Source organism: Anaeromyxobacter sp. PSR-1, assembly GCF_000964525.1.
Taxonomy (GTDB): domain Bacteria; phylum Myxococcota; class Myxococcia; order Myxococcales; family Anaeromyxobacteraceae; genus Anaeromyxobacter.
In genome coordinates this window covers 1-49299 of the sequence record NZ_BAZG01000015.1, presented here as the reverse complement: position 1 = coordinate 49299, position 49299 = coordinate 1, and the positions used below count along the sequence as shown (strand labels likewise).

40 protein-coding genes are annotated in these 49299 nt (G+C 75.1%); 24 read left to right on the top strand and 16 right to left on the bottom strand.

Translation table 11 applies throughout. The features are described from left to right. Together PSR1_RS04745 and nifB are read right to left on the bottom strand one after the other, a co-directional pair. The coding region (locus PSR1_RS04745) for a patatin-like phospholipase family protein (protein WP_237757816.1) at positions 1 to 1239 on the bottom strand (1239 nt) is incomplete at its 3' end. 31 nt (positions 1240 to 1270) lie between these two features. Continuing rightward, the gene (gene nifB / locus PSR1_RS04740) at positions 1271 to 2698 is read right to left on the bottom strand and encodes a nitrogenase cofactor biosynthesis protein NifB (protein ID WP_059436483.1); all 1428 of its coding nucleotides are present in this window, start codon (positions 2696 to 2698) and stop codon (positions 1271 to 1273) included. Between the two features lie 305 nt (positions 2699 to 3003). Between nifB and nifH the strand changes: the two genes are divergently transcribed. The 7 genes from nifH to PSR1_RS04705 all read left to right on the top strand — a co-directional run bounded on the left by nifH (position 3004) and on the right by PSR1_RS04705 (position 10850). Next, entirely contained in the window at positions 3004 to 3870 is an 867-nt protein-coding gene (nifH, locus tag PSR1_RS04735) for a nitrogenase iron protein (RefSeq protein WP_059436482.1), read from the top strand. Positions 3871 to 3904: 34 nt separating this feature from the next. Further along, positions 3905 to 5356, top strand: a complete 1452-nt coding sequence (gene nifD, locus PSR1_RS04730) for a nitrogenase molybdenum-iron protein alpha chain (protein ID WP_059436481.1) — start codon at positions 3905 to 3907, stop codon at positions 5354 to 5356. 85 nt (positions 5357 to 5441) lie between these two features. Then, entirely contained in the window at positions 5442 to 6911 is a 1470-nt protein-coding gene (gene nifK / locus PSR1_RS04725; RefSeq protein ID WP_059436480.1) for a nitrogenase molybdenum-iron protein subunit beta, read from the top strand. 55 nt (positions 6912 to 6966) lie between these two features. Then, positions 6967 to 9723: a bifunctional nitrogenase iron-molybdenum cofactor biosynthesis protein NifEN gene (locus PSR1_RS04720; protein WP_059436479.1), complete on the top strand. Its 2757-nt coding sequence runs from the start codon at positions 6967 to 6969 to the stop codon at positions 9721 to 9723. A gap of 9 nt (positions 9724 to 9732) precedes the next feature. Then, positions 9733 to 10128 carry a NifB/NifX family molybdenum-iron cluster-binding protein gene (locus PSR1_RS04715; protein ID WP_059436478.1) on the top strand — a complete coding sequence of 132 codons (396 nt, stop codon included), beginning with the start codon at positions 9733 to 9735 and terminating at the stop codon, positions 10126 to 10128. Between the two features lies 1 nt (position 10129). Beyond that, positions 10130 to 10393 carry a ferredoxin III, nif-specific gene (gene fdxB / locus PSR1_RS04710; RefSeq protein ID WP_059436477.1) on the top strand — a complete coding sequence of 88 codons (264 nt, stop codon included), beginning with the start codon at positions 10130 to 10132 and terminating at the stop codon, positions 10391 to 10393. A gap of 4 nt (positions 10394 to 10397) precedes the next feature. Further along, positions 10398 to 10850 carry an N-acetyltransferase gene (locus tag PSR1_RS04705; protein WP_059436476.1) on the top strand — a complete coding sequence of 151 codons (453 nt, stop codon included), beginning with the start codon at positions 10398 to 10400 and terminating at the stop codon, positions 10848 to 10850. Here PSR1_RS04705 and PSR1_RS04700 read toward each other — a convergent pair whose 3' ends face one another. The 7 genes from PSR1_RS04700 to PSR1_RS04670 all read right to left on the bottom strand — a co-directional run bounded on the left by PSR1_RS04700 (position 10851) and on the right by PSR1_RS04670 (position 18251). Continuing rightward, the gene (locus PSR1_RS04700) at positions 10851 to 11642 is read right to left on the bottom strand and encodes an NAD(+)--dinitrogen-reductase ADP-D-ribosyltransferase (RefSeq protein ID WP_059436475.1); all 792 of its coding nucleotides are present in this window, start codon (positions 11640 to 11642) and stop codon (positions 10851 to 10853) included. Between the two features lie 7 nt (positions 11643 to 11649). Beyond that, a complete protein-coding gene (gene nifA, locus PSR1_RS04695) occupies positions 11650 to 13254 on the bottom strand; it encodes a nif-specific transcriptional activator NifA (RefSeq protein ID WP_059436474.1) in 1605 nt (534 codons plus the stop codon). Positions 13255 to 13395: 141 nt separating this feature from the next. Beyond that, on the bottom strand, positions 13396 to 15519 hold the full coding sequence (locus tag PSR1_RS04690) for a xanthine dehydrogenase family protein molybdopterin-binding subunit (RefSeq protein ID WP_059436473.1): 2124 nt from the start codon (positions 15517 to 15519) through the stop codon (positions 13396 to 13398). Next, positions 15516 to 15983, bottom strand: a complete 468-nt coding sequence (locus PSR1_RS04685; RefSeq protein WP_059436472.1) for a (2Fe-2S)-binding protein — start codon at positions 15981 to 15983, stop codon at positions 15516 to 15518. Before PSR1_RS04685 ends, PSR1_RS04690 begins: the two co-directional genes overlap by 4 nt. Positions 15984 to 16011: 28 nt before the next feature. Further along, a complete protein-coding gene (locus PSR1_RS04680) occupies positions 16012 to 16938 on the bottom strand; it encodes an XdhC family protein (protein WP_059436471.1) in 927 nt (308 codons plus the stop codon). Continuing rightward, on the bottom strand, positions 16935 to 17540 hold the full coding sequence (locus PSR1_RS04675) for an NTP transferase domain-containing protein (RefSeq protein WP_059436470.1): 606 nt from the start codon (positions 17538 to 17540) through the stop codon (positions 16935 to 16937). The genes PSR1_RS04680 and PSR1_RS04675 overlap by 4 nt, the downstream gene beginning before the upstream one ends. Positions 17541 to 17675: 135 nt before the next feature. Next, on the bottom strand, positions 17676 to 18251 hold the full coding sequence (locus PSR1_RS04670) for an outer membrane beta-barrel protein (protein ID WP_059436469.1): 576 nt from the start codon (positions 18249 to 18251) through the stop codon (positions 17676 to 17678). A gap of 327 nt (positions 18252 to 18578) precedes the next feature. Between PSR1_RS04670 and PSR1_RS04665 the strand changes: the two genes are divergently transcribed. Next, positions 18579 to 20243, top strand: coding sequence for a bifunctional UDP-sugar hydrolase/5'-nucleotidase (locus PSR1_RS04665; protein WP_059436468.1), 1665 nt, complete (start codon positions 18579 to 18581; stop codon positions 20241 to 20243). 115 nt (positions 20244 to 20358) lie between these two features. After that, complete coding sequence (locus PSR1_RS04660; protein WP_059436467.1) at positions 20359 to 22512, top strand: M3 family metallopeptidase; 2154 nt, start codon at positions 20359 to 20361, stop codon at positions 22510 to 22512. A 54-nt stretch (positions 22513 to 22566) separates the two neighbouring features. Here the strand turns inward: PSR1_RS04660 and PSR1_RS04655 are convergent, their stop codons facing one another. Both PSR1_RS04655 and PSR1_RS04650 read right to left on the bottom strand, forming a co-directional pair. Further along, positions 22567 to 23916, bottom strand: a complete 1350-nt coding sequence (locus tag PSR1_RS04655; protein ID WP_059436466.1) for a PAS domain-containing sensor histidine kinase — start codon at positions 23914 to 23916, stop codon at positions 22567 to 22569. 13 nt (positions 23917 to 23929) lie between these two features. Beyond that, positions 23930 to 25240 carry a TolC family protein gene (locus PSR1_RS04650; protein ID WP_059436465.1) on the bottom strand — a complete coding sequence of 437 codons (1311 nt, stop codon included), beginning with the start codon at positions 25238 to 25240 and terminating at the stop codon, positions 23930 to 23932. Between the two features lie 281 nt (positions 25241 to 25521). On the opposite strand from PSR1_RS04650, the gene PSR1_RS04645 reads away from it, so the two are divergent. From PSR1_RS04645 to PSR1_RS04620, 6 genes are all read left to right on the top strand, one after another. Continuing rightward, positions 25522 to 26562: an HlyD family secretion protein gene (locus tag PSR1_RS04645; protein WP_059436464.1), complete on the top strand. Its 1041-nt coding sequence runs from the start codon at positions 25522 to 25524 to the stop codon at positions 26560 to 26562. Positions 26563 to 26572: 10 nt separating this feature from the next. Then, complete coding sequence (locus PSR1_RS04640; protein ID WP_059436463.1) at positions 26573 to 27505, top strand: ABC transporter ATP-binding protein; 933 nt, start codon at positions 26573 to 26575, stop codon at positions 27503 to 27505. Next, the gene (locus PSR1_RS04635; protein WP_059436462.1) at positions 27502 to 28470 is read left to right on the top strand and encodes an ABC transporter ATP-binding protein; all 969 of its coding nucleotides are present in this window, start codon (positions 27502 to 27504) and stop codon (positions 28468 to 28470) included. Before PSR1_RS04640 ends, PSR1_RS04635 begins: the two co-directional genes overlap by 4 nt. After that, positions 28467 to 29609: an ABC transporter permease gene (locus tag PSR1_RS04630; protein WP_059436461.1), complete on the top strand. Its 1143-nt coding sequence runs from the start codon at positions 28467 to 28469 to the stop codon at positions 29607 to 29609. Before PSR1_RS04635 ends, PSR1_RS04630 begins: the two co-directional genes overlap by 4 nt. Next, positions 29606 to 30757, top strand: coding sequence for an ABC transporter permease (locus PSR1_RS04625; RefSeq protein WP_059436460.1), 1152 nt, complete (start codon positions 29606 to 29608; stop codon positions 30755 to 30757). Before PSR1_RS04630 ends, PSR1_RS04625 begins: the two co-directional genes overlap by 4 nt. Positions 30758 to 30852: 95 nt before the next feature. Further along, positions 30853 to 34524 (top strand): phosphoketolase, encoded by a 3672-nt coding sequence (locus tag PSR1_RS04620; RefSeq protein WP_082100137.1) that lies wholly within the window; start codon positions 30853 to 30855, stop codon positions 34522 to 34524. Here PSR1_RS04620 and nhaA read toward each other — a convergent pair. Further along, positions 34521 to 36404 carry a Na+/H+ antiporter NhaA gene (gene nhaA / locus PSR1_RS04615; protein ID WP_059436459.1) on the bottom strand — a complete coding sequence of 628 codons (1884 nt, stop codon included), beginning with the start codon at positions 36402 to 36404 and terminating at the stop codon, positions 34521 to 34523. The two genes, PSR1_RS04620 and nhaA, sit on opposite strands and share 4 nt — an antisense overlap. 277 nt (positions 36405 to 36681) lie before the next feature. Here nhaA and PSR1_RS04610 point away from each other — a divergent pair, with 277 nt between their 5' ends. From PSR1_RS04610 to PSR1_RS04590, 5 genes are all read left to right on the top strand, one after another. Continuing rightward, positions 36682 to 38010 (top strand): ABC transporter substrate-binding protein, encoded by a 1329-nt coding sequence (locus PSR1_RS04610; protein WP_059436484.1) that lies wholly within the window; start codon positions 36682 to 36684, stop codon positions 38008 to 38010. A 13-nt stretch (positions 38011 to 38023) separates the two neighbouring features. Beyond that, the gene (locus PSR1_RS04605; RefSeq protein ID WP_059436458.1) at positions 38024 to 39070 is read left to right on the top strand and encodes an ABC transporter ATP-binding protein; all 1047 of its coding nucleotides are present in this window, start codon (positions 38024 to 38026) and stop codon (positions 39068 to 39070) included. Next, the gene (locus PSR1_RS04600; protein ID WP_059436457.1) at positions 39067 to 40014 is read left to right on the top strand and encodes a carbohydrate ABC transporter permease; all 948 of its coding nucleotides are present in this window, start codon (positions 39067 to 39069) and stop codon (positions 40012 to 40014) included. The genes PSR1_RS04605 and PSR1_RS04600 overlap by 4 nt, the downstream gene beginning before the upstream one ends. Positions 40015 to 40024: 10 nt before the next feature. After that, positions 40025 to 40870 carry a carbohydrate ABC transporter permease gene (locus PSR1_RS04595; RefSeq protein WP_059436456.1) on the top strand — a complete coding sequence of 282 codons (846 nt, stop codon included), beginning with the start codon at positions 40025 to 40027 and terminating at the stop codon, positions 40868 to 40870. Positions 40871 to 40958: 88 nt separating this feature from the next. Beyond that, entirely contained in the window at positions 40959 to 41906 is a 948-nt protein-coding gene (locus PSR1_RS04590; RefSeq protein ID WP_059436455.1) for a sigma-70 family RNA polymerase sigma factor, read from the top strand. A gap of 3 nt (positions 41907 to 41909) precedes the next feature. Here the strand turns inward: PSR1_RS04590 and PSR1_RS04585 are convergent, their stop codons facing one another. Continuing rightward, positions 41910 to 42749: an alpha/beta fold hydrolase gene (locus PSR1_RS04585; RefSeq protein WP_082100136.1), complete on the bottom strand. Its 840-nt coding sequence runs from the start codon at positions 42747 to 42749 to the stop codon at positions 41910 to 41912. Continuing rightward, positions 42749 to 43219 (bottom strand): DoxX family protein, encoded by a 471-nt coding sequence (locus tag PSR1_RS04580; RefSeq protein WP_059436454.1) that lies wholly within the window; start codon positions 43217 to 43219, stop codon positions 42749 to 42751. The genes PSR1_RS04585 and PSR1_RS04580 overlap by 1 nt, the downstream gene beginning before the upstream one ends. 291 nt (positions 43220 to 43510) lie before the next feature. Here PSR1_RS04580 and PSR1_RS04575 point away from each other — a divergent pair, with 291 nt between their 5' ends. Together PSR1_RS04575 and PSR1_RS04570 are read left to right on the top strand one after the other, a co-directional pair. Then, positions 43511 to 45322 carry a hypothetical protein gene (locus PSR1_RS04575; RefSeq protein ID WP_059436453.1) on the top strand — a complete coding sequence of 604 codons (1812 nt, stop codon included), beginning with the start codon at positions 43511 to 43513 and terminating at the stop codon, positions 45320 to 45322. 153 nt (positions 45323 to 45475) lie between these two features. Further along, positions 45476 to 46075 carry a hypothetical protein gene (locus PSR1_RS04570; RefSeq protein WP_059436452.1) on the top strand — a complete coding sequence of 200 codons (600 nt, stop codon included), beginning with the start codon at positions 45476 to 45478 and terminating at the stop codon, positions 46073 to 46075. 9 nt (positions 46076 to 46084) lie between these two features. On the opposite strand, the gene PSR1_RS04565 is transcribed toward PSR1_RS04570, so the two are convergent. Then, entirely contained in the window at positions 46085 to 46576 is a 492-nt protein-coding gene (locus PSR1_RS04565) for a carboxymuconolactone decarboxylase family protein (protein WP_059436451.1), read from the bottom strand. 139 nt (positions 46577 to 46715) lie between these two features. On the opposite strand from PSR1_RS04565, the gene sigJ reads away from it, so the two are divergent. Then, complete coding sequence (gene sigJ / locus PSR1_RS04560; protein WP_059436450.1) at positions 46716 to 47630, top strand: RNA polymerase sigma factor SigJ; 915 nt, start codon at positions 46716 to 46718, stop codon at positions 47628 to 47630. Positions 47631 to 47635: 5 nt separating this feature from the next. Here sigJ and PSR1_RS04555 read toward each other — a convergent pair whose 3' ends face one another. Then, positions 47636 to 48562, bottom strand: coding sequence for a LysR family transcriptional regulator (locus tag PSR1_RS04555; RefSeq protein WP_237757815.1), 927 nt, complete (start codon positions 48560 to 48562; stop codon positions 47636 to 47638). A gap of 62 nt (positions 48563 to 48624) precedes the next feature. Here PSR1_RS04555 and PSR1_RS04550 point away from each other — a divergent pair. Beyond that, positions 48625 to 49299, top strand: a 675-nt coding sequence (locus tag PSR1_RS04550; protein WP_237757814.1) for an SDR family oxidoreductase, incomplete at its 3' end; no start/stop codon positions are given.

Below are 49299 nucleotides of genomic sequence, written 5' to 3'. Positions count from 1 at the left end.
GTGGCGCGCGCTCCGGCGCGAAACGCCGCCGACGACGTCGCGCTCAGCTCCGCGAAACTCCGCCGCGACCTCGGCGAACTCCCGCAGGACGCGCTGGGTGGTCCGGTTCCAGCCGCTCGACCCGATGGCGCGCGAGAGCTCGGCGCTGCGCCCGGTGGCGAGCAGCCTCCCGAACAGCCGCAGGTGGCGGCCGAGCGTGAAGCGCTCCGGCGCGTCCGCGACCGCGTCCTCGGGCGGCGGCCGGAGGCGCCGCAGCTCCGGGTCCACCAGGAAGAAGACCACCGGGTGCAGCACGCTGCCCCCGCCGCCGGCGTCCACCAGGTCCACCGCCAGCCCGATGGGCGCGTTGTCGAAGACGCCGCCGTCCACGTAGTCGTGGCACTCCCCGGGCGCGCGCTCCCCCCCGGCGTCGGCCCGCTCGGGCGCGCACAGCCGCCGGGGCGCGAAGGCCATCGGCACCGCCGCCGACGCCAGCAGCGCGTCCTCGATCACCTGCGGCCGGAACGGCGCCGCGTCGCCGGCCGCGGGGACGCCGTCCAGCTCGAGCACGCTCTCCGACAGCTCGCCGGGCAGCAGCGGCTGGCGGCGCACGGCGACGGCGCCGTCCGGCGCCACCTCCAGGCGCCACGGGACGACGAGCCGCTGCGTCGAGGTGGTGAGCCCCGCCACGTCGCGCTGGCGCGGCTCGGCCTGCGTCACCGCGATCCCGAGCGGCACCCGGCAGCCGGGGCGGAAGGCCCCGGCCGCCTCCGGGCCGAACAGCGCCGAGCGGATCAGCGCGCCGGTCCGCTCCAGCGGCGCCGCGGACAGCAGGCCGTCCCCCGGCCGGTAACCCCGCGCCGAGCGCGGCAGCAGCTCGTCGAAGTCGAGGTGGATCCAGGCGCTCAGCAGCAGGTTCTCGTCCACGTCGCCGGCGCGCTCCGGCTGCGCGCACCAGGTCGCGGCGGCCAGGAGCGCGTTCACCGCGCCGGCGGACGTCCCGGTCACCGCCGCCAGCCGCGGCCGGAAGAGCGCCGCGAGCTCGCCCCTCCCTTCGCGGACCGCGGTGAGGTACCGGACCGTGGCCCAGGACAGGCCCGCCTCGTAGGCGCCCAGGCTGACCCCGCCGCTCACCGTGAACGCGACCAGGTCGTCGGGCCGCCCGCCCGCCTCGGCCGGCGCAGGCCCCTCGCCGCGCGCGCCCACCGGCGCCAGGATCGCGAGGCCGATGGCGACGACGGCGGCGCGGCGCGGGATCACCGCGCCACTCTGCGCGACCCACCGTGCACCGTCAACGCGCGCGCGCACCGCCCGCCACGAAGGCCTCGAACCAGCCGAGCACGGCGGCCTCGATGGGCTCCTGCGCCCGGTCCACGACCGGCGCGATGCCCGCCGCCTCGAGCCGCTCCCTCGGGCAGCTGCCGACGCGCGCGACCAGCACGGCCCTGCAGTCGCCGATCGCGCGCAGCGCCCCCTCCAGCACGTCCTCCTCGCCGGCGCCGCCGCGGCAGGTCCGCTCCACCCGCCGCACGCCCACCAGCCGCGCGCCGCCCCGATCCACGTCGTAGACCAGCAGCTCCTGCGCGTGGCCGAAGTGCTCGTTCACCAGGCCGCCGCCGCGCGTCGCGACCGCCACGCGGGCCCGGACGGCCGGGTCGATCCCCGCCACGCGGGCCAGCGCGTCCTGCCGCGCCGCCTCTGCGCGCGCGCGCACCCGCTCCGCCGCGGCCCGGTGGGCGGCCCGCACCTCCGCCGCGTCGCGCGCGGGCTCCGGCGGCAGGGCCGCGAGCGCGAACTCGGCGCCGCGGTCCTGGCCGATCAGCCCCACCGCGTCGGCGCGGCACTGCCGGCAGTGGCGCATCACCCGCCCGTCCGCGGCGCAGGCCCGCTGCACCGCCTCCAGCTCGGCGGCGGTGGGCCCGCGCTGGCCAGTGAGGCCGTACCGCGTCCCGTGCTCCGCGGCCGAGACGAGCGGCATCACGTTGTGGAGGAACACGCCCATCCCGCGGAGGCGCCGGCTCACCTCCGGCAGGTGCGCGTCGTTCACGCCCGGGATCACCACCGAGTTGACCTTGCAGAGGACGCGGCGGGCCACCAGGCGCTCGATGCCCTCGAGCTGGCGCTCGGAGAGGATCCGCGACGCCTCGGCCCCGCGCACCCGGCGCCCCTTCCAGACGATCCAGGGGTGGATCCGCTCGCCCACCGCCGGGTCCACCATGTTCACGGTGACCGTGACGTGCCGGACCTCCAGCGCGGCCAGGCGATCGACGTGATCGGGCAGCGCCAGGCCGTTGGTGGAGAGGCACGGGGTCAGGTCCGGCAGCTCGCGGCGGAGCCGCTCCAGCACCGCGAAGGTCGGCGCCGGGTTCGCCAGCGGATCGCCCGGCCCCGCGATGCCCACCACCGAGAGCTGCGGCACGGCGGCCGCCACGGCGTGGATCTTGGCGAGCGCCTGGTCCGGCGTGAGCCGCTCGGAGACCACGCCGGGGCGGCTCTCGTTGGCGCAGTCGTACTTCCGGTTGCAGTAGTGGCACTGGATGTTGCAGCCGGGCGCGACCGCGACGTGCATCCGCGCGAAGTGGTGGTGCGCCTCCTCGCTGTAGCAGGGGTGCTGGCGCACGCGCGCCGCGACGTCGGCGGGCAGCGCGCGGGCGGCGGGGGGCGGGCGGGAGCAGCCCGCGGGGGCGTCTTCGGCGTAGCAGGTGAACGCGGAGCGCATCGTGCGCGCCGGCAGTGCACCGGGCGTTCCACGCCGGCGCCGCCTGCGCAGCGGACGATCGCCGGCGCCGCGGGAGCGCGATGTCGCGTCCCGAACCCGCCCGTGTCCGGTTCCGGCCACGGCGGGGTCCGGAACCCGACAAGCCCGGGCGCCCCTCCGGCGTGGGCGGCGCGGAACGCACGCCCGCGGCCGCTTCCGCGCCCCGCCGCCGGCTGGCCCGCCGCTCGCAATGCGGCAGGCCACCGGCCGACGCTCACCGCGACCGGGGCCGGTCGCCGCCAGGCGACCACGGGAACGGAGACGACATGAGGCAGATCGCAATCTACGGGAAGGGCGGCATCGGCAAGTCCACCACCACGCAGAACACGGTGGCGGGCCTCGCCTCGCTCGGCAAGAAGGTGATGATCGTCGGCTGCGATCCGAAGGCCGACTCGACCCGGCTCATCCTCCACGCGAAGGCGCAGGCCACCGTGATGGACCTGGTGCGCGAGCGCGGCACCGTCGAGGACCTCGAGCTCGGGGACGTGATGAAGGTCGGCTTCGGCGCCGTGAAGTGCGTCGAGTCCGGCGGCCCGGAGCCGGGGGTCGGCTGCGCGGGCCGCGGCGTCATCACGGCCATCAACTTCCTGGAGGAGCAGGGCGCGTACACCCCGGACCTCGACTTCGTCTTCTACGACGTGCTCGGCGACGTGGTGTGCGGCGGGTTCGCCATGCCCATCCGCGAGAACAAGGCCGAGGAGATCTACATCGTGTGCTCCGGCGAGATGATGGCCATGTACGCGGCCAACAACATCGCCCGCGGCATCCTCAAGTACGCCTCGTCCGGCAAGGTCCGGCTGGCGGGCCTCATCTGCAACAGCCGCAAGACCGATCGCGAGTACGAGCTCATCGACGCGCTCGCGAAGCGCCTCGGCACGCAGATGATCCACTTCGTGCCGCGCGACAACGAGGTCCAGCGCGCCGAGCTGCGCCGCATGACGGTCATCGAGTACGCGCCGCAGCACCCGCAGGCGGACGAGTACCGCGAGCTGGCGCGCAAGATCGCCGAGAACAGGATGCTGGTGGTCCCGAAGCCGCTGGAGATGGAGGAGCTCGAGGACCTGCTGCTCGAGTACGGGATCATGGCCCCCGAGGACGAGTCGAAGGTCGGCAAGGCCGCCGCGGTCGCGTAGGCCAGGCACGCAGGACGCACGGAGGGATCGCACCATGGCGGACGACGTGAAGGTGAAGACGGTCGAGGGCATCACCCGGGAGTCCACGCAGGCGATGATCGACGAGGCGCTCGCGCGCTACCCGGAGAAGGGGCGGAAGAAGCGCGCCCCGCACCTCGCGCCCAACGATCCCTCCGCGTGCTCGACCTGCGTGAAGTCGAACCGGAAGACGGTCCCCGGCGTGATGAGCGCGCGCGGCTGCGCCTACGCCGGGGCCAAGGGCGTGGTGTGGGGGCCGATCCGCGACATGGCCCACGTCTCCCACGGGCCGGTGGGCTGCGGCTGGTACTCGTGGGGGACCCGCCGCAACCTCATGTCCGGCAGGAACGGCGTCACCCAGTTCGCCATGCAGATGACGTCCGACTTCCAGGAGAAGGACATCGTCTACGGCGGCGACAAGAAGCTGGCGGTGCTGCTGAAGGAGGTGAAGGAGCTGTTCCCGCTCGCGAAGGGCATCTCGGTGCTGTCCGAGTGCCCGGTCGGCCTCATCGGCGACGACATCAACGCGGTCGCGAAGAAGATGTCGGCCGAGCTGGACCTGCCGGTCGTGCCCTGCAACTGCGAGGGCTTCCGCGGCGTCTCGCAGTCGCTCGGGCACCACATCTCCAACGACACCATCCGCGACTACGTCATCGAGACCCGCACCTTCGGCGAGCCCGCCGGCCCGTACGACGTCGCGCTGATCGGCGACTACAACATCGGCGGCGACGTCTGGAGCGCGCGGGCCCTGCTCGAGGAGATCGGCCTGAACGTGAAGGCCACCTGGACCGGCGACGGCGAGCTCGAGCGCATCGCGGCCACCCACCAGGTGAAGCTGAACCTCATCCACTGCTACCGGTCCATGAACTACATGTGCCGGGTCATGGAGGAGAAGTACGGGATCCCCTGGCTGGAGTTCAACTTCTTCGGCCCGACCAAGATCGCCGAGAGCCTGCGCAGGATCGCCGAGCGCTTCGACGACCGCATCAAGGAGAGCGTCGAGCAGGTGATCGCCCGGCATGAGGTGGAGACGAGGCAGGTCATCGACACCTACCGGCCGCGCCTCGAGGGCAAGAAGGTGATGCTGTACGTCGGCGGCCTCCGCCCGCGCCACACGGTCGGCGCCTACGAGGACCTGGGGATGCAGGTGGTCGGCTCGGGCTACGAGTTCGCCCACTCCGACGACTACGACCGCACGCAGCCGGAGATGCCCGACGCCACCGTCATCTACGACGACGCGTCCGAGGCCGAGCTGGAGCACTTCGTGAGCCGGCTGAAGCCCGACCTGGTCGCGTCCGGCATCAAGGAGAAGTACGTCTTCCAGAAGATGGGCCTGCCGTTCCGGCAGATGCACAGCTGGGACTACTCCGGCCCGTACCACGCCTACCAGGGCTTCCCGGTCTTCGCCCGCGACATCGACATGGCCATCAACAGCCCGACCTGGAAGCTCGTGAAGGCGCCGTTCTAGCCGGCGTTCCCCGCACCACCCGCGATCACGCAGCGCACGCCGCCCGAGGGACGGATGGGTCCCCGTGCGTCCGGAGGAGCAGGACATGGCGAACAACCTCGGCCTCACCGTGAAGCCCGTCACCCCCACCACGCCGGAGGAGGAGGCCCGGGTGGCGGCCTGGATCGACACCCCGGAGTACCGCGAGAAGAACTTCGCGCGGCAGGCGCTGGTGGTGAACCCGGTGCACGCGTGCCAGCCGCTCGGCGCGGAGCTGGCCGCGCACGGCTTCGAGGGCACCCTCCCCTTCGTGCACGGCTCGCAGGGGTGCGCGTCGTACTACCGCTCCACGCTCAACCGGCACTTCCGCGAGCCGGCCCCGGCGGTGTCCGACTCGATGACCGAGGACGGCGCGGTGTTCGGCGGGCAGAACAACCTGCACGAGGGGCTCGAGAACGCGGTCGCGCTCTACGAGCCCAGGATGCTCGCCATCTTCACGTCCTGCATGCCCGAGGTGATCGGCGACGACCTGACCGCGTTCATCAAGAACGCCCGGCAGAAGGGCGCGCTGCCGAAGGACCTGCCGGCGCCGTACGCCAACACGCCCAGCTTCAGCGGCACGCACGTCACCGGCTACGACGCCATGCTCGCGGCCATCCTCCAGACGCTCACCGAGGGCAGGAAGGTCGAGGGGCGCTGCACCGGCAGGCTGAACTTCCTCACCGGCTTCGACGCGAACACCGGGAACTACCGCGAGTACAAGCGCATCTTCGAGGCGTTCGGGATCCCCACCACCGTCCTCGCCGACATCTCCGACACCTTCGACTCGCCCAACGACGGCACCTACCGGCTCTACCCCGGCGGCACCCCGCTCGCCGACGCGGCCGACTCGATCAACGGGAAGGCCACGCTGACTGTGGGCCCCTACTCCACCGCGAAGACGTTCGGCTGGATCAAGGAGGCCTACGCCGGCGAGCACGTCTCCCTGCCCATGCCCATGGGCATCGCGCGGACCGACGCGCTCGTGCTCGAGCTGTCGCGCCTGTTCGATCGGCCCGTGCCCGAGTCCATCCGCGCCGAGCGCGGCCGGGCGGTGGACGCGATGACCGACGCCCAGCAGTATCTGCACGGAAAGCGCTTCGCCGTGTACGGCGACCCGGACCAGCTCCTCGGCTACGTGGCGTTCCTGCTGGAGATGGGCGCCACCCCGCGCCACGTGCTGTGCAGCCGCGGCTCGAAGAAGCTCGAGAAGGAGCTGCGCGCGCTGCTCGACGCCTCCCCGTACGGCAGGGACGGGCAGGTCTGGATGAACCGCGACCTGTGGCACCTGCGCTCGCTGCTGGTGACCGATCCGGTGGACGCGGTGATCGGCGACACGCACGGCAAGTTCGCAGCGCGCGACGCCCGGGTGCCGCTGTTCCGCTTCGGCTTCCCGGTGTTCGACCGCGTCAACAAGCACCGCTCGCCCATCGTCGGCTACCAGGGCGCCGTCAACATGCTCACCGAGATCTGCAACAAGTTCCTCGACCTGCGCGACGAGACCTGCGAGGAGCGGTTCTTCGAGATGATGCGGTGATGCCGGGGGCGCGCCCCCCGGGCGCGCGCCCCACCGGCGGACGTGGAGCGTACCCATGGCGCGGCCCAGCTACCTCGATCCCACCGACTGCGAGACCCTGGAGAAGGGCGCCCCGCGCTTCTGCAAGAAGTCGGAGCCCGGCGAGGGCACCGAGCGGAGCTGCGCCTACGACGGCGCGCGGGTGGTGCTCATGCCCATCACCGACGCCATCCACCTGGTGCACGGCCCCATCGCCTGCGCGGGCAACAGCTGGGACAACCGCGGCGCGCGCTCCTCCGGCAGCCAGCTCTACCGCCGCGGGTTCACCACCGAGCTGGTGCAGAACGACGTGGTGTTCGGCGGCGAGGAGAAGCTGCACCGGGCCATCGTCGAGCTCGCCGCGCGCTACCGCGGCGAGGCGAAGGCGGTGTTCGTCTACTCCACCTGCGTCTCGGCGCTCACCGGCGACGACGTGGAGGCGGCGTGCCGGCGCGCCGCCGCCGAGGTGGACATCCCGGTCATCCCGGTGAACGCCCCCGGCTTCGTCGGCGACAAGAACATCGGCAACCGCATGGCCGGGGAGGTGCTGCTCGACCACGTCATCGGCACCGCCGAGCCGGCCGTGCGCACGCGCTACGACGTCAACCTCATCGGCGAGTACAACATCGCCGGCGACCTGTGGGGGATGCTCCCGCTGTTCGAGCGGCTCGGCATCCGCATCCTCTCCTGCATCTCCGGCGACGCGCGCTTCGAGGATCTCCGGCACGCCCACCGCGCCCGGCTGAACGTGATCGTCTGCTCGAAGAGCCTCACCAACCTCGCGAAGAAGCTGCGCAAGCGCTGGGGCATCCCGTACCTGGAGGCGTCCTTCTACGGGATGACCGACACCGCCCGGGCGCTCCGCGAGATGGCGCGCGCGCTGGACCTCGCGGACGGCGACGCGGCCGACACCACCCTGCGCGACCGCGTCGAGCGGCTCCTCGGCGAGGAGGAGGCGGCCTGCCGCGCCCGCATCGCGCCGCACCGGGCGCGCCTGGAGGGCAAGCGCGCGGTGCTCTTCACCGGCGGCGTGAAGACCTGGTCGATGGTGAACGCGCTGCGCGAGCTGGGCGTCGAGGTGCTCGCCGCGGGGACGCAGAACTCCACGCTCGAGGACTTCCACCGCATGAAGGCGCTCATGCACCGCGACGCGCACATCATCGAGGACACCTCGACGGCCGGGCTGCTGCAGGTGATGGGCGAGAAGGCGCCGGACCTGGTGGTGGCGGGCGGCAAGACCAAGTTCCTCGCGCTCAAGACCCGCACCCCGTTCCTCGACATCAACCACGGGCGCGCCCACCCCTACGCCGGCTACGCCGGCATGGTCACCTTCGCGCGGCAGCTCGACCTCACCGTCAACGACCCCATCTGGAAGGCCCTCGACGCGCCGGTGGCCTGGGCGACCGAGGCCGGGGCGGCAGCGGCGGCCCGGACCGCCCGCGGCCACGCCGGGCGGCTCGAGGCCGAGGACCTGTCCGCCTCGCGCGTGAAGGTCCCGGCCAAGGCGGCCACCGTGAACCCGCAGAAGAACTCGCCGGCGCTGGGGGCGACGCTCGCCTACCTCGGCGTGGACCGGATGCTGGGGCTGCTGCACGGGGCTCAGGGCTGCTCGACCTTCATCCGGCTCCAGCTCTCGCGTCACTTCAAGGAGTCCATCGCGCTCAACTCCACTGCGATGAGCGAGGACTCGGCCATCTTCGGCGGCTGGGAGAACCTGAAGCAGGGGCTGGCCCGCGTCGCGGCCAAGTTCCGCCCCGGCATCATCGGCGTGATGACGAGCGGGCTCACCGAGACGATGGGCGACGACGTGCGCAGCGCGATCGTCCAGTTCCGCGCCGAGCACCCGGAGCTCGAGGGGCTGCCGGTGGTCTGGGCCTCCACGCCCGACTACTGCGGCTCGATGCAGGAGGGCTACGCGGCGGCGGTGGAGGCCCTGCTCGACACGCTCGCCGGGGGCGGCGAGCGGCTCCCCTCACAGGTGACGCTGCTCGCCGGCGCCCACCTCACGCCCGCCGAGGTCGAGGAGCTGAAGCAGCTCGTGGAGGCGTTCGGCCTCGACTGCCTGGCCGTCCCCGACGTCTCGTGCGCGCTCGACGGCCACGTGGACGACCAGGTCTCGCCGCTCTCGACCGGCGGCGTACCGGTGGAGGCGATCCGGCGCGCCGGGCGCAGCGCCGCGACGATCTACGTGGGGGACTCGCTGGCCCGCGCCGCGCGGCGGCTGGAGGAGCGCTTCGGCGTCCCGGCGCACGGCTTCACCTCCGCGACGGGCCTGCTGGAGACGGACGCGCTCGTGGCCACCCTCTCGGCCATCTCCGGCCGGCCGGTCCCCGAGGCGCTGCGGCGGGCGCGGAGCCGCCTGCTCGACGCGATGGTGGACAGCCACTACGCGCTCGCCGGGAAGAGGGTCGCGCTGGCGCTGGAGGCGGACCACCTGAAGGGGCTCGTGCCGTTCCTCGCCGGCATGGGCTGCGAGGTGCAGGTTGCGCTCGCCGCGACGCGCACGCGCGGCCTCGATCGCCTCCCCGCGGCCCGCGTCGCGGTGGGCGATCTCGAGGACCTGGAGGACGCCGCGCGCGGCGCAGACCTGGTGGTGGCGAGCTCGAACGGCCGCCAGGCGGTGCAGAAGCTCGGCGTACGGGCACACCTGCGCACCGGCTACCCGGTGTTCGATCGCCTCGGCGCGCACCAGGAGGTCCGCGTGGGCTACCGCGGCACCATGAGCCTGATCTTCGAGGTCGCGAACCTGCTCCAGGCGGGCGCGGGCGAGGCCCGGAAACTGGCCCACAACTGAGGAGGCGGCATGCGTGTCGCGTTCACCAGCAGCAACGGCAGCGTCATCGACCAGCACTTCGGCCAGTGCGGGCGGTTCTGGATCTGGGAGGTCGGCCCGGCCACGGCCGCGCCGATCGGCGAGGTCGAGGCGCTCGCCGCGGGCGACGAGGACGACCGGACCACCGCCCGCGCCGCCGCCGTCGCAGGCTGCGCCATCGTCTTCACCCGCCAGATCGGCGGCCCGGCCGCCGCGAAGCTCGCGGCGCGCCGGATCCACCCCATGAAGCTCCAGGCCGACGTCCCCATCGCCGAGGCGGTCACCCGCCTGCAGGAGGTGCTGCGGGGGACGCCCCCGCCCTGGCTGCGCCGGCTGCTGGCGCAGGACGAGGCCACCGACGAGACGGACGCCCGACGAGGAGGATGAGATGAGCTACCTGACCGGACTCACCCGCGGCAAGAAGGCGTGGACCCCGAGGTTCGTGAAGTCGATCGACCCCGAGCTGTGCATCGGCTGCGGGCGCTGCATCAAGATCTGCGCGCACGACGTGCTGGCGCCGGCCGAGGTGGACGAGGAGGAGTCGGCGAAGATGTTCGCCACCGTGGCGAGCCCCGACGACTGCATCGGCTGCCAGGCCTGCGGGCGCACCTGCAAGAAGGACGCGTTCGCGTTCGAGCCGCTGGCCGCGTGAGCCGATGAGCGCGGTCGAGCCCACCGTCCGCGCCGCCGGCGTGGACGACCTGGCCGCCATGGCCGAGCTGCTCGCGGCGCTGTTCGCGATCGAGGCGGACTTCCGCCCCGACCGCGACCGGCAGCTCCGCGGGCTCGCCGCGCTGCTCTCCGCCCCCGACCGCGCCGCGGTCCGGGTGGCGGACGCGGGCGGCGCGGTGGTGGGGATGGTCACCGGGCAGCTCGTGATCTCCACCGCCGAGGGCGCGCCGAGCTGCTGGGTCGAGGACCTGGTGATCGCCCCGGCCTGGCGCGGGCGGGGCGTCGCGCGGGCGCTGCTCGCGGAGGTGGAGGCCTGGGCGCGGCGCGCCGGGGCCACGCGCCTGCAGCTCCTCGCCGACCGCGAGAATGCCCCCGCCCTGGCCTGCTACGGACGGCTCCGCTGGCGCCGCACGCGCCTCGTGGCGCTGCGCCGCTGACTACCCCATCACCCGCCGCACCCGCATCTCGCCGCCGATCACCAGCGCCTCGCGCTCGGCGCGCATCACCCCGTGCAGCAGCCAGGAGGCGCAGAAGATCCGCGGCGCCGCCACCCGCGCCTCCCATACCGTGGAGCCGAACTCCCAGGCGCGCTCCGGGTCGTCGGTGAAGGAGCACAGGTTGTTGAGCCGCACGAGCTGCTCGCGGCCGGGCCCCGCCGCGATCACCTCGCCCGGGCCCACCTCGTGCTGGCCGCGCCACAGCGTGACCCAGCGCGCCGCCGGCCGGGTGCGGGCCAGCTCGTACTGCGTGAACGCGTAGACGAGGTCGAGCTGGTCGAAGATGGCGCTGGTGCGCGCGCTGCCGGCGGTCCGGTCCACGGCGAAGCGGCGCGCCGGCTCGCCCGCGGGATCGTCCAGGCGGCCGTGGTGCCAGGTGGGCGGGATGCCCATCCGGCTCTGCACCCAGGCCTTGAGCACCGCCCCCTCCACCGAGCTGGAGTCGTGGCCCCAGCCGCGCAGGAAGCGCAGGTAGCCGTTCCGCAGGCTGCGCCGCGCCGAGGACGTCGCCTGCGCCTGCCACTGGTGGAGCTGGAAGCGCACCGTGATCCAGTCGTCCAGCCGGCGGGCGCGCTCGGCCGGATCGTCGATGCCGTCGAGCGCGCGGAACAGCCAGGCGTTGGACGCCCGCACCCCCTGCACCTCGATCGGCCGGGGGTCGTCGTTGAACTCCGCCGACGCGATCACCCAGGGCGGGAGGTTGCAGCGGTTGAACGAGGTGGGCGGCTCCATGCACCGGCTACAGCCGCTCCATCGGGATGCCGTACTTGCGCACGCGGTACGCGACCTGCCGGTAGGTCATCCCGAGGAGCCGGGCCGCCTTCGCCTGCACGTAGCCGCAGCGCTCCAGGGCCGCCAGCACGCGGGCCCGGTCCGCCTCCTCGCCGGCGGACGGCGCAGGCGGCGGATCGGCCGGCGTGGACGCGAGGGGCGGCGGCGGCGGGGCGACCGGGGCAGGGGGCGTGGGGCCGAGCGCCGCGACGGGCTCGAGGACGCGCTCGAGCATGCACCGGATGCCCCCCGCGCGCGCGCACGGGAAGTCCTCGCGGCCGAGCGCGTCCTCGGTCGAGGAGACCAGCGCGCGCTCCAGGCAGTTCCGGAGCTGCCGCGCGTTCCCCGAGAGGCGGCAGGCGCGCAGCACGTCCAGCACGCCCGGCCCGAGCGCCGCCGCGCGGCCGTGCTCCTCGGCCAGCCCGGCGAGGAAGTGCTGGGCGAGCGCGGCCAGGTCCTCGGGACGCTCGCGCAGCGGCGGCAGCTCCAGCGCGACCACCGACAGCCGGTGGTACAGGTCGAGGCGGAACGTCCCCGCCCGCACCATCTCCTCCAGGTCGCGGTTGGTGGCCGCCACCAGGCGCACGTCCACGGTGACCGTCCGCCGCCCGCCGATGCGCTCGAACTGCCGCTCCTGCAGCGCCCGGAGGAGCTTCGCCTGCGCGCCCGGCGCCAGCTCGCCCACCTCGTCGAGGAAGAGCGTCCCGCCGTCGGCCTGCTCGAAGCGCCCGGGCCGCGCCGCCGCCGCGCCGGTGAACGCGCCCTTCTCGTGCCCGAACAGCTCCGACTCGACCAGCGTCTCCGGCAGCGCCGCGCAGTTCACCGCCACGAACGGCCGCTCGGCCCGAGGGCTGGCGTCGTGGATGGCGTGGGCGAACAGCTCCTTGCCGGTGCCGCTCTCGCCGCGCAGCAGCACCGTCGCGCGGCTGCGCGCGACGCGCGAGACGAGCCGCAGCACCTCGCGCATGCGCGGCCCGTGGCCGACCACGCCCGGGAAGCGCTCGAGCTCCGGGGCGACCGGCGGGAGATCCTGCGCGGCGCGGCGCTGCGGGCTCTCGAGCTGCATGAGCCGCACGCGGGCGCCCATGAGGTGCGCGACCGAGGTGAGGAGCCGGACGTCGCGCCCGAGCCGCAGCGGGCCGGCCCGGTGCGGCCGGTCCACCGTGAGCACGCCCAGGATGGCGCGGGCGTCCTGGACCGGCACGCCCACGAACGCGCGGGGATCCCGCTCCAGATCGCGCCAGCTGCCGGTGCGGTTCAGGAACACCGGCTCCCGCGCGATGTCCGGGATCGCGACGGGCATGCCGGTGGCGAAGATGCGCCCGACCAGCCCTTCCCCGGGGCGGAAGCGGCCGAGGATGCGCTCCGCGTCGCGCATCTCGGGCGCCGCCTCGATGAACACCTCCCCGGTGACGGGATCGAACAGCGACAGGGTCCCGTTCTCCATCCCGAGGTACAGCGCGAGGAGGTTGAGCGCCGAGGTGAAGGCCTTGTTCAGGTCGGTCGAGAGCGAGAGGACCTTGCCGATCTCGTACAGCGTCTCCGCCTCGAGCTCGGCGCGCCGCGCGTCCATCCCGCCCACCGGTAGCAGGGCGCGTGCCACCCGCGCCGGCCGGAACCCGGCGCCTTTCGGCCGGGGCCGGGCGCGCGCTGCCCCGGTGCGGGCAGCGCGCTGCCCGCGACCGGAGCACCGGCCCTCGCCCCGCCCGCGCCGCTACCCGCTGCGCTTCGCGGGCCGGAGCGGCAGCGCGCGCAGCCGCTCGCCGGTGGCGGCGAAGACCGCGTTCGCGACGGCCGGCGCGATGGGCGGCAGCGCGGGCTCGCCCATGCCGCCGGGCTCGGCGTTGCTCGGGACGAGGTGCACCTCGACCACCGGCATCTCGCTCATCCGGAGCGGCTCGTACGCATCGAAGTTGCCCTGCTCCACCGCGCCGCCCTTCACGGTGATCTCGCCGCGCAGCGCCGCCGACAGCCCGTACACCACCGAGCCCTCCGCCTGCGCCTCCACGCTGTCCAGGTTGAGCGCGGTGCCGCAGTCCACCGCGCACACCACCCGGTGCACGGTGATCCGGCCCTCGCGCACCGACACCTCCGCGACCTGGGCGACGTAGCTCCCGAAGGACGCGTGGCAGGCGAGGCCGAGGCCCCGTCCCGCCGGCGGCGCCTTGCCCCAGCCCGCCTTCGCCGCCGCCAGCCGGAGCACGCCGCGCAGCCGGCTGTCGCGCGGGAGGTTGGCGAGGCGGAACGCGAGCGGGTCCTGGCCGGCCGCGCGCGCCAGCTCGTCCACGAAGACCTCCTCGGCGAACGCGTTCTGCGAGGAGTAGACCGACCGCCACCAGCCGAGCGGCACGCCGATCTCGGGCAGCGCGTGGTCCACGCGGACGGTGCGCGCGGTGTACGGCACGTCGGCGGCGCCCTCGACCGTGTCGGGCCGGTCGCCGCGGCGGCGCGCCTCGCCGAAGAGCTGCTGCCCGATCGACGGGTTGCGCACCACGTGGTGCCACGCCACCAGCCGGCCCTTCGCGTCGAGGCCGCCGCGCAGCTCGTTCCGCCCCGGCGGCCGGTAGAAGTCGTGCCGCAGGTCGTCCTCGCGCGTCCAGGTCACCTGGACCGGCGCGCCCGCCGCCCGCGAGACGTGCGCCGCCTCCACCGCGAAGTCCGGCAGCGCCCGCCGGCCGAAGCCGCCGCCGAGGAAGGTGACGTGCACCGTCACCGCGGCCTCGGGGATGCCGAGCGCCTTCGCCACCTCGGTGCGCGCCCACAGCGGCGCCTGGGTGGGCGCCCACAGCTCCGCCTTCCCGTCCGCCACGCGCGCGGTGCAGTTCATCGGCTCCATGGTGGCGTGGGCGAGCAGCGGCAGCTCGTACACGGCCTGCACGCGCTGGGCCGCGCGGGCGAGCGCCTGCTCCACGTCGCCGCCCTCGCTCCGCGACGGGACCGGGTCCACCTTCGCCTCGGCGAGCAGCCGCGCGATGGCGGCGCCGTCGAGCGTGCCGTTCGGCCCGGGCTCGAAGGTCGCCTTCAGCGCCTCGCGCCCCTGGATGGCGGCCCAGGTGGAGTCGGCGATCACCGCCACGCCGCTCGGCACCTCGACCACCTTGCGAACGCCGGCGACCTTGCCGGCCGCGGCCGCGTCGAAGCCCTTCACCTTCCCGCCGCGCACCGGCGGCCGCGCCACCGTGGCGTGGAGCATGCCCGGGACGCGCACGTCGAGCCCGAACACGGCCTCGCCGCGCACCTTGGGCGGCGTGTCGAGGCGCGGCACGCGCTTGCCGATGAGGCGGAACTTCCTCGGGTCCTTGAGCGGCGGGTTCGCCGGGACCGGCAGCTTCGCCGCGTCGGCGACGAGCTCGCCGTACCCGAGGCTCCGCCCGCTGGCGGCGTGCACCACCGCGCCCTCCTGGGCGCGGCAGGCGCGCACCGGCACGCCGAGCCGCCTCGCGCCCGCCTTCAGCAGCACCTCGCGTGCGGCGGCGCCGGCCTTGCGGAGCGGGAGGAACCCGCTGCGCACCGAGCGCGAGCCGCCGGTGACCATGTCGCCGTACTTCGGATCCGCGTCGCCCTGGACGATCTTCACCTTGGTCCAGTCCGCCTCCAGCTCCTCGGCCACCAGCACCGCCATGCCGGTGTAGCTCCCCTGCCCCATCTCCGAGCGGCCCAGGAAGATCGTGGCGGTCCCGTCCGGCGCGAGGTGCAGCCAGACCGACGGCTCGAAGCCGTCCGTCGAGGCGGCCGGCCCCGCCGCCAGCACGCGCCCCGGCCCGGACACGGCCAGCCAAAGGCCGGCGCCCGCGGAGAGCTTCAGGAAGTCCCTTCGCCCCAGCGCGCCCGCGCTCATCGCGCACCTCCCTTCACCTGCGCCGCGCGGTGGATGGCGCGGCGGATCCGCTGGTACGTCCCGCACCGGCAGATCACCCCGTCCATGGCGGCGTCGATCTGCGCGTCGGTGGGATCGGGGGTCTTCGAGAGCAGCGCCGCCGCCTGCATGATCTGCCCGGACTGGCAGTAGCCGCACTGCGGGACCTGCTCCTCCACCCACGCGGCCGGCACCGGGTTGCCGGCGGCGGCGAGCCCTTCGATGGTGGTGATGCGGCGGCCGACCGCGTCCTTCACCGGCGTCTGGCAGCTCCGCACCGCCTCGCCGTCGAGCAGCACCGTGCACGCGCCGCACAGCGACATGCCGCAGCCGAACTTGGTGCCGGTGAGGCCGAGGGTGTCGCGGAGCACCCAGAGCAGCGGGGTGTCCGGCGCGACGTCCACGGTGCGCTGCCGATCGTTCACGAGCAAGCTCAGGCTGGCCATCTCGTCTCCTCCGCGGTGCGTCTCGAGGTCAGGGGTCGGTCGCGCCGGCGGCGGCGCCGGGCGCGAGGGCGGGCGCGGGCGCGCGCCGCAGCGTCGCCACCAGCTGGGCCAGGATCTCCACCGCGAGCTCCGCGGGCGCCTCGCCGCCGAGGTCGAGCCCCACCGGCCCGTGCAGGCGCGCCAGCTCGGCCTCGCCGAGCCCCTCCTCGCGGAGGCGGCTGCGGATGGCGGCCTGCGTGCGCCGGCTCCCCAGCGCGCCGACGTAGAACGCCGGCGACCGGAGCGCCGCGGCGAGCGCCGGGTCGTCGAGCTTGCGGTCGTGACTCAGCGTCACCACGGCGGTGCGCGCGTCGAGCCCGATCCGGGCGAGCGCCTCCTCCGGCCAGGCGCGCTCGACGGGGACGCCGGGGAACCGCGCCTCGGTGGCGTACACCGGGCGCGGGTCCACCAGCCGGACCTCGTACCCCGCCACCTCCGCCATCCGCGCGAGCGGCTGCGCGAGGTGCACCGCCCCGACGATCACCAGGCGCACGGGCGCCTCGAGCACCAGGCGGAACGTCTCGCCCCCGCCGAGCTCGAGCACCCGCTCCACCCGCTCGCGCGCCCGGAGCGCGCCGGCGTCGCGCGCCAGCGCGTCGGCGCGGGCCGGCTCCACGAACACGCGCACCCGCCCGCCGCAGGGGAGCCCCACCTCCCAGGCGCGCTCCGCGGTCACGCCGTACTCGAGCGTGCGGGGCGCCCCGGTGCGCAGCACCTCCAGCGCCTCCTGCGCCACCGCCGACTCCACGCAGCCGCCGGACACCGAGCCCGCCAGCTCCCCCCGCTCGCTCACCGCGAGCTGGCTGCCCGGCGGGCGCGGCGACGAGCCCCAGGTCGCGACCACGGTCGCGAGCGCCACGCGTCGGCCCGCCGCGCTCCACCCCGCCGCGCGCTCCAGGATCTCGCGATCCGTCACCGCGTGCCTCCGTCGCCGAGCCGTGCGCGCAGGCGCTCCAGGTCGGCGGGCCCGTCCACGTCGGCGAGCGCGCCGGGCGGCGCGTCCACCGCCTCCACCTGCGCCCGGTAGCGCCGCAGCAGCGCTCGGCCGATCCCGTCCCCCGCCCCGCCCGCGGCCAGCTCGGCGAACCGCGCGCGAGCGTAGAGCACCGGCGGCGCGAGCGCGTCGCCATATCGGGTCGCGACCAGCGGCGCGGCGGTGGACCGGTGGCGCTCCACCAGCGCGCGGATCGCGGCGGCGTCCACCAGCGGCATGTCCGCGAGGAGCACCACCGCGCCCGCCGCCGGGGCGGGCACCGCGGCCAGGCCGGCCGCGAGCGACGCGTTCATCCCGCGCGACGGCAGGGCGGGATCCGCGACGATGCTGCAGGGGAGGCCGTCGAGCTCGGCCCGGGCGCGCGCCGCGGCGTCGCCCAGCACCACCACCACCGTCCCCACCGCCGCGTCCACGGCGGCCCGCACGGCGCGCCGGAGCAGCGACACGCCCCCGAGCTCGAGCAGCAGCTTGCTGCGGCCCATCCGCGACGAGCCGCCGGCCGCGAGCACGATGGGCGCGAACATGGCCGGAACCTTAACCCGGCCGGCCCGCGCCCGCCGTGACGGCGACGCGCGCGCGCGCACCGCGGCGCGCCCCTTCCGGGAACGCGCCGCGGGCGCGAGACGCCCGCCCCGCGGGGCCGCGGGGCGGGCGGACGGCTACCGGCCGCCGAAGTAGACGCTGAGGCCCACGCCGACGTTCAGGCCGGAGATGTCCCAGTCGCGGTTCACGTCGTCCTCGAGGTACAGCGCCTGGTACCCGAGCCCGGCGTCGATCGAGAGGTACGAGACCGGGAAGAAGCTCAGCCCCGCGCCGACGCCCCAGCCGAACCCGTCCATGTCGAGGTCGTCCTGCGAGCCCCGCGCGAACACGAGGTTGCCGTTGAGCTTGAGCGAGAGCTGCTGGGCCAGGCTCACGTTGAAGCCGATCGCCGGGCCGAAGGTGGTGGTGCTGGACTCGGTCTTGTCGAGGCCGTAGGTGGTCTCGACGTTCTGGTGCCCGAGGACGAGGCCGATGCCGAGGTTCGGCGCGATGTAGACGAGTCCCGAGCCGTGGACGGTCCAGATGTCCTGGTCGAAGTCGTTCGGATCGCCGTCCACCTCGGTCGAGGTGGACGAGAACCCGAGCTGCGTCGAGCCGGAGAGCTCGAGCGTGCCCGGCGACAGGTTGCGGGCCTGCGCGGCGAAGGGGGCCAGCGCGAGGGCCGCGAGGACGGAGATGAGCATCCGCTTCATGTGTGTTCGCTCCGTGGGTGGTGAGGGGCGGCGCGCGGCGGCCCGGCTGCCGCGGCGCCCGTGGCGCGCCGGCGAGCGCCGGCGCACGGACGTTCAACCCGCCTTCGCGCGCCGTGTCAACCGGGGATCGCACCGGAAGGTGGGAGCCGGGCCGACACGAACTGCCGAGCCTGCGCGGGCCCGGCGATGCGGCGCGCCGCCGCAACCCGTCGCGCCGCCCTCCTTCCTCCGCCCCCGACAGCACCCGGAGACGCCGTTCACCCGGCGCGCGACCATGGCACGAGCCGGCGGGCGAGGAGCTCGCGCCGCCCGCCGGCCGGGGGACTCATGTCACACGCGACTCGCAGGCTCGCCTGCGCCCTGCTGGCGACCGCGCTGGCCGCCGGGCCGGGGCCGGCGGAGGCGACGGCGCTCACCATCCTGAGCGTCAACGACACGCACTCCAACCTCGACGCCGCCGGGCCGAAGGACGCCAGCCTGGACGGCACCGTCGGCGGGCTCGTGAAGGCGTCCGCCGTGATCGCCCGGCTGCGGGCGGAGGAGCCGAACACGGTCTTCCTCCACGCGGGCGACCTGTTCATGGGCGACCTCTACTTCAACGCCACCTTCGGCTCGGTGGAGCTGCAGCTGCTCGGCCTGCTCGGGCTCGACGCCATGGCCGTGGGCAACCACGAGCTCTGGTTCCCCGGCTGCGTGCTCGCGGGCTCGTACCTCGCGGCCGGCGGCTCGTTCCCGCTGCTCGCCGCGAACGCGACGCCCTTCGAGTGCGCCGGGATGGTCGCGCCGCACGCGCTGCTCGGCGTGGGCGACCTGAAGGTCGCGGTGGTCGGCCTGACGACGCCGTTCGACCTGCCGTCGCAGGCGAACGCCGCCTTCACGGGAGGTGACGACCCGCCGCTCGGCATGCTCGCGGCGGCGCAGGCCGCGGTGGCGGCCGCGCGGACCGTGGACGAGGACGGCGACGGCGTCCCGGACGCGCAGGCCGTGATCGTGCTCTCGCACCTGGGCCAGCTCCTGGACGAGGCCATCGCCGCGAACGTGATCGGGGTGGACGCGGTGGTGGGCGGCCACGACCACTACGAGCTCGCCGAGCTCGTCCCCGGCGCGAGCGGCCGGCCGGTGCCGGTCGTGCACGCCGGGGCGTACTACCGGAAGGTCGGCCGCGTGCGGCTCGACGTCGAGCCGACCGGCGTCTCTGCCGTCTCCGTCGACCTCGTGCCGGTGGACCGGACCGTCGCGCGGCCGGCGCCCTCGCCGACCTCCGTGCCCGGCGCCGTCGCGCTCGCGGTGGCGCAGCTGCAGGCGGCGATCCCGGTGATCTTCGCGCCGTTCTTCCCGCCGCCGTTCGAGGACCCGTTCCACACGCCCATCGCGTACGCGGCCGGGAACGTCACGAACGCGATCCGCTTCGACAAGCCGAAGCGCGACACCGGGACCGGGAACCTGATCACCGACGCGCTGCGCCTCCGCAGGCCGGGCACCGACCTCGCCTTCACCGTGGCGGGCCAGACGCCGCAGGGCATCGCGGAGGGGCCGGTGGTGCAGGAGGACCTGTTCCGGATGGTGGGGGTCTCCTTCGATCCGGTCACGTACTTCGGGACGCGCATCGCGATCGGGCGCATCCGCGGCGACGTGCTGCTGACCGCGCTGGAGCTCGCCATCGGCATCTCGACCGCGGACGACGACTACGTCCCGCAGCTCTCCGGGGCGCGCCTGGTCTACGACTCCAGCCTGGCCGCGCCGCCCCGGATCCGGTCGCTCGAGGTCGGCGGCGTCCCGGTGGCCCCGGCGGCGACGTACTCCATCGCCATGAACGCGTTCGTCTACCAGCTGCTCCCGTCCCTCGGGATCGAGCTCGTCCCCGGCACGGGCCAGGTGCTCGACGACTTCGAGTTCCTGGCGCTGCGCGACCACGTGGTCGCGCTCGGCACGTTCGAGTCCTCGGGCGAGAACCGGGTCCGCGACCTCGCCGCGCGCGGCCCGAACCGCTGACCCGCCGGCCGCGGACCCCGGGGCGCCGCCTCGCCCCGGGGCCGCGACGAGGGACTTGACCCGCCCGCGGCCCCGCGAGAGACAACCTCGACGCCATTCGGCGCGGAGGTCGTCCATGTCGGCACTCGTCGCGAGCGCGCTCGCACAGCTCGTCCTGCTCTCCAGCCCGCCCGCGGCCCCCGCGCGCGCGGAGGTCCCCGTGAACAACCCGCTGCTCGCCCCCTGGGCGGGCCCGCACGGCGGCGTCCCGCCGTTCGACGTCGCGCGCGTCGAGCAGCTCGCCCCGGCCATCGAGGCCGGCATGGCCGCGAAGCTCGCCGCGGTCGAGGCGATCGCCGCCGACCCGGCCGCGCCCACCTTCGACAACACGCTCGCCGCGATGGAGCGCTCCGGCCGGGCGCTCGACCGGGCCATGACCGTGTTCGGCGTGTTCTCCAGCGCGATGAGCACGCCGGAGTTCCAGGCCGTCGAGCGCGACCTGGCGCCGAAGCTGGCCGCCTTCGACGACCGCATCACCCAGGACGAGAAGCTGTTCGCGCGGATCGCGGCGGTCTACGACGCGCGCGACACGTCCTGCAAGACGCCCGAGCAGAAGCGGCTCGCGTGGCTCTACTACACGACGTTCGTCCGCGCCGGCGCGAAGCTCGATCCGGCCGCGAAGCAGCGCGTGGCCGCCGTCAACGAGCGGCTCGCCACGCTGTACACGAAGTTCTCGCAGGACGTGCTCGCCGACGAGTCCGGGTACACCCTGGTCCTCGAGGACGAGGCGGCGCTGGCGGGCCTCCCGGCGAGCGTGCGCGCCGGGATGGCGGCCGCGGCGGCGACCCGCGGCAAGCCCGGCAAGTGGGCGGTGCTCAACACGCGCTCCAGCGTCGAGCCCTTCCTCGCCTACTCGGAGCGCCGCGACCTGCGCGAGCGGGTCTGGCGCGACTTCACCAGCCGCGGCGACCACGGCGACGCGCACGACACCAAGGCGGCCATCACCGAGATCCTGAAGCTCCGCGCCGAGCGCGCGAAGCTGCTCGGCTACCCGACGCACGCGCACTGGCGGCTCGAGGACTCCATGGCGAAGACGCCCGAGCGCGCCATGGCGCTGATGGAGGCGGTGTGGCCGGCGGCGGTGGCGCGCGTCCGCGAGGAGGTCGCCGACATGCAGGCGGTGGCCGACCGCGAGGGCGCGGGCATCACCATCGAGCCCTGGGACTACCGCTTCTACGCGGAGAAGGTGCGCAAGGCGAAGTACGACCTCGACGAGAACGAGGTGAAGCCCTACCTGCAGCTCGAGAAGCTGCGCGAGGCGATGTTCTGGGTGGCGGGCCGGCTGTTCGACCTGCACTTCACGCCGGCGAAGGGCGTGCCCGTGTACCACCCCGACGTGCGCGTCTGGGAGGTGAAGGACGGCAAGGGCCGCCACGTGGGCCGCTGGTACTTCGACCCGTACGCGCGCGACGGGAAGCGCTCGGGCGCGTGGATGAACGCGTACCGCGCGCAGGAGCGGTTCGACGGCGAGATCCCGACCATCGTCTCGAACAACGCGAACTTCGTGAAGGGGAAGCCGGGCGAGCCGGTGCTGGTGAGCTGGACCGACGCCCAGACCCTGTTCCACGAGTTCGGGCACGCCGTCCACGGCCTGGCCTCGAGCGTCGTCTACCCGTCGCTCTCCGGCACCGCGGTGGCGCGCGACTACGTGGAGTTCCCCTCGCAGCTCCTGGAGCGCTGGCTCGAGACGCCGGAGGTGCTGGACCGCTTCGCGCGCCACGTGAAGACCGGCAAGCCGCTGCCGCGCGCGCTGGTGGCGAAGATCCAGAAGGCGTCCACCTTCAACCAGGGCTTCGCGACCGTGGAGTACCTCTCGGCCGCGCTGGTGGACCTGAGGATGCATCTCGCCGGCCCGGCCGAGATCGACCCGGCCGCGTTCGAGCAGGAGACGCTCGGCGCGCTCGGCATGCCGCGCGAGGTGGTGATGCGCCACCGCCCGCCGCACTTCCTCCACGTGTTCTCCGGCGACGGCTACTCCGCCGGCTACTACAGCTACCTCTGGGCCGACACGCTCAGCACCGACGCCTGGGAGGCGTTCACCGAGGCGAAGGGCCCGTACGACCGGGCCGTCGCGGCCCGCCTGCGCGAGCACGTGTTCTCCGCCGGGAACACGGTGGATCCCGCCGACGCGTACCGCGCGTTCCGCGGGCGCGACCCCGGGATCGGCGCGCTCATGCGCAAGCGCGGGTTCCCGGTGCCGCCGGCGCAGCCCGCCGCCGGGCCGCGGTAGCCGCCTCCGGCGCGCGATCCGCGATCCTCCTCCCGGGATCGCGGATCGCGCCGGCTACGGCCCGGGCGCGGCCGGGCGCGCCGGGAGGACCAGCTCCGCGGCGGTCCCGCCGTCGGGCCGGGGCGCGAGCGAGACCTCGCCGCCGTGCTGGCGGGCGATGGCGCGCGCCACGGTGAGGCCCAGGCCGGACCCCTTGGCCTTGCTGGTCACGCCGGGCTCGAACACGGCGTCGCCGAGCGACGGGTCCACGCCGGCGCCGCGGTCCAGCACGCGCACGCGCGCACCCCCGCCGGCGGCGGGCGCGACCTCGAGCACCACCTCCCCGCCCGGCGGGCTCGCGTCCAGCGCGTTCTGCACCAGGTTGATGAGCACCTGCTTCAGCTTGCGGCGATCCGCGTGCACGGCCACGCCGTCGCCGTCGGCGGACAGCGCCAGGCCGCGCTCGGAGGCGACGCCCTCGTGCAGCGCCGCGACCTCCTGGCAGAGCGCGCCGAGATCGCACGGCGCGAGCGAGAGCGGCACGAGCGGGCGCGAGAAGTTGAGGAAGTCCTCCAGCACCGCCTGCATCCGGTCCACCTCGTGCCGGAGGACCTCCAGCCGCTCGGCGCCCTTGCCGTCCGGCAGCTGCTGGCGCAGCAGCGCCGCGAGCGCCTTCACGCTGGCGAGCGGGTTCTTCAGCTCGTGGGCGATCTCGCCGGACAGCTCGACCAGCTCGGCGGCGCGCTCCTGGTGCGCGCGCAGGGCGTCCTCCTGCGCGGCGAGCTGGCGCCGGAGGACGGCCTGGTACGCGTGGCGCAGCCCGTTCCCGAGGGCGTGGACGCCGGCCAGCATGAGGCAGAGCAGGGCCGCGTCGGCCCACAGGTAGGCGGTCCCCGCGCCGACGCGCGCGCCGCCGCCGAACGCCGCCAGGTTGAGATCGGGGATGGCGCCGCTCGCCCCCAGCGCCGCCAGGGTCAGCACGCCCGAGAGCTGCATGGCGGGGACGAGCCAGCGCACCGGCCCCTCCACCAGCATCGCCGGGATCACCGCCAGCATCAGCGCGGCGGGCAGGAACGGGCTGTCGATGCCGCCCGTCGCGAAGGAGACCACCAGCTGCCCGAACGTCGCGAGCAGCACGTTGCGGTTCACCGACCGCTGCCCCGCCCCGCCCGCCCGGAACGCGAGCAGCTCCCGGACGAAGAAGGTCGACACCGCCACCAGCGCGCCGAGCAGCACCGCGCGGCGCCAGGGCGACGGGTCGATCCACACCACCCAGCCGACCAGCAGCAGCACCGGCAGCAGCACCCACACCCGGAACGTGAGCAGCCGCCCGAACAGCCTCGAGAACTCCTCCCGCTGGATCCGCTCGGGCAGCGGCGGGCCCGAGCCCGCCCGCCGCCGCGCCGTGATCGCCGCCGCGCGCATGGCCGCCCCGGCGCTACAGGTCCCGCCCCAGCGCGCGCCCGAGCGCGAGCCGCGCCTGCGCGAGCCGCGCGCGCGCGTCGGCCAGGCCGATCTCGGCCAGGTACTGGCGGTCGTTCGCGTCGATCACGTCGAGGCTCGACGCGATCCCCGCCTCGAACGAGCGGCGCGCCGAGGCGGCCGTCTCGCCGGCGAGCTGGGACTGCGTCTGCGCGAGCCGGAGCCGCTCGCGCGCGACGCGCAGGTCGCGGCGCCCGTCCTCCACCTCCTGGCGCACCGCCAGCCGCTGCGCCTCGGCGCCCGCGCGCGCGCCGGTGACCTGGGCCTCCGCCTGGCGCCGCTTCCCGTACCGGAAGCCGCCGTCGTAGAGCTGCCAGGTGAGGTCGAGCGTGACGCGCCAGCCGTCCTTCTCGCCGGTGACGTAGGGCGTGTCCGCGGCGAACGCCGCGCCGGAGGCGGAGAGCTGCGGCACGAGCCGCGCCCACGCCGAGCGGACGCCCGCCTCGGCCGCCGCGACCTGCGCGTCCTGGGCCGCGATCTCGGGCCGGCGCTCGAGCGCCTCGCCGGCCAGCGCCTCCGCGGGCACGTCCAGCTCCGGCGCGGGCGCGGCGGCGCCGTCCGGCACCACCACCCGCACCGGCTCCTTCCGCCCGAGCAGGATCCCGAGCGCGAGCCGCGCCCGCTCCAGGTTCGCGCGCGCCGCCACGAGATCGCCCTCGCGCTTCACCTGCTCGGTGCGCGACTTCAGCACGTCGAGCGGCGCGGCGGTCCCTGCCGCCACCCGGCGCTCCGCGCTCCGCACCAGCTCGGCCGCGCTCTCGACGGCGCGCTCCGACGCGGCCACCACCTCCTCCGCCGAGGCGGCGCCGTGCGCCGCCTGCGCGAACCCGGTGCGGAGCGTGCGCCGGGTCGCCTCGGCCCCCAGCTCCGCGGAGCGCGCCGCGTCGCGCGCGGCCGCGAGGTCGAACCAGGCGGTGGGGACCACCAGCGGGACGCGCGCGGTCGCGGTCACGCTCAGCGACTCGTCCGGCTGGATGACGCGCTCGGGCCCGCCCGGCAGCGCCAGCGTGACGCCCTCGCTGTTCTTCAAGTAGGTGCCCTGGGCCGAGAGCGTCGGCAGGAGCGCGGCCGCGGACTGGCGGACCAGCGCGCCCGCCTCGCCGGCGCGGCTGCGCGCCTGCACCAGGGTCAGGCTCTGCGCGTCCAGCTCGCGGAGCGCGGCCTCGAGCGTCAGCTCGGGGGCGGCGTCCGGCGGGGCCGCCGGCGTCGCCGCCGGGGCGGTGGCCGGCACGGACAGGAGGAGCGCGAGGAGGATCGACGTGTTCACGGTGCGTTCTCCGGCGCGGCGCGGGGGTGGCGCCGCCGGGCGCGGAGGAGAGCAAGGACGGTGCCGGCGCGGGGAACCGCTGCGCGGCTGAGGTTTCGGCGCGCGGCCCGGGCGGCCGCGTTCGGATTCCCTTACGCCGCGTCGGTTCTCCTACGCCGGAGGGCCGACGCGCGGGGCGCAACGCCGCGTCCAGGCGGCTTGCGGGCGCCCGCCGCGGCGCGGCACGCGTCTTGCGAAGGGACCGGGCGCAGCCCGCGGAATCCACCGCGGAGGGAGCAGACATGAGACGAGTCGTCGCGGTCCTGGTGGTGCTCACCCTCGTGCTGGGCAGCCTCATCGGCTATCGCCTGTGGAGCCAGGCGCGCGCCCTGTCGGCGCCGTCGGGCGGGTCGGGCGAGGTGGAGGGGACCGTGGTCGAGCTCTCGTCGCGCGTGGGCGCGCGCGTCCTGGAGCTGAAGGTGCGCGAGGGCCAGTCGGTGAAGGCGGGCGAGCTGCTGGTGCGCCTCGACTGCGCCGACCCGCAGGCGGCGCTCGCCGAGGCCGAGGCCCGCCTGGCGGCGGCGCGGGCGCAGGCGTCCGCGGCCATGGCCCAGGTGAAGGCCTCGGAGCGATCGCGGGTGGCGGCGCGCGCCGCGGAGGAGGCGGCGCGGGCGCAGGCCGCCGCGGTGGCCGCCCAGGCGGAGGCGGCGGAGCGCCAGGCGCGCCGGCTCGCGAACCTCCCGCAGGACGTGGCGGCCTCGAACATCGACCTGACCCAGGCGAGCGCCGCGCAGCTGTCGCAGCAGACGCTCGCGGCGCGCGCGCAGGCGTCCGCCAGCGCCGAGCAGGCGCGGGCCGCCGCGGTGACCACCGGCGCCACCGCCTCGCAGGCGCAGGCGGCGCTGGCGCAGGTGCGCGCGGCCGAGGCGGCGGTGGAGCGCGCCCGGATCCTGGCCGGCGAGTGCGAGCTCCGCGCGCCGCGCGACGCCGAGGTGCAGACGCTGCCGCACGAGGCCGGCGAGCTGGTGCCGCCCGGCGCGGTGCTGGCGCGCCTGGTGGACCTGTCCGAGGTGACCGCCACCTTCTACCTGCCGAACGCCGAGATCGGCGCGGTGAAGCCGGGGCAGAAGGCGGAGGTGGTGGCGGACGCGTGGCCGGGCGAGCGGTTCCAGGCGACGGTGCGCACGGTCTCGCTGGAGGCCGAGTTCACCCCCAGGAACATCCAGACCCGCACCGACCGCGACCGCCTGGTCTACCCGGTGGAGGTGGTGGTGGTGAACCGGGACGCGAAGCTCCGGGCCGGCATGCCGGTGCAGGTGACGCTGCTCGGGACGGGCCGCTGAGGCGCGCGCCATGACGCACGAGCCCTCCCCCTCCCCCGGCGCCGGGCCCGCGGTGATCGCGCGCGCGATGGTCCGGCGCTTCGGCGCCACCGCCGCGCTCGACGGCCTGTCGTTCGAGCTCGCGCGCGGCGAGCTGCTGGGCCTGGTCGGCCCGGACGGCGCCGGGAAGACCACCGCCATCCGCGCGCTGGCCGGCCTGCTCGCGCTCGACGGCGGGGAGGCGCAGGTGCTGGGGGCGGACCCGCTCTCCGGCGCGAACCGCGAGCGGCTCGGGCTCATGCCGCAGCAGTACTCGCTCTACCGCGACCTCACCGTGGAGGAGAACCTGCACTTCTTCGCGCGGCTGTACGTGCTGCCGCGCGCGGTGTACCGGGAGCGCAAGGAGCGCCTCCTCGCCATCACCCGCCTCGACCGCTTCACCGACCGCCGCGCCGACGCGCTCTCCGGCGGCATGTACAAGAAGCTCGCGCTCGCCTGCGCGCTGCTCCACCAGCCCGAGGTGCTGCTCCTCGACGAGCCGACCAACGGCGTGGACCCGGTCTCGCGCCGCGAGCTGTGGGCGCTGCTCCACGAGTTCGTGCACGGCGGCATGACCGTCCTGGTGTCCACCCCGTACATGGACGAGGCCGAGCGCTGCAGCCGCGTCGCCCTGGTGCACCGCGGGCGCGCCCTGCTCGACGGCGAGCCGGGCGCGCTCATCGCCCGGTTCGAGGACGAGGCGTACGAGGTCCACGGCGGCGACCGCGAGCGGCTCGACGCGGCGCTGGCGGCGCACCCGGCGGTGCTGGCCGCCTCGCCCGCGGGCGCGCGCCTGCGGGTGGTGATCGCGCGCGGGGCGCGCGACGAGGTGGCGCGGGCCGTCGCGCCGCTCGGCGCCGGGCTGGAGCCGACCCACCCCGACTTCGAGGACCTGTTCCTGGCCCGCATCCGGGAGGCCGCGTGACCCCGGCCACGGCCACGGCCGCGCCGACCGTCGAGGCGCGCGAGCTGACGCGCCGCTTCGGCGCGTTCCTGGCGGTGGACCGCGTCAGCTTCGAGGTCGAGCGCGGCGAGATCTTCGGCTACCTGGGCGCGAACGGCGCGGGGAAGTCCACCACCATCCGCATGCTCACCGGGCTGCTCGCGCCCACGTCCGGCGCCGGCCGCGTGGCCGGCCACGACCTCGCCACCGAGCCGGAGGGGGTGAAGGCCTCCATCGGCTACATGTCGCAGAAGTTCTCGCTCTACCTCGACCTGCCGGTGCGCGAGAACCTGATCTTCTTCGGCGGCGCGTACGGGCTGTGGGGCAAGGCGCTGGAGCGGCGCGCCGACGAGGTGCTGGCGCTCGCCGACCTGGGCGACGCGGGCGACGCCATCACCGGCGACCTGCCCGGCGGCGTCCGGCAGCGCCTGGCGCTCGCGTCCGCCATCCTCCAGCGGCCGCAGGTGCTGTTCCTGGACGAGCCCACCGCCGGCGTCGATCCCGTCGCCCGCAGGACGTTCTGGCGCGTGATCCGCGATCTCGCGCGCGAGGGGACCACCGTGTTCGTCACCACCCACTACCTCGACGAGGCCGAGTACTGCCGCCGCATCGGCCTCATGGTGGACGGCAAGCTGGTGGCGCTGGACACCCCGGCCGGCCTCAAGGCGCGGTGGGTGCCGGAGCGGCTGCTCGTGGCGCGCGGCCGGGACCTGGCGCGCGCGGTCGAGCGGGCGCGGGACCTCCCCGGCGTGAAGAACGTGATGCGCTTCGGCGCGGCGCTGCACCTGCGCGTCGAGCCGGGCGCGCTCTCCGAGCAGGACGCGGCGGCCGCGCTGCGGGCCGGCGGCGCCTCGGAGGTCGTGGTGGAGGCCGCCGAGCCGACGCTCGAGGACGTGTTCCTGGCGGTGGTCGGCGCCGGCGGGCGCGGCGAGGAGGGCTCGCCGTGACCGGGTCGAGGGAGCGGGTGCGCCGGTCGCTGGTGCGCATCGGCGCCATGGCGCAGAAGGAGACCATCCACGTCCTGCGCGACCCGCGCACGCTGTACCTGGCGCTGGTCATGCCGGTGGTGATGCTGTTCCTGTTCGGCTACGGCGTGACCACCGACCTGGAGCGGATCCCGCTGGCGGTCGCCGACGCCGACCGGAGCGAGGCCTCTCGCGCGCTGGTCCGGACGCTCACCGAGAGCGGCGAGCTGGCGCTCGCGGGCGAGGTCGCGCCCGCCGACGCGGACCGGCTGTTCCGGCGGGGCCACGCCGCCGCCGTGCTGGTGATCCCGGAGGACTACGAGGAGCGGCTGGCCCGGCGCGAGCCGGTGGAGCTGCAGCTGCTCGCCGACGCCTCGGACGTCAGCTCGGCGAACCAGCTCCTCTCCAAGGCCGACGCGCTGGTGCGCGCCGAGTCCCGCCGGCTCTCCGCCGCGGCGCTGGCGCCCGCGGCGCCGCCGCTCTCGGTGAAGGTCCGGACGCTCTACAACCCCGCCGCGCGCTCGGCCCTGTTCCTCGTGCCCGGCCTGGCCGCGTACATCCTCGCGATCACCGCCATCCTGCTCACCACGCTCACGGTGGCCGGCGAGTGGGAGCGCGGCTCGATGGAGCAGCTCTTCGCCTCGCCGGTGGGCCGGCTGGAGATCGTGCTCGGGAAGCTCCTGCCGTACCTGGTGCTGGCCATGCTCGAGCTGCTGCTCGTCATCGCGTTCGGGGCGGCGGTGTTCGACGTGCCGGTCATGGGCAAGCCGCCGCTCCTCATCGCCATGGGGTTCTTCTTCGTGGTGGGCATGCTGGGCCAGGGGCTGCTCGTGTCGGTGGTCACCAAGAACCAGCTCCTCGCCACGCAGGTGGGGCTCATCTCCGCGCTGCTGCCCTCGCTGCTCCTCTCCGGCATGGTGTTCCCCATCGAGAACATGCCCCTGCCGCTGCAGCTCCTCTCCCGCGTGATCCCGGCCCGCTACATGGTGCACGCGCTCCGCGAGATCCTGCTGAAGGGCAACGGCCTCGACGTGCTCTGGCCGGACCTGCTCGCGGTGGTGGTGTTCGCGCTGCTGGTGATCGCGCTCTCCACCGCCCGCTTCAAGCGGAGGCTCGCGTGACCGCCCCTCGCCCCCGGCCCTCGGCCCGCGTGCAGTTCCTGGCGGTGTTCCGCAAGGAGGTCCGCCAGACCGCGCGCGACAAGCGCATGATGGCGGTGCTGGTGGTCGCGCCGCTGCTGCAGACGGTGGTGTTCGGGTTCGCGGCCAACTTCGACGTGGACCGGGTGCGCACCGTGGTGCTGGACCGCGACCGCACCGACGTCTCGCGCGAGCACGCGCGCCGGCTGCTCGCCGACGGGACGCTGATCCGCGCCGGCGACACCGCCTCCGCGATCGAGGCCGAGCGGCGGGTGCACCGCGGCGAGGCCGCCGCGGCGGTGATGTTCCCGGAGCGGCTCGCCGCCGACCTCGCCGCCGGCCGCCCGGCCGAGGTGCAGGTGCTCATCGACGGCGCCGACCCGAACCGCTCCACCGTCGCGGCCGACGCGGTGGCGCGCTACTTCGCCGGCGAGGGGGAGCGCCTGGCGCGGGAGGCGCTCGCGGCGCGCGGCGCCACGGCGCCCGGCCAGCTCGCGCTGGTGCCGCGGCTCTTCTACAACCCCGGCCTCGACTCGCCGCCCTACATGGTCCCGGGCATCGCCGCGCTGCTGCTGGTGGTGGTGACCACCATCGTGAGCGCGATGGGGCTCGCGCGCGAGCGCGAGATGGGCACGCTGGAGCAGGTGCTGGTCACGCCCATCCGCCCGGCGGTGCTGCTCGCCGGCAAGATCGCGCCGTACGTGATCATCGGCTTCCTCAACCTGGCGCTGCTGGTCGGGGCCGCCACCGCCATCTTCGGCGTGCCCATCCGCGGGCCGCTCCCGGTGCTGGCGCTCGGCACCCTGCTCTACCTGCTCACCACGCTCGGGGTCGGCCTGTTCATCTCGACCATCTCGAAGAACCAGCAGCAGTCCTTCCTGGGCGGCTTCCTGTTCCTCGTCCCGGCGCTGCTGCTCTCCGGCGTCATGACGCCGGTGGCGGCGATGCCCGCCTGGCTGCGGGCCATCACCTTCGTGAACCCGGTGCGCCACTTCGCCACCGTGATGCGCGGCTCGCTGCTGCGGGGCGCGGGGCTCGTCGACCTGGCGGTCCCCCTCACGGCCCTCGCCGTGATCGGCTCGACCATCTTCGTCCTGTCCGCGCTCCGCTTCCGCAAGACCCTGGGCTAGCCGGGCAGGAGGGCCCGGCCTACCGCGCGGGGTGCGACCCGACTTCCGCTGACCGCCGCGGCGGCGGGGCGCAGTATGAGCACCGGCGGCGCGCCATGTCCGAGCGGATCCTCGTCCTCAACGCCGGGTCGTCCTCGATCAAGTTCGCGCTCTTCGCCGGGCGGGCGGACGGCGCGCTCGCCGCCGAGCTGCGGGGCAAGGTGGAGCGGCTGGGCGGCGAGGGCGAGCCGCACCTGCTGGCGCGCGGCCCGGGCGGCGAGCTGGCCGCCGAGCGCACCTGGCCGGCGAGCGCGCACGTCGACCACGCGTCGGCGCTGCGGGCCGTGCTCGAGCTCGTGAACGGCGCGCTCGGGGGGCGCAGGCTCGCGGGCGTGGGGCACCGGGTGGTGCACGGCGGCACCGTGTTCGACGGGCCGGCGCGGGTGACCGACGAGGTGCTCGCCCGGCTGCAGACGTTCGTCCCGCTCGCGCCGCTCCACCAGCCGCACAACCTCTCGCCCATCCGCGCCGTGCGCGAGCTGCTGCCGGACGTGCCGCAGGTGGCGTGCTTCGACACCGCGTTCCACCGCACCGCGCCGCCGCTGTACCAGCGGTTCGCCATCCCCGAGGCGCTGCACGAGGCGGGCCTGCGCCGGTACGGGTTCCACGGGCTCTCCTACCAGCACGTGGCCGAGGCGCTCCCGGCGCTCGACCCCGCGGCCGCCTCCGGGCGCGCCGTGGCGCTGCACCTCGGGAACGGCGCGAGCCTGTGCGCGCTGCAGGCGGGGCGCAGCCTCGGCGCCACCATGGGCTTCAGCGTGCTGGACGGCCTGGTGATGGGCACGCGCTGCGGCGCGATCGACCCGGGCGCGCTGCTGTGGCTCTCCGCCGAGCGCGGGCTGCGGGCGCGGGAGATCGAGGCGCTGCTCTACGACCGCTCAGGCCTGCTCGGCGTGTCCGGCCTCTCCGCCGACATGCGCACGCTGCTCGCCTCGCCCGACCCGCGCGCCCGGCTGGCGGTGGACCTGTTCGTGTACCGGATCCGCCGCGAGGTGGGCGCCGCCGCGGCCGCGCTGGGCGGGCTCGACGCGCTCGTGTTCACCGGCGGCATCGGCGAGAACGCGCCGGGGATCCGCGCGCGCGTCTGCCGCGACGCCGCCTGGCTGGGCGTGGAGCTCGATCCGGACGCGAACGCGGCCGGCGGCCCGCGCGTCTCGGCCGCCGGCAGCCGTGCCTCGGCCTGGGTGGTCCGGGCCGACGAGGAGCTGACCATCGCGCGCCAGGCCCGGGCGCTGCTCGAGCGCGCGCCGCCGCGCGACAGGGAGGGTAGCCACGTGACCTCGAACCCCGCCGTCCCGGCGGGCGCCGCCGCGCTGTCCGCGTACGGCCCCGCCCGCGCCACCGTCTCCGAGCGGCCGCTCGCGCCCGAGGAGGTCCGGCGCATCGACGCGTTCTGGCGCGCCTGCAACTACCTCGCGGCCGGCATGATCTACCTGCGCGACAACCCGCTGCTCCGCGAGCCGCTGCGGCCCGAGCACGTGAAGCACCGGCTGCTCGGCCACTGGGGCGCGAGCCCGGCGCTGTCGTTCGCGTACGCGCACCTGAACCGGCTCATCCGGCTGCGCGGCACCGAGCTCCTCTTCATGGCCGGACCCGGCCACGGCGCGCCCGGCGTCCTCGGCCCGGTCTACCTCGAGGGCACCTACTCCGAGGTCTACCCGGACCGCAGCCTGGACGAGGAGGGGCTGCGCCGGTTCTTCCGCCAGTTCTCGTTCCCCGGCGGCGTCGGGAGCCACTGCACGCCCGAGACCCCGGGCTCCATCCACGAGGGCGGCGAGCTGGGGTACGTGCTCTCGCACGCCTGCGGCGCCGCGTTCGACAACCCGGACCTGATCGTGGCCGCGGTGGTGGGCGACGGCGAGGCCGAGACCGGGCCGCTCGCGACCTCCTGGCACGTGAGCAAGTTCCTGAACCCGATCCGCGACGGCGCGGTGCTGCCGATCCTGTCGCTGAACGGCTACAAGATCGACAACCCCACCCTGCTCGCCCGCATCGGCCACGACGAGCTGGACGCGCTGCTGCGCGGCGCCGGCTGGACGCCGTTCTTCGTGGAGGGCTCCGAGCCGGAGTCGATGCACCAGGCCATGGCCGCCACGCTCGACCGGTGCGTCGAGCTGATCCGGGGCGCCCAGCTCGAGGCGCGCCGCACCGGGAACGCCGCGCGCCCGCGCTGGCCCGCCATCGTGCTCCGCACGCCGAAGGGCTGGACCGCGCCGGCGGAGCTGGACGGCCACCGGCTGGAGGGCTCGTGGCGCGCGCACCAGGTCCCCATCCCGCGCGTGAAGGACGACCCGGCGCGCCTGGCGCTGCTCGAGCGCTGGCTGCGCAGCTACCGGCCGGAGGAGCTGTTCGACGCGTCCGGCGCGCCGGTGCCGCTGGTGCGGGAGGCCGCGCCGCGGGGCGAGCGCCGCATGGGCGCGAGCCCGCACGCGAACGGCGGGGTGCTGAAGAAGGCGCTCCTGCTCCCCGACTTCCGCGGGTACGCGGTGCCGGTGCCCGCGCCGGGCGAGTCGCGGGCCGAGAACACGCGCCCGCTGGGCGCGTTCCTGCGCGACGTGATGCGGCAGAACCCGACCCGCTTCCGGCTGTTCGGGCCGGACGAGACCAGCTCCAACCGGCTCGACGCGGTCTACGAGGCCTCGCGGAAGCTGTGGCTCGCCGAGCGCTTCCCCGAGGACGAGGACGGCGGGCGGCTCGCGCCGGACGGGCGCGTGGTGGAGATGCTCTCGGAGCACACGCTGGAGGGGATGCTGGAGGGCTACCTCCTCACCGGCCGCCACGGCCTGCTCTCCACCTACGAGGCGTTCGTCCACATCATCGACTCGATGTTCAACCAGCACGCGAAGTGGCTCTCCATCTGCAACCAGCTCTCCTGGCGCGAGGAGATCGCCTCCCTGAACCTGCTCGTCACCTCCACCGTCTGGCGGCAGGACCACAACGGCTTCACCCACCAGGACCCGGGCTTCCTGGACGTGGTGGTGAACAAGAGCGCCGCGGTGACCCGCATCTACCTGCCGCCCGACGCGAACTGCCTGCTCTCGGTGGCCGACCACTGCCTGCGCAGCGAGGACTACGTGAACGTGATCGTGGCCGACAAGCAGGCGCACCTGCAGTACCTGCCCATGGACGCGGCCGTCACCCACTGCGCCAAGGGGATCGGGATCTGGGACTGGGCCAGCAGCGACGAGGGCGCCGAGCCCGACGTGGTGATGGCCTGCGCCGGCGACGTCGCCACGCTGGAGGCGCTGGCCGCCACCGCGCTGCTGCGCGAGGCGTTCCCGGACCTCGAGCTGCGCTTCGTCAACGTGGTGGACCTGTTCACGCTGCAGCCGGACACCGAGCACCCGCACGGCCTCTCCGACCGCGACTTCGACTCGCTGTTCACCACCGACCGGCCCATCATCTTCAACTTCCACGGCTACCCCTGGCTCATCCACCGGCTCGCCTACCGCCGCCGCAACCACCCGAACCTGCACGTGCGCGGCTACAAGGAGAAGGGCAGCATCGACACGCCGCTCGAGCTCGCCATCGACAACCAGATCGACCGGTTCAGCCTGGCCATGGACGTCATCGACCGCGTGCCGCGCCTCCGCGCCACCGGCGCGCACGCCAAGGAGCGGCTGCGCAACCGGCAGCTCGCGGCGCGCATGTACGCGCACGAGCACGGCGTGGACGCGCCGGAGGACGCGGGCTGGACCTGGCCCGGCGGGCGCCTGGCGCCCCGCTAGCCGCTCGCCGCGTCCACCTCGGAGCCCTCGGGCGCCGGGACCTCGTCCGCGGCGGCCTCGGCCGCGCGCCGCGGCCAGAGCACGAGCGCGCCGAGGACGCCGGCGAGCAGCGACGCCGCGAAGATGGCGATCTTGGCGGCGCGGAAGTCGGCCGGGTCCGGGAAGGCCTGGCCGGCGATGAACAGCGACATGGTGAACCCGATGCCGGCGAGCGCCCCGGCGCCGGCGAGCTGCCGCCACGCGTAGGACGCCGGCTTCACCGCCAGCCCGGCGCGCACCGCCAGCCGCGCCGCCACCACCATGCCGAGCGGCTTCCCGGCCACCAGGCCGAGCACGATGGCCGCCACCAGCCGCCCGCGCCCGTCCAGCGCGCCCGGCACCCAGGCCACGCCCGCGTTCGCGAGCGCGAACACCGGCAGCACCGCGTAGCTCGCCCACGGGTCGAGGGTCCGGAGCAGCTTGCTCGCGGGCGACTCGATGCGATCGTGGATGGCGTCGAGCGCGCGCAGCGCCGGCTCGGAGGGCCCGTGGCGCAGCACGCCCTCGCGCGCCCGGCGCAGCTCCGCCTCGAGCACCGCCTGCGCCTGCCCCGTGAGCGCGCGGAGGTCGGGCGGCGGCCGGGTCGGCGTCACCACCGCCAGGATCACCCCGGCGAGCGTGGGGTGCAGCCCCGCCGCGTGGAGGCAGGCCCACAGCAGCACGCCGAGCGCGGCGTAGGGCGGCGCCGCCGAGATCGACGCGCGGTTCAGCCCGGCGAGCAGCGCGGTCACCGCCGCCGCCGCGAGCAGCCACGGCACGGAGACCGCGCCGGAGTAGAACAGCGCCACCACCGCGATCGCGACCAGGTCGTCCACGATCACCGCCGCGGTGAGGAACACCCGGAGGTCCACCGGCACGCGATCGCCGAGCAGCACCAGGATCGCGACCGCGAAGGCGGTGTCGGTCGAGATGGTCGTGCCCCACCCCGCCGCGAGCGGGCCGGCCGGGACCACGAGCAGGTACAGCGCGGCGGGCGCGGCCATCCCGCCGATCGCCGCCGCCATGGGCAGGGCGGCGGCGCGCCAGCGCGCCAGGCGGCCCACGGTCAGCTCGCGCTTGATCTCGAGCCCCACCACCAGGAAGAAGAGCGTGAGCAGGCCGTCGTTCACCCATTGCACCAGCGGCAGCGCGAACGCGTGGCCGCCCAGCGACAGCCCGAGCGGCGCCTGCCACCCGGCGGTGAACGCGGCGCCCGCCGGCGAGCTCGCGATGGCGACCGCGAGCGCGGTCGCGGCCAGCAGCAGCAGGCCGGTGGAGGGCGCCCAGCGCGCGAAGTCCACCGTCGCCGCGTGCAGCCGGTGGCCGAGCGAGCCGAGCAGCGCCTCCGTGAGCGAGCTCGCGTCCCACGGCCCCTCGTAGCGGCGGCCGCCGATGAAGAACGTCGGCGTGAGGTGGACGCCGCTCCGGCGCGCGCTCTCCACGTCCTCGCGCACCCGCGCCGCCGCCGCCTCCCACGGGCCGGCGCCGCCCTCGCGCGGCGGCAGCCCCAGCTCGCGCGCGATCGCGTCCAGCTCGCCGGGGGCGAACGACGGCCCCCGGCGCATGAGCAGGTCGTGCGCCTGCCAGAAGCGATCGCCGGCGAGCCCGGCCGCCTCGGCCAGCTCGGCCGCCGGCCGGGCCGCCTCGGCGCGGATGGGGCGCTGGCGGAACACGTAGCGGAGGCGAGCCCCCAGGCGGTCGCGCAGCTCGGCGACGACCTCATGGGCGGCGTGGCAGTGCGGGCACGCGTAGCTGCCGTACTCGACCAGCGTCAGGTCCGCGCCGGGGTCGCCGAGCACGTGGTCCCGCGCCGGGTCCACCGGCCGATCGAGCCGCACCGGCAGGGGAGCGGACGCGCTCATCGGGCGGCCTTCCGGGGCGGGGCGAGCGCGTCGGGCATCCGTGCGATTCAACCTTGCGCCCGGGCCGGGCGGCAAGCACCAGCCCGGGCCGGCAGCGCCGTCCCCGAGCGCGCGGCCCCCACGCGCGGGCCGTCGCCATGGAGGGATCACGCGCGGGCGGCCCCAAGCGACGGGGCGCCGGACCCGTCAGGCGCACGGCCGCTAGCCGCGGGCGTCCTTACCGATGCAGGTGGTCACGGTATCGCGCGCGAGCGTTCGCGCGCCGGAGGTGGTCGGCATGGCAGGCGATCGCGGGTCCTCGAGGTGGAGCCGGCGGCAGTTCGTGAAGGCGGCGGGCGTGGGCGCGCTGGCGGCCGCCACCGGGCTGCCGCGCCGCGCGCGCGCGCAGGGCAAGACGCTCAAGATCATCCAGTGGAGCCACTTCGTCCCGGGCTACGACAAGTGGTTCGACGGCACCTTCTGCAAGCAGTGGGGCGACAAGCACGGCACGCGCGTGATCGTGGACCACATCTCCATCCCGGAGATCAACGCGCGCGCCGCCGCCGAGGTCTCGGCGCAGAAGGGCCACGACCTGTTCATGTTCCTCTCGCCGCCCGCCGCGTACGAGAAGCAGGTCCTCGACCACACCGAGATCTACCAGCAGGTGGAGAAGCGCTGGGGCAAGGTGAACGACCTCGGGCACAAGTCCACCTTCAACCCGAAGACGAAGAAGTACTTCGCGTTCGCCGACAGCTACGTCCCGGATCCCGGCAACTACCGCCAGGACCTCTGGTCCCAGGTCGGGTTCCCGCACGGCCCGGACACCTGGGAGGACCTGCGCAAGGGCGCGGCGGCCATCAAGCAGAAGATCGGCAACCCCTGCGGCGTCGGGCTCTCGCAGGAGCTCGACACCAACATGGCCATGCGCGCGCTGCTCTGGTCCTTCGGCGGCTCGGTGCAGGACGCCGAGGGCCGGGTGGTCATCAACTCGCCGCAGACCGTCCAGGCGCTCGAGTTCATGCGCGCGCTGCAGAAGGAGGCGCAGACCGGGGAGGTGTTCACCTGGGATCCCTCCTCGAACAACCGGGGCATCCTGGCCGGCAAGCTCTCCTTCGTGCTGAACGCGATCTCGGTGACGCGCACCGCCGAGAAGGAGAACCCGGAGATGTCGAAGAAGATCCAGATCGTGCCCGCGCTGAAGGGACCGGTGCGCCGGATGGCCGCCGAGCACGTGATGGACTGCTACGTCATCTGGAAGTTCGCCGAGAACAAGGACGGCGCGAAGCAGTTCCTGGTCGACTACATGGACGCGTTCGGCGACGCGTTCAAGGCGAGCGAGTTCTACAACTTCCCCTGCTTCCCGAAGACGGTGCCGGACCTCGCGCAGCAGGTGTCGAACGACCCCAAGGGTGTGCCGCCGGACAAGTACAAGGTGCTCTCCGGCGTCACCGAGTGGGCCACCAACGTCGGCTACCCCGGCTACGCCACCGCCGCCATCGACGAGGTGTTCAACACCTTCGTCATCCCGACGATGTTCGCGAAGGTCGCGCGGGACGAGCTGCCGGCGCGCGAGGCCGCGAAGGCGGCCGAGGCCGCGGTGAAGCGCATCTTCGACAAGTGGAAGTGAGCCGGAGGGGCGCGTGGCGGTCGTCGAGACGCGGAGGCTCACCAAGATCTTCCGGAAGGCCGACCAGGGCGCCGCGGTGAACGAGGTGGACCTCGCCACCCGCGACGGCGAGTTCCTGGTCTTCCTCGGGCCCTCGGGCTCGGGGAAGTCCACGCTCCTGCGGATGATCGCCGGGCTGGAGGAGCCCACCCGCGGCGACGTGCTCATCGGCGGCCGCGTGGTCACCGGGCTCCCTCCCCGCGCGCGCGGCATCGCCATGGTGTTCCAGAGCTACGCGCTCTACCCGCACCTCTCGGTGGAGCAGAACATCGGCTTCCCGCTCAAGGCGCACGGGGTCCCGCGCGACCGGCGCCGCGAGCGGGTGCGCTGGGCCGCGGAGCTGCTCGGGATCGGCCACCTGCTGGCGCGCAAGCCGCGCGAGCTGTCCGGCGGCGAGCGGCAGCGGGTGGCGCTGGCCCGGGCGCTGGTGCGCGAGCCCACCGTGTTCCTGCTGGACGAGCCGCTCTCCAACCTGGACGCGAAGCTGCGCGCGTCCGCGCGCGCCGAGCTGATCCAGTTCCACGCGCGGGTGGGCACCACGACCATCTACGTCACGCACGACCAGGTCGAGGCCATGAGCATGGGCGACCGGATCGTGGTGCTGGACAGGGGCGTGGTGCGGCAGGTGGGCACGCCGAAGGAGGTCTACGACGAGCCGGCCGACACGTTCGTGGCGACGTTCCTGGGCTCGCCGCCCATGAACCTGCTCGACGGCGGCGACGTCATCGCCGGCTTCCGGCCGGAGAGCCTGCTGCCGCGCGCCACGGTGGCGGGCCCGGCGGTGCCGCTCGACGTGCGGGTGGAGGCGGTCGAGTACCTCGGCTCGGAGCGCATCCTGCACGGCGCGGTGGAGGGCGGCCGCTTCGCCGGCCGCAAGGTCGTCTCGCGCATGACGCTGGGCGCGAGCGCCGGCCTCGACGAGGGCGCCGTCCACCCGCTGGCGGTGGCGGAGCGGGACCTCCGGCTGTTCGACCCGGGCACGAAGCGGCGCGTGCCGACGCGGGAGCTGGCGTGGCGATGACCCCGGCCGACGCGGCGCGGCGCCCGGCCGCCGGCGCGCTCCGCGACGTCCCGCGCCGCCGCGGGCCGTCCCCCGCGACCTGGCTCGGCGTGGCGCTCTTCACGCCGGCGGTGGTCTACATCCTGGCGCTGGTGGGCCTGCCGCTGGCGCTCGCGTTCCTGTACAGCGTCAGCGACGTCACGGTGGGCTCGGAGGGCTGGTCGTTCGTCGGCCTCGAGAACTTCCGCAGCGTGCTCGGCAGCCCCACCTTCCGCCGGGCGCTGCTCGACTCGTTCGTCTTCACCGTCTCCACGCAGGTGATCGTGCTGGTCTGCGCCACCGCGCTGTCGCTCGCGCTGCGCGAGCGCTTCCGCGGCCGGGCGGCGGTCCGGTTCCTGATCCTGCTGCCGTGGGTCGCGCCGATCAGCCTCGGCGCCATCGGCTGGAAGTGGATCCTCGACTCCATCTACTCGGTGGTGAGCTGGGTGCTCGCCCAGCTGCACCTGGTGAACCGGTTCGACCCGCCCATGTGGCTGGGCGAGCCCGCGCTCGCCATGGGCTCGGTCATCGCCGTGCACGCCTGGCGCATGATCCCGTTCGCGACCGTGATCATGCTGGCCGGCCTGACCTCCATCCCCAAGGAGATCCCGGAGGCCGCCGCGGTGGACGGCGCGGGGTTCTGGCGCACGCACTTCGAGATCACCCTCCCCATGATGCGGCCGATCATCAACGTGGCGGTGCTGTTCGGGGTGGTCTTCACCTTCACCGACATGACGGTGGTCTACATCCTGACCCGCGGCGGCCCGTACGACACCACCCAGGTGCTGCCGTCGCTGGCGTTCTTCACCGGCGTGCTCGGCTCGGACCTGGCCGAGGGCGCCGCCATCTCGGTGTTCCTGGTGCCGATCCTGGTCGCGGTGGCGGTCCTGATGCTGCGGGTCGCGCACCGGGCCGAGGTGGCGTGAGGGGGCGCGCGTGATCCGGACCCAGGCGACGCTCGCGACGCGCATCGGCCGGTGGGCGATCGTGGCCGGGTTCGCGGCGCTGCTCGCGTTCCCGTTCTACTGGATGGCGATCACCTCGTTCAAGCAGACGTCGGACCTGTACGACGTCGAGCACAACCCGTTCATCTTCAACGCGAGGCCCACGCTCGAGCACCTCCGCTTCCTGTTCGAGCAGACGCTGTTCCTGCGCTGGTTCTGGAACACCACCCTGGCCGGCGCGGCGGTGGTGGTCATCACGCTCGTGCTGGCGCTGCCCGCCGCCTACGCGCTGGCGCGCCTCACCGGCGCGGCGGGGCAGCAGCTCGGCATCGGCATCTTCCTCACCTACCTCATCCCGCCCACCCTGCTCTTCATCCCCATGTCCCGGGTCGTCGCGGAGCTCGGGCTGCAGGACACGCTCTGGGCGATCATCGTCACCTACCCGACGTTCACGGTCCCGTTCTCCATCTGGCTGCTCATGGGGTTCTTCAAGGCCATCCCCAAGGATCTGGAGGAGGCGGCGCTGGTGGACGGGCTGACCCGGTTCGGCGCGTTCGTGAAGCTCGTCATCCCGATCTCCGTCTCGGGGATCCTGACGGTCGTGATCTTCTCGTTCACCCTGGTGACGCAGGAGTTCGTGTACGCGCTCACGTTCATCTCGTCGGCCGAGCACCAGACGGTGAGCGTGGGCGTGCCGATCTACCTGGTGCGCGGCGACGTCTACTACTGGGGCTCGCTCATGGCGGCCTGCCTGCTGGCGAGCCTGCCCATCGCGATCGTCTACAACGTGTTCCTCGACCGCTTCATCGCCGGCTTCACGGTCGGCGCGGTGAAGTGACGGGCGCCCGGCCGCCGCGCCCCGCCCCGCGCGGGGGCCGGCGGTGGCGCTTCGCACGGGGCCGGTCCTCCGCTATGACCTCGCTCGCATGGTCACGGTCGATCAGCTGGAGACGCACCGGGCGGCGCTCACCGGCCACTGCTACCGGATGCTGGGCTCCGCCGCCGAGGCGGACGACGCGGTCCAGGAGACGCTGGTGCGCGCCTGGCGCAGCCTGGATCGGTTCGAGGGGCGCTCGTCGGTCCGCACCTGGCTCTACCGGATCGCCACCCGGGTGTGCCTCGACGCGCTCGAGGACCGGGCGCGGCGGGCCCGCCCGATGGACCTCGGGCCGGCCGGCACGGTGGCGGACCCGCTGGAGGCGCTCCCCGGGGAGCGCTGGATCGAGCCCATCCCGGACGCGCAGGCGCTCCCGTCCGACGCCGATCCGGCCGAGCGGGCCCTGCTGCGCGAGAGCATCCGGCTCGCGTTCGTGGCCGCGCTCCAGCAGCTGCCGCCGCGCCAGCGGGCCGCGCTGCTGCTGGCGGACGTGCTGGGCTGGTCGTCCGCCGAGATCGCGGGCGACCTCGACACGTCCGTCGCGGCCGTGAACAGCATGCTGCAGCGGGCCCGCGCGACCTTGCCGGCGCGGGATCCCTCCGCGCCCGGCGCCGCGCTGTCGGAGGCCGAGGCCGCGCTGCTCGAGCGCTACGTGGAGGCCTTCGAGCGCTTCGACGTGGCGGCGCTCACCGCGACGCTGCGCGAGGACGCGTGCTTCTCCATGCCGCCGTTCTCGCTCTGGCTGCGGGGGCGGGACGCGGTGGCGGCCTGGCTCACCGGGCCCGGCGCCGAGTGCCGCGGCTCGCGCCTGGTGCCCACCGCCGCGAGCGGCCTCCCCGCGTTCGCGCAGTACCGGGCCGCGGGGCCCGGCCTCCACCGCCCCTGGGCGCTCCTCGTGCTGGAGCCGTCCGCCGGCGGGATCGCCGCCTGGACCGCGTTCCTCGACACGGCCACCTTGTTCCCCCGGTTCGGCCTGCCGGCCGAGCTGCGGTCCTAGCGCTCAGGCGGGCCCGGCGGCCCACAGGTCCGCCCCGGGCGCTCCCGACCGCCCGGCGGCCTGCAGCCCGAAGGCGACCTCCTCCAGCGTCTCGGCCAGCAGCTCCGGCTCGACCGCGTGCGTCTGCCCCGGGAGCTCCAGGTGGCGCGCGCCGGGGATCGCCGCCGCGGCGCCGCGAGCCGCCCGGGCGAGCGCCGGCGCGGTCTTCCCGCCGTTCATCAGCAGGACCGGCACCCGCAGCGCCGACAGGCGCGCCGCCGGGACGGCCCAGTCGCCCATGATCGCCGCGTCGTACGGGAGCGTGTGCGCCACCGCCTCCAGCTTCCGCCACATCGGGAGCAGCCGCATCGCCCAGACCGCCATCGCCGGCACGCCGACCATCCGGCGCATGAAGTAGCGGACCGTCGCCCCGCGCCGCCCGGCGGCGAGCAGGCGCCGGAGCTCCACGTCGTGGCCCGCGTTCGCGCCGCCGCCGTCGTCCACCCAGGGCGGCTCGTACGCCGCGACCTCGGTCAGGCGGACGCCGCTCGCGGCCGCCTCCAGCGCGAGCGCCGCGCCGGAGGAGAAGCCGAGGGCGGCCGCCGACCCGCCGGCCGCCTCGACCAGCGCGGCCAGGTCCTCCACCTCGCGCGCCACCGCGTACGGCGCCGTGTCGCCGCTCCCGCCGCGCCCGCGCCGGTCGTACGCGATGACGGTGAAGCGGCGCGCGAGGAGCGGCGCGAGCCGTGGCACCGGGCCGAACGCCCGGCTGCACAGCGCCCCGTCCACCACGACGAGCGCGGGGCCGGCGCCGTGCCGCTCGAACGCGATGGCGGTCCCGTCCCTTGAGATCACCCGCTCCATCAGGCCTCCTCGTCCGCCGCGCCGGCGCGCCCGCGCAGCAGCGCCGCCAGCAGCCGCCGGTCGCGCAGCACCAGGCCGCCCCAGATCAGCGCGGCGACGTAGGTGGGGAACAGCACGTGGCTGAAGAGCGGGTTCCCCACCCGCACGTGCGTGGCGACCGCGCCGCCCAGGTAGCCGGTGAGCAGGATGGCCCCGAGCGCCGCCGTGCGCGGGATCGCGTAGAGCGCGACGCAGGCGAGCAGCGTCGCGCCGATCCCGACCACCGTGTCGAGCGGGTAGCCGAGCTGCTGCGAGCCCTCCAGGACCGGCGCCGCCCGCATCAGCTTCCCGAGCGCGTCGAAGGCGAGGAACACGATGGCGAGGCCGCTCAGCACGCGCCCGGTCCACAGCGCCCTCCTCGACGTCGCGCCCGCCCGCGTCCGGTCCACGCCCGCCGCGCTCCGCCCACCGATGTCCGTCGTCAGCTCCATGTCGTGCTCCCGTCCGTCAGGTCCGGGCTCGCGCCCGAGGGGTTTCGTGGCGGCGTCCATCCCGCCGGCTCCTCCGACGACGATCGACGCCTCGCCGGATCGACACGATCAGGAGGGAGATCTCATCGGGGCGTGAACGGGGCGTCGCGCGAAGCGTCCTCCACGGGGCGTAAACGGGTCTCCGCGCCACCGAGCAGGGTGTGGGCCTCGCGGGGCGTCGCCCCGGCGCTCCCCGAGACGGCACCTTGACGCCGGGGCGATCGCGTCTCACGCGCGATCGGGGAGGCGGCCGTGGGACGCGCGGGCTGGCGGGCGGCGTGGATCGTCGTCGGGGTGGTGGCGTGGCTGGGCTGCGGCTCGAGCGGCGGCGGCAAGCGGGACTCCTGCACGCCGGCGGACTGCGCCGCGGCGGGCGCGTCGTGCGGACAGGTGAGCGACGGCTGCGGCGGCTTCCTCCAGTGCGGCGGGTGCCCCGACGGCCAGACCTGCGGCGGCGGCGGCACGGCGAACGCCTGCGGGGCGCCGGCGTGCCACCCCGCCACCTGCCAGTCGCTCGGGAAGAGCTGCGGCCAGGTGGACGACGGCTGCGGCGGCAAGCTGGACTGCGGGAGCTGCCCCCAGGGCCAGACCTGCGGCGGCGCCGGCACGCCGAACGTGTGCGGGACGCCGTCGGCGGGCTGCACCCGCACCACCTGCGCGAAGGAGGGCAAGACCTGCGGCACGATCCCGGACCGCTGCGGCGGCACGCTCGACTGCGGCGCCTGCGGGAGCGGGAAGGTCTGCACGGCCTCGAACACCTGCGGGGCCGCGCCGTGCACGCCGACCACCTGCGCCGCCCAGGGGAAGGACTGCGGCCGCATCGACGACGCCTGCGGCGGCACGCTCGACTGCGGCGCCTGCCCCGAGGGCCAGACCTGCGGCGGCGGCGGCAACCAGAACGTCTGCGCCGCGCCCGCGCCGGCCCCGCAGGTGCGCTGGTACGCGACCGTGAGCACCCCCGGGCCCGACGCCTACGTCGCGGTCGGCGTGGACGCGGAGGGATCGCGCGTGCTGCTCTCCACCACCATGGACGAGGCGGGCCCGGGCGGCGGCACGCTCCGCCTCGAGAAGCGGGATCACGACGGCGAGGTGGTGTGGTCGAAGCGCTTCACGTACGCCGGCTGGCCGGTGTTCCGCATGGCGGTCACCCGGCTCGGGAACGTGCTGCTGACGGTCGACGCGCAGTGCTGGGGCGACTGCAGCGGGCGCCCCGGGCTCGATCTCGGCGGCGGGGCCATCGAGGACTCGGCGCTGGTGAAGCTCGGCCCCGACGGCCGCCACGTCTGGACGGTCTCGCTGGCCGGGTCGAGCGTCAACCAGCTCGCGACCGACGACTCCGGGTCGGCGCTGGTGTTCCGCGCCCCCCGCCAGACGTACGCCCCGGTGGTCGAGAAGTACTCCTGGGAGGGCAAGCTGCTCTGGTCGAGGTCGTCGCAGTGGCTCGACGCGCTCACGCTCGCGCCCACCGGCGAGGCCTACGTGGCCGGCCACTCGTACAACGGCCTCGTGGACGGCGCGCCGGCGCCCTCGCCGGCCGCGTGGACCGCGCAGGTGGTGAAGCTCGGCACCGACGGCAAGGTCCAGTGGTCGGTCCGCAACGACACGCTCGGCTACTTCAGCGGGCTCGGGGCCACCAGCAAGGGGACGCTGGTGCTGCTGGCGGATCGCGCCGGCACGGTCACCTGGGGCGACTCGACCGTGGACAACGGCGCGCTGGTGCTGGCGGTGCTGGAGGCCGACGGGACGCCGCGCTGGGCGCGCGGCGTGGAGCGGCTCTGGCCCGCGCTGCTGGGCGTGGACCCCACCGGCCGGGCGGCGGTGGCGGGCAACTCGAGCAGCTGCATGGCGGTGACCGTCCGCACGTTCGATCTCGCGAACACGCCGCTCTGGACGCGCACCGTGCCGACGAACGGCCAGTGCAGCTCGACGCGCGCGCAGGCGCTCTCGTACGGCGCCGACCACGAGGTCACCATGGGCGGCACGTTCGGCGGCACCATCGTGGTGGGCGAGGACACGCTCGTGCCGCAGGGGGACGACGGGATCGCGGTCGAGCTGGCGCCCTGACGGCTCGTCGCGCGGGCCCGCGCTGGCCGCACCCACGGTGCACCCACCCGGTCGGGGCCGCCGGCGCGGCCCGCTTGCGCGCGCCTCGCCCGGCGGCGTATCACGCGCGGCCGCGGGGGGACATCGGGCGCCGCCGCGCCGCCGGAGCCGCACGTGCTGAGACCGTACTCGAACCGGCGCGCCCCGCGCGCCCGCTGCGCGCTGGACGGCTGGGCCGGCGAGGGCTGGACCTTGCTCGAGCGGCACGCGCTCGCGGTGGCCTCGCCGCCGGAGGTCGCGCTCTCCGCCGCGCTCGCGCTCCGGCTGAGCGACCTGCCGGCGGTCCGGGCGCTGTTCACGCTGCGCCGGCTGGGGCACGCTCCCGACCAGGCGCTGCGGGACTTCTTCTCCGCGGCCCCGTTCGCCATGCTCGCGGACGAGCCCGGCCGCGAGTGGGTGTTCGGCGTCCAGCGCCCGGCCGCGGCGCGGCACGGGCCGGCCGCGTTCGCAGGCGCGCTCGCGGCGGCGGAGTTCGCGGCCGTCGGCAACTTCCGCGCCGAGCCGCGGGACGGCGGCGCGCTGCTCTGGACGGAGACGTGGGTGCGGACGCGCGGACGGCGCGCCGGGCTCGCGTTCGGCGCGTACTGGCTCGCGATCGGGCCCTTCAGCGCGTGGATCCGCAGGATGATCCTGCGGGCCGCGCGGGCGCGCGCCGAGCGCGTGGACGGCGCGAGCCCCGGGCCTGCGCGGCCCGGGGCCCGGCCGGAGCGCTAGCGGCGATGCCTAGGCCCGCTGCGCGGCGGGCTCCGCCGGGGCGCGGTTCGCGCCGACCTGGTACGTGCCGACGGGCGCGCGGAACGAGACCGCGAGCCGGTTCCACCCGTTGATGGCGACGATCGCCATCGTGAGGTCGACCAGCTCCGCCTCCTCGAACTCCTCGCGCGCCGCCTCGAACGCCTCGTCCGGCACGCCGGTCTGGCCGATGAGCGTGACGCTCTCCGTCCAGGCGAGCGCGGCGCGCTCGCGCGGGGTGAAGAACGGGGTCTCCCGCCAGACCGGCACCGCGTAGAGCCGCTGCTCGGTCTCCCCGTGGGCGCGGGCCTCCTTCGTGTGCATGTCCACGCAGAACGCGCAGCCGTTGATGTACGACGCGCGCAGCTTGACCAGGTGGTAGAGCGTCAGGTCCAGGCCCGAGCCCCGCACGTACTGCTCGAGCGCGTACATCGCCCGCAGCGCACCCGGCGCCACCTTCCAGTGATCGATCCTCGGCTGCATGGCCTCTCCTCGGTGTTCGTGGTTCATGCCCGGAAGACGGCGCCGCCACGTCGCCGTGACCGGCGGCGCGCGGACGCCCCGTTCGGTTCGAGCGACGCGACCGCGGTCACGCCACCCTCCCCTCGATCGTCTTCCACGCATGTCCACCGCCTTCGCCTCCACCCCCGCCGGCGCAGATCCGAGCGACCGCGCCGCCGTGTTCGAGCGCCTCCGCCCTCGCCTGTTCGGCATCGCCTACCGCATGCTCGGCACCGTCCCGGACGCGGAGGACGTGCTGCAGACCGCCTACCTCCGCTGGCACGAGGCGGGCGGCTCGGACGTCCAGAACCCGGAGGCCTGGCTGGTCTCGGTGACGAGCCGGCTCGCGGTCGATCGGCTGCGACAGGCGAGCGGCGAGCGGAAGCGCTACGTGGGCGACTGGCTGCCGGAGCCGCTCCTCACCGGCGCCGCGCCGCCCGCCGACGCGCGCTCCGAGCTGGCCTCCGATCTGTCCATGGCGTTCCTGGTGCTGCTCGAGCGGCTCTCGCCGGACGAGCGCGCCGCGCTCCTGCTCCGCGACGTCTTCGGCGCCGGCTACGGGGAGATCGCCCGGGTGCTCGACCGGAGCGAGGAGGCCTGCCGGCAGGTGCTCCACCGGGCGCGGCTGCGGGTGCGCGAGGGGCGCCCGCGGTTCGAGGTGCCGCTCGAGGCCCGGCACCAGCTCGTGGCCCGCCTCCTGGACCGGCTCGCGGCGGCGGACGAGCAGGCCCTGCTCGCGCTCGTGTCGGACGACGCCACCTGGACCTCCGACGGCGGCGGGAAGGTCCACGTCGCCCGCGGGCTCCGCGGCAGCGCGCGCATCGTGCGCTTCCTGCTGAACGTCGCGCGCAAGGCCGGCGGCCGGATGCGGCGCGAGCTGGTCTGGATCAACGGCGAGCCGGCCATGCTCACCTACCTCGACGGGCGGCCGTTCTCGACCACCTCGATCGCCACCGACGGCGGGCGCGTGACCGCGTTCTACGCGGTGCTCAACCCGGACAAGCTGCGCCGGGTCGAGCAGCGCCGCGACGCCTGAGCCGGTCAGCCGTGCCGGCGCGGGCGCCGCGGCCCGTCCGCCCCGCCGGGCTCCGCCCGCCGCACCCAGTCGATGGCCTCGCGCACGCGCCGCGGCACGAGGCGCCGCGACGGGTAGACCGCGAACAGCTCCCGCCCCTCCGGCTCCCCGAGCGCGCACTCCAGCGGCACCAGCCCGCCCGCGCGCGCGATCATCTCGGCCGGCGCGCGCACCACGCCGAGCCCCGCCAGCGCCGCCTCGACCGCGACGCGCGGGTCGCTCGCCGCGAAGCGCTCGTTCGGCCTCAGCTCGCGCTGCGTCCCGTCCGCGCCCCGGAACCGCCACGGCCGGCCCGGGTGCGTCACCACCGCCGGCGCCCGCGCCAGCGCCGCCGCGTCCACCCTCCGGCGGCCGCCGAGCGCGCGCGCGACCACCGCCGGCGACGCGGCCAGCGCGTACGGGATCGCCCAGAGCCGCCGCGCCACCACGTCGGCCTCGGCCACCGGCCCGACCCGGAACGCGAGGTCGAGCGCCTCCTCCACCAGGCTCAGCACCGAGTTGGTGAGCCGCAGGTCCACCGTGACGCGCGGGTGGGCGGCCGCGTACGCGATGAGCGCCCGGCCGACCCGCTCCGCGCCGGTGACCACGGGCGCGGTCACCCGCAGCCGGCCGGTGGGCTCCCCGTCGCGCCCGGCCGCGTCCTCGAGCACGTCCCGGAGCTGATCCAGCACCGGCGCCGCGCGCGCGAGCAGCCGCGCGCCCTCGTCGGTCGCGGAGACCCGCCGCGAGGTGCGGTGCAGCAGGCGGACCCCGAGCCGCTCCTCCAGCCGCGCCACCGCCCGGCTCACCGTGCTGGTGGGGACGCCGGTGCGCCGGGAGGCCCCCACGAAGCTCGCGTGCCGGGCCACCGCCACGAACAGCCGCAGGTCCCCCGGATCGATCATCTCGTCCATGGGACGAAGCATACCGGATCGTCCCGTTGCGTCGCGCGGCGGCGGCGCGCATGGATGCGCGCATGACGACGACACCTGCTGGGCTGAAGGACCGGACGGTGGTGGTGGTGGGCGGCGGCTCGGGGATCGGGCTCGCCGTCGCGCGGGAGGCGCTGGCGCGCGGCGCCGAGGTGGTGCTGGCGGGCCGCTCCCCGGAGCGCCTGGCGCGGGCGCTGGGAGGGCTCGGCGCCGGCCCGAGGGCGCGGGCGGTCGCGGCCGACGTCCGGCGCGAGGACGAGGTGGTGCGGCTGTTCCGGGAGGTCCCGGCCGCCGACCACGTGGTCGCGACCGCGGTGGTCCCCGCCTACCAGCCCATCGCCGCCTTCGACCTCGAGGCGGCCCGCGCGGTGGTGGACTCGAAGCTGCTCGGCGCGCTGCTGCTCGCGAAGCACGGGGCGCCGGCGCTCCGGCCGGGCGGCTCGCTCACGTTCACCACCGGGATCGCCGCGGATCGCCCCATGCCGCGGGGCTCGATGATCGCCGCGGTGAACGGCGCGCTCGCGGCGTTCGTGCGGGCCGCGGCGCTCGAGCTCGCCCCGCTGCGCGTGAACGCGCTCTCGCCGGGCTGGGTGGACACGGAGATCTGGGACGCCGTCGCGGGCGAGGGCAAGGCGGCGACGTTCGCCGCGATGGCCGAGCGGCTCCCCGCCCGCCGCATCGGGGCGGCCCGAGGACGTCGCGCACGCCGCGGCGTTCCT

What these genes read in the sequence shown, in the direction of transcription:
- nifB (WP_059436483.1), bottom strand. Translation starts at nt 2,698, where the DNA reads ATGCGCTCCGCGTTCACCTGCTACGCCGAAGACGCCCCCGCGGGCTGC.
- nifH (WP_059436482.1), top strand. Translation starts at nt 3,004, where the DNA reads ATGAGGCAGATCGCAATCTACGGGAAGGGCGGCATCGGCAAGTCCACC.
- nifD (WP_059436481.1), top strand. Translation starts at nt 3,905, where the DNA reads ATGGCGGACGACGTGAAGGTGAAGACGGTCGAGGGCATCACCCGGGAG.
- nifK (WP_059436480.1), top strand. Translation starts at nt 5,442, where the DNA reads ATGGCGAACAACCTCGGCCTCACCGTGAAGCCCGTCACCCCCACCACG.
- PSR1_RS04720 (WP_059436479.1), top strand. Translation starts at nt 6,967, where the DNA reads ATGGCGCGGCCCAGCTACCTCGATCCCACCGACTGCGAGACCCTGGAG.
- PSR1_RS04715 (WP_059436478.1), top strand. Translation starts at nt 9,733, where the DNA reads ATGCGTGTCGCGTTCACCAGCAGCAACGGCAGCGTCATCGACCAGCAC.
- fdxB (WP_059436477.1), top strand. Translation starts at nt 10,130, where the DNA reads ATGAGCTACCTGACCGGACTCACCCGCGGCAAGAAGGCGTGGACCCCG.
- PSR1_RS04705 (WP_059436476.1), top strand. Translation starts at nt 10,398, where the DNA reads ATGAGCGCGGTCGAGCCCACCGTCCGCGCCGCCGGCGTGGACGACCTG.
- PSR1_RS04700 (WP_059436475.1), bottom strand. Translation starts at nt 11,642, where the DNA reads ATGGAGCCGCCCACCTCGTTCAACCGCTGCAACCTCCCGCCCTGGGTG.
- nifA (WP_059436474.1), bottom strand. Translation starts at nt 13,254, where the DNA reads ATGGACGCGCGGCGCGCCGAGCTCGAGGCGGAGACGCTGTACGAGATC.
- PSR1_RS04690 (WP_059436473.1), bottom strand. Translation starts at nt 15,519, where the DNA reads ATGAGCGCGGGCGCGCTGGGGCGAAGGGACTTCCTGAAGCTCTCCGCG.
- PSR1_RS04685 (WP_059436472.1), bottom strand. Translation starts at nt 15,983, where the DNA reads ATGGCCAGCCTGAGCTTGCTCGTGAACGATCGGCAGCGCACCGTGGAC.
- PSR1_RS04675 (WP_059436470.1), bottom strand. Translation starts at nt 17,540, where the DNA reads ATGTTCGCGCCCATCGTGCTCGCGGCCGGCGGCTCGTCGCGGATGGGC.
- PSR1_RS04670 (WP_059436469.1), bottom strand. Translation starts at nt 18,251, where the DNA reads ATGAAGCGGATGCTCATCTCCGTCCTCGCGGCCCTCGCGCTGGCCCCC.
- PSR1_RS04665 (WP_059436468.1), top strand. Translation starts at nt 18,579, where the DNA reads ATGTCACACGCGACTCGCAGGCTCGCCTGCGCCCTGCTGGCGACCGCG.
- PSR1_RS04660 (WP_059436467.1), top strand. Translation starts at nt 20,359, where the DNA reads ATGTCGGCACTCGTCGCGAGCGCGCTCGCACAGCTCGTCCTGCTCTCC.
- PSR1_RS04655 (WP_059436466.1), bottom strand. Translation starts at nt 23,916, where the DNA reads ATGCGCGCGGCGGCGATCACGGCGCGGCGGCGGGCGGGCTCGGGCCCG.
- PSR1_RS04645 (WP_059436464.1), top strand. Translation starts at nt 25,522, where the DNA reads ATGAGACGAGTCGTCGCGGTCCTGGTGGTGCTCACCCTCGTGCTGGGC.
- PSR1_RS04640 (WP_059436463.1), top strand. Translation starts at nt 26,573, where the DNA reads ATGACGCACGAGCCCTCCCCCTCCCCCGGCGCCGGGCCCGCGGTGATC.
- PSR1_RS04620 (WP_082100137.1), top strand. Translation starts at nt 30,853, where the DNA reads ATGTCCGAGCGGATCCTCGTCCTCAACGCCGGGTCGTCCTCGATCAAG.
- nhaA (WP_059436459.1), bottom strand. Translation starts at nt 36,404, where the DNA reads ATGAGCGCGTCCGCTCCCCTGCCGGTGCGGCTCGATCGGCCGGTGGAC.
- PSR1_RS04610 (WP_059436484.1), top strand. Translation starts at nt 36,682, where the DNA reads ATGGCAGGCGATCGCGGGTCCTCGAGGTGGAGCCGGCGGCAGTTCGTG.
- PSR1_RS04600 (WP_059436457.1), top strand. Translation starts at nt 39,067, where the DNA reads ATGACCCCGGCCGACGCGGCGCGGCGCCCGGCCGCCGGCGCGCTCCGC.
- PSR1_RS04590 (WP_059436455.1), top strand. Translation starts at nt 40,959, where the DNA reads ATGGTCACGGTCGATCAGCTGGAGACGCACCGGGCGGCGCTCACCGGC.
- PSR1_RS04585 (WP_082100136.1), bottom strand. Translation starts at nt 42,749, where the DNA reads ATGGAGCGGGTGATCTCAAGGGACGGGACCGCCATCGCGTTCGAGCGG.
- PSR1_RS04580 (WP_059436454.1), bottom strand. Translation starts at nt 43,219, where the DNA reads ATGGAGCTGACGACGGACATCGGTGGGCGGAGCGCGGCGGGCGTGGAC.
- PSR1_RS04565 (WP_059436451.1), bottom strand. Translation starts at nt 46,576, where the DNA reads ATGCAGCCGAGGATCGATCACTGGAAGGTGGCGCCGGGTGCGCTGCGG.
- sigJ (WP_059436450.1), top strand. Translation starts at nt 46,716, where the DNA reads ATGTCCACCGCCTTCGCCTCCACCCCCGCCGGCGCAGATCCGAGCGAC.
- PSR1_RS04555 (WP_237757815.1), bottom strand. Translation starts at nt 48,562, where the DNA reads ATGGACGAGATGATCGATCCGGGGGACCTGCGGCTGTTCGTGGCGGTG.